This is a genomic window from Streptomyces sp. NRRL S-350 (assembly GCF_000719705.1).
GTDB lineage: Bacteria > Actinomycetota > Actinomycetes > Streptomycetales > Streptomycetaceae > Kitasatospora.
In genome coordinates this window covers 56520-113353 of sequence record NZ_JOHO01000006.1, presented here as the reverse complement: position 1 = coordinate 113353, position 56834 = coordinate 56520, and the positions used below count along the sequence as shown (strand labels likewise).

The window sequence follows — 56834 nt, the reverse complement described above, 5'->3', positions numbered from 1 at the left end:
GCGGGCTGCCAGATCCAGGAGGCGACCGTCCGGCCGTCGCGGACGAGCGAGCACATCACGGCGTACTCGGGGCGGCCGGCCACGAAGTTCGAGGTGCCGTCGACCGGGTCGACCAGCCAGGCGGCAGGCTCGTCGTGGAGGGCCTGGGCGAGCGAGGGATCCGCGGAGACCGCCTCCTCGCCGACCACGGGGACCGGCAGCAGCTCGTACAGGCGGCGGGCGATGATGGCCTCGGCCTCCCGGTCGGCGATCGTCACGACCTCGCCGGGCGCCTTCTCCATCACCTCGCCGGCGGCCAGCGCCCGGAAGCGCGGCTCCACCGCCTCGGCCGATGCCTCGGCGAGTATCTCCGCCACCTTGTCCATCAGCACGTTTGCGCTCCCTTCGCTGCCTACCACTCTCCCATGAGTGGCGGAAGAGGGCGGTCGGGGGACGGGGGCGCGGGGCGGCCGGCAACGGAGAGCGAGCGGGAGACCGCGGACAGGTGGGAGCGAACGGATTCCAGCTGACGGAATTCGACCTCTGTCCGCTGGAATCCGTCCGCTGGAATCCGTCGGCGGAAAGCCGTTCGCCGACATCCGTCCCGCTGCGGGTGGTCCCCCTCGACCCCGTCAGCCGCCCAGGTAGTGGAAGCCGGGGCGGGGGTGCATCAGGAACTCGTGGTGGGAGATGTTCCACGCGTACGCGCCGGCCATGGCGAACAGCACGCGGTCCGCCGCCCGCAGCCCGCCCGCGCCGTCCGCGGCGCGGGCGAGGACGTCCTTGGGCGTGCACAACTGCCCGGCCAGGGTGGCGCGCCCGGTGGTGACGGCGGGGCGCGGCCACCGGTGCGGCCAGGCGGACACCGGCAGCACGTCGAAGGGCTGGGAGTGCCCCCGGGTCGCGGGGGTGCGCAGGTGGTGGGTGCCGCCGCGGACCACGGCGAAGTCCTCGCCGTGGCTCTGCTTCACGTCCAGCACCTCGGTCGCGTACCAGCCGCAGTAGGCGGTCAGTGCCCGGCCCGGCTCGATCCGCAGGGTGAGTCCGGGGTGCGCGTCGAGGAGCTTGGCCAGGCCTTCACCGAAGGCCGTCCAGTCGAAGCGCGCGGCCGGGTCCTCGTAGTCCACGGCCATTCCGCCACCGATGTTGACCTCCTCCAGCGGGAAGCCGAGCCGCCCGGCGAGCGCCGCCGACCAGGCGACGATCTGCGAGGCCACCGACAGCTGCTCCGTCGCGGCGAGCCCGCTCGCCAGGTGGGCGTGCACACCGCGCAGGCGCAGTCGCCGCCCCAGCGGGCCGTCGCCGGTGAGCAGCCGGACGCACTCCTCGGCCTGCTCGGGGTCGAGGCCGAACGGCGTCGGGCGTCCACCCATCGCGAGCGGCACCGCGTCGAGCGCGTCCGTGGCGACCGCCAGGTTGACCCGCAGCAGCACGTCCACGGTCGTGTCCGGCCGGTCCGCGAGGACGGCGGCGAGCCGGTGCAGCTCCTGCTCGCTCTCCACGTGCCAGCGGTGCACCCCGGCCGCGACCGCGGCCTCGATCTCCGCCGGGGTCTTGCCCGGCCCGCCGAAGGCCAGCGGAGCGTCCGGCACGGCGGCCCGCACGTGCGCCAACTCGCCTCCGCTGGACACCTCGTAGCCGTCGACCGCGTCGCGCAGCGCGGTCAGCAGCGGCGCCTCCGGGTTGGCCTTGGCGGCGTAGTACAGCTCGACCCGCTCGGGCAGTGCGGCCCGGACGGCGGCGGCGTGCTCGCGCAGCGCGGCCAGGTCGTAGAGGTAGGCGGGCAGTTCCTCGGGCGCGAGGGCGGCGGCGCGGCTGCGGACGGTCTCGGTCATCGGGCGGTGCTCCCGGCGGGAAGGCGGACGGCCGCGCCGGCGGGACGGCTGGTCGCGAGGTCGGCGGGAAGGTCGGTGGGCAGGCCCGCACGGACGTGGGCGGGCATGCGGGAGGCCTCGGCGAGGACGGAGCCGGCCAGCGGGGACGGCAGTCGGACGTAGCCGGCCTCGCGGTCGGCCTTGCGCTCCCAGCGGGTCAGCAGGTTGGCCTTGGCGGGCAGCGGGACGCCGGCGAGCAGGGCGCTCAGCCGGGGCGGGCAGCCGTGGGCGGCGGCGTACTCCTCCAGGGTGTCCCGGACGGCCTGCCAGAGCGCGCACTCCAGCTCGGGGTGGCGGTCGGCGAGCGCGGCGAGCAGTTCGGAGACGTGGTTGACCAGCAGGCAGTAGACCACCCGGTCCCAGCCGCGTTCGGCGTCGTAGGTCATCGGGCCGGCGACCTCGGGCGGGAGCTCGGCGAGGATGTCGGCGTTGTGTTCGGGGACGAGCTTGGTGCCCTCGAGGTCGCGCAGGAGCACCTGGACGGGGTGCCCGGTGGCGTCCACGCCGATGAGCACGTTCTGCAGGTGCGGCTCCAGCACCACGCCGTGGTCGAAGTAGGCGGCGAGGACGGGCGGGAGGAGCAGGCGCAGGTAGGCGCGCCACCAGCGCAGTGCCGCCGGGCCGTCCGCGGTCCCGGCTGCGGCTCCGTCCGTGGACCGGTCCCGACTCCCGTCCAGCAGGCGGGAGATGTGTGCGGAGCTGGTCGGGTGTTCGTCGGCGACGGCGGCCGCGAGCAGCGGGGTGACGCCGGGGCGCAGCACGCCGTCGAAGCCTTCGCGGACGATCAGGCCGAAGCCCTCGTACAGCGCCAGGTCAGGGCAGCCGTCGGCGCCGGGCAGGGCGAGGGTGCGGAAGGCCGGCTCGCGCAGCATCGCGGCGTCGGGGAAGCGCCGGGCGAGGTCGGTGAGCGCGGGGGTGAGCAGCCGGGTGAGCGCGACGGCACCGCTGAGCTCGTAAGCGGCGTTCTTGCGGAGGCAGTTGGTGATGCGCACGTTGAGGCTGAACTTGAGGAAGGCGTCGGTGCCGTGCAGGGTGCGCACCGAGGCGGTGGCGGTGAACCGCTCACCGCGCGGGCCGAGGTCGAGGATTTCTCCACGGGCCATGGCGTCGCGCAACAGCGGGTGGTCGCCGATGAGTTGGTACTGCCAGGGATGGACGGGCAGCAGCCGGTAGCCGTCCGGGACTTCGCCGAGCCCGTCCAGCAGGGCGGTGGCGCCCTCGTCCAGCGACTCCTCGGCGAGCAGTCCGGGGCGGACGGCGAGGTGGCGCAGCGGGAAGGCGGCACGGGACTCGGGGGCGTACCCGCACCAGTCGCCGCGGGCGGCGGAGCGGGACTTCGGCGCGGGGTGGAAGCGGTGGCCGAACAGCAGGGCCTGCTCGGACTCCAGGTAGCGGTCGCCCCCGGCGGCCGGACGGCCGTCCAGGCCCTGGCGGACGCCGTGGTGGCTGGACGCCACCTGGTCGAGGAACTCCTCGTTCACCGTGCCGGTGCGCAGCTCCAGTTCGCCCTGGACGTGTTCGGCCAGCTCGCGCCAGCCCAACTCGCGCCACCCGCCGTCCTGTTCGACCTCGACCGGCCCGGAGAAGCGGTGCGCGCCGAGCAGCGACGTGCGGCGCAGGGCGACGCGCAGCAGGGCGCCGCGGCGGGGCAGGCGCAGCAGCAGGCGTCCGTCGTCGACGGCGGTCTGGTGCTCGGGCGCGGAGACCTCGCGGAGCAGGCAGTTCAGCAGGGTGTGGGCCACCGCGTCGTCGGCGGTGGGGAGTTCGTGGTTCATCGGCTCACGGGTGCTCTGCGGGCAGGTGTCCTGCGTACGGGTGTCCTGCGGGCGAGTGCTCCGCGTACGGGTGTCCTGCATGCGGGCGTTCGGCTCACGGGTGTGCGGCTCGCGGGTCATCGGCGACTCCAGCGCTGGCGGACGGACGGGAGGGTGAGTGCGGTGGCCGCGAGGGCGGCCAGCAGGGCGGCGGCGGTGCCGGCCACCACGGGGGCGGCGGCGCCGAAACGCCCGTTGGCCAGCGCGGCGACAGCGCCGGCGGCGACGGCGCCACCCTTGGAGACGAGTTCGAGGGTGCCGAACATCCGGCCGGGCGGGCGGCCCTTGGCGGCCCCGGCGGCAAGGACGGCGAGGCAGACGAGGCCCAGCGTGAGCCCGATCCCGAGCAGCAGCCGCACCGCGATGAAGACGGGCAGCGAGTACGCGACGGCGTGCCCGGCCAGGCCGAGCGCGACGAAGCCGAAACCGAGCGCGATGCCGGTGTGCGGGCGGGAGTGGAACACCGTGTGGGTGCGGGCGGCGAACACCAGGTACCACAGGTGCGGCAGCGCGAAGAGCACGCCGGTGGTGGTGCCGTCCACGCCGGGCAGACGCTGCTGGGCAAGGGCGATGAGGTAGGGGAAGGAGATGACCGTGGCGAAGACGAACGCGAACTCGAAGGCGTAGAGCGGCAGGAGCGGCGTCGTGGCGGGCTTCTCGGCGTCCCGGCCCGGGGCGGCCTCGGGGGCCTCCGGGTGCTCCGGCTCGGGCAGCAGCGACAGGAACACCGCGGCCGCGAGGGGGAGGACGGCCATCACCAGGTACTGGCGGTGCGGGCCGACCCACGGTGAGAGCGCCCCGACCAGGATCGGCGCGGCCACCAGGGCCGCCCGGGCGCTGCCCTGCATCAGGGTGAGGGCGCGGGAGAGCCGGGGCCCGTCGAGCGCGGCCGCCAGGTAGCCGTTGGTGGCGGCGAAGGTGCCGCCGAGGAAGCCCTGGAGGACCAGCGCGAGGGTGAAGGCGGGCAGGCTGTCGGCGGCTCCGGCCAGCAGGAAGGAGACGGTGAGCCCGAGTTGGGCGCGCAGCAGTAGGCGTTTGCGGCCGAAGCGGTCGGCCAGGCGGCCCCACAGGGGTGCGCCGAGCGCGCTGAACACCGTCGGGACGATGTAGAGCACCCCCGCCCACCGGGCCTGCGAGTCGCCGAGCCCGGGCAGGATCGCGGTCAGGTAGGGCGGGAGGCCGAGCGCGGCGAAGGAGGCGACGAAGTAGCAGGCCGCGACGGCGTGCACCTGGCGCCGGCCGAGCCCGCCGGGGGGCGCGGCCGCGGTCCGGGGCTGCTGCGGCAGGGTGTCCACGGTCATCGGGCGGTCCCGTCCGTGCGGACCCGGCAGGCCGGGCGGTCGCCGGGCCGGTCGCCCCGGTGGTCGACCGGGTGTCCGCCCAGGGGGCCCCGCGGGTGGTGGCCCGGGTGGTCGCGCAGGGGGCCCCGCGGGTGGTGGCCCGGGTGGTCGACCGGGTGGTCGCGCAGGTAGTTCGGGCCGCTGGTGTAGTGCTTGTTGATGTCGGCGGCGCCCGAGCGCTGCTTGCTGAGCAGCGTGCCGGCGGTGACCATGGCCTTGACCGGCAGCCGCTCGGCGTCCAGCAGGGCCGCGCGCAGGGGTTCGCCCGTCGGTCCGATCCGTTCGACGGCCTCCGCCGTGCGCTTGCGCAACAGGGCGAGGAGGTCCGGGAGTTCTCCCCGGCCGTGGTCGGCGAGGCCGAAGGCGAGGGAGGCGGTGCACAGGTGGCCGGTGATGGTGGCGAAGAGGTCGGTCAGCGCCCGGTCGTCCTCGCCGAAGATCCGGGGGTCGTCGAACTCGCCCGGGCCTGGCGCCAGTTCACCGAGGGCTGCGGTCATCCGGGTGGTGTGCACGCGCGGGCCGTCGTCGTCCTTGTAGAGCAGCCGCAGGCCGTGCCGGTCGAGCACCAGCGAGGTGTTCTGCTGGTGCGACTCAAGGGCGATGCCGTAGCCGAACAGTGTGCTCTGCCAGCCGAGCAGCAGCTCCAACAGGGCGTCGTAGCAGGCCGGCACGTCGCCGTGGTAGTAGCGGTCGGCGAGGTGGTCGATGACCAGCCGGCCGTCGGGCGCGGGGGCCTGCAGGGCGGCGAGCGGGACGGTCGACGCCTGTTCCAGCCCGGCCGGGTAGCGGCGCAGCAGGACGGCGAGCAGTTCGTGGCCGGCGTGGGCCCAGCACTGCTCGTCGACGTGCAGGATCCGGCCGGCGAAGCGCGGCTCGCGGTCCAGGACGGCTTCGATGAGTCGCTGGCCGGCGGCTCCGTCGATCAGCGTGCCGGGCTTGATGGTGCGCCGGTTGCGGGCGCCGAGGGTGGCGGTGGCGAGCGGGAGCTTGAGGTGGCAGGTGGGGTCGTCGGAGACGGCGACGGTGCGCATGGACAGGGTCGGGACGACGGTCAGGTACGGCCGCTCGGCGAGCACCGCGCGGCCGGTCAGGCCGGTGGCCGCCAGCGCCTCGTCCAGCGACGCGCCGACGGTGAGCGGGTGGACGGGCAGGGTGGCCCAGTCGTCGCCGGGGCACTGGTCCGCGAGGCCGAGCCGGGCCGGGGTGGGCCACCAGCTCGGCAGCGGCTGCTCGCCGTGGACGGTCAGCGCACCGGCCGGGACGGCAAGCCAGCGCAGTTCGAAAGAAGGGTGGAACTCCGGTGCGTAGGCGCGCAGTTCGCGCTCGGTGAGACCGGATCGGCCGCGCGCCGTGGGGTAGACCGGGTGGTCGAGGTAGGCGGCCAGGGCGTCGTGGCCGAGGGCGGCGGTGAGCCCGGTCCAGTCGGCGGGATCGGCGCCGTAAAGGTCGCTCAGCCGCTCGTGCACCTCCGGGCGGGAGCGCTCGTGCAGCTCCATGGTGGCGAGGGTCTGGCGGCACTCCTCGGTGAAGGCCGTCCAGCCGGCCCGGTCCTCGGGCTCGGCCAGCTCGGCGAGGGCCGCCACGACGGCGTCCGGGCCGGTGATCCGGCGCCCGCCGAGTTCCAGCAGCGGCAGCCGGGCGGCGTACTCGCACTGGAAGCCCTCCGGCTCCACCGGCAGGGCGAGTTGCGCCTCGGGCTGCGGTTCGGGTCGCGGCTCGGGTCGCGGCTCGGGCACGGTCAGCCAGAGGCCGTCCGGGCGCTCCTCGACGGCGCCGCGCGTACGCAGCCCGAGGACGTCCTCGCGCAGCAGGGCGGAGAGCACGCGCAGGGTGAGCTGCTCGGCGGGGCTCAGGGGGTGGGCCCCGCCGGATGCGGGACGGTCTCCGACGGTCACGGCGTGATCTCCCAGCGGTTGGTGGCGAGGAAGCGGGCGACCGCGGCGTCCACCGCGCCCTGGTCCGTGCCGACGGCCCAGACGACGCCCAGGTAGTCGCGGTTGGTGCGGTAGTGCTCGTGGCGTTCGCCGATCGGGCGCAGCGGGCGGTAGGCGAGCCGGACGCCGTCGCGCTCCTCGTCGTACGGGCCGGGGGCGGCGGTGAGGACGCCGGCGCGGTCGGCGCAGACGACCTCGTTGCGGGCCCGGCGGGGGGTGGCGGCGCACCGCTCGGCCAGGTCGGCGGGCAACTCGCGGCCCAGGTGCGCACCGAGGACGAGCTCGAACAGGGGTATGTCGAGGATCTCGGCGAGCATCAGGTCGCACTGGTCGCCGATGGCGCGATAGTTGACCTCGATGATGCGGGCACGGCCGTCCGGTTGGACGACGAACTCGGTGTGGCAGGCGCCGAGTCCGACGCCGAGAGCGTCGAGCTGGGCGAGCACCTGGTCGACCACCGGCCGGGGGTGTGCCGGGACGAAGGTGAGCACCTCCTCGATGAAGTCCGGGGGCGGGGAGAGCCTGGTCCGGAAACCACCGAGGACGTGTCGGCGGCGGCCGTCGCCGAGGGTCTCCAGGGTGCACAGCTGTCCGTCCAGGAACTCCTCGACCACCAGGGTGGCGCCGTCCCTGCGGTGCTGGATCTCCTTGCAGCGCTGGGCGAGTTCGGCGGTGTCGGAGACCAGGGTGACGTCCTCGCTGGCGACCCCCTCGCGCGGTTTGACCACGCAGGGGAACGGCGGGTCGAGTTCGGCCGGGTCCTGCCCGGGGGCGACCTCGGCGGACCAGACGGTGTCGCGGCCGCTCACGGCGAGGTGCCGGCGCAGCTGGCCCTTGTCCTTGGCGCGCAGTGCGGCCTTCCAGTCCTTGGCCGGGAGGCCGAAGTACTCGGCGGCCAGGGCGGTCTGGGTCTGCAGGTGGTCGCTGTTGCTGAACACCGCGTCGGGGGCGTGGGCGGGGGAGGCCTCGCCGCGGCGCGAGATCAGGCTGACGACGGCGCGGAAGTCGCGGACGTCGCACTCCAGGACCTCGGGGGCGGGGCCGGGAAGCGAGGCGTACGCCTGGCGGTGGGGTTCGGGGCAGTCGGTGAGGACGGTGACGTCGAGGTCGAGGCGGGCCGCGGCGGGCAGGAAGCCGGCGGTGACCGAGTCGGTGGGGTTCAGGGCGAGCAGGTAGAGCCGCATGGAGGGGGTCCTCGGGGTCCTCGAAAGGAGTGCGTAGAAAGTGCGGGGGAGAGTTGTGGATATGGTGAAGACTGGTGGGCGAACGAATGACAGCAGACAACTTTCGAACTCTGTTATCTGTCGCCTGTCATCTGTTTTCTGTTGTCCGTGATCCGTGATCCGTCGTCCGTCAGCTGTCGGCTGACATCCGTTCGCCGCCGCCGGCGGGACGGCTACTTGGGCGCGTCCACGCCCGCAGCCTTGGCGATGTCGACGAGCATCGCGTCGGCGGCCTGCACGCCGATGCCGGACATCCAGGTCTCGTCCGGGACGTTGAAGACCTTGCCGTTCTTGACGGCGTTCAGGCCCTGCCAGACCGGGGTCTGCTGGACCTCGCTCTCCTTGGTCTTGGTCGGGTCGTCGGCGGTGGTCACGAACACGAGGTCGGCGTCGGCCTGGTTGATCTGCTCGGCACTGACCTCGACGATGTTCTGGTCGACGTCCTGCGGGGCCGGGCGGCCCAGGCCGACGTCCTTGAGGACCACGCCGCTGTAGGAGGACTTGGCGTAGAGGCGGGTCGGGCCGGCCACGAAGCGGACCACCGACGCGGTCGGCATCGTCCCGTTGTACTTGGCCTTGATCTCCTCGCCGAGCTTCTTCGCCCGCGCCTCGTAGTCCGCGACCGCCTTCTTCGCCTCGTCCTCCTTGCCGAGCGCCTGGGCGTACAGGGCCAGGTTCTCCTTCCACGGGAAGCCGGTGGTCTCGGCCAGCACGGTCGGGGCGATGGCGTTCAGCTGGGAGTACACCTTGGCGTGCCGGACCTTGGAGGAGAGGATCAGGTCGGGCTTGAGGGAGGCGATCAGCTCCAGGTTCGGCTCGTTCATCGGGCCGACGTCCTTGGTGTCCTTGATCTTGTCCTTGAGGTAGTTCGGGAACCCGCCCTCGGTCTTCATGTGCGGGGACACCGCGCCGACCGGGGTGATGCCGAGCAGGGTGACGTCGTCCAGTTCGCCGCTGTCCAGGACCACGACGCGCTTGGGCGCGCTCTTGATCTCGGCGGTGCCGGCGGCGTGCTTGACGCTGCGCGGGAACCCGGCGGCGGTGCCGGCCGAGGCGGAGGAGGACGCGGAGTCGCCGCCCGACTTGGCGCCGTCCCCGTTGCTGCCGCACGCGGCGAGCAGGGTGGTCGAGAGGGCGACGGCCAGGGCGGTGACGGGGAGTCGGCGGTTCATCGGGGTTCCTTGGATCGAGTCGAACAATGGGACGGGTAAAAGGGGGGAGGGGAGGGGCGCGGTGAAACTCAGTCGGCGGACGAGGCGCCCCCGGCGCCGGACGGCCGGACCCGCGCCCGTGGCACGACCAGTGGCGTGCCGGTCTCCGGATCGGGCACGACCCGGCACGGCACCTGGAAGACGGCCTCCACCAGCTCGGCCGTCAGCACCTCGGCCGGCGGGCCGGCGGCCGCGAGCCGTCCGTCCTTCAGCACCACGAGGTGGTCGGCGTACCGGGCGGCCTGCCCGAGGTCGTGCAGCACCATGACGACGGTGCGCCCGGCCTCGGCGTGCAGGTCGGCGACCAGGTCGAGCACGTCGAGCTGGTGACGGAGGTCCAGGAAGGTGGTGGGCTCGTCGAGCAGCAGCAGGTCGGTCTCCTGGGCGAGCGCGAGCGCGATCCAGACCCGCTGGCGCTGCCCGCCGGAGAGGTGGTCGACCTGCCGGTCGCGCAGTTCGGCGGTGCCGGTGCGCTGGAGCGCCTCCTCGACGGCGGCCTGGTCGGCCTTGGACCACGGGCTGAGCATCCGCTGGTGCGGGTAGCGCCCGAGCCGCACCAGCGCCTCGACGGTGACCGCCTCGGGGGTGACCGGCTGTTGCGGCAGCAGGCCCATCCGCTTGGCGAGCGCCCGGGCCGGCATCCGGTGGATGTCCGCGCCGTCCAGGGTGACCGTCCCGGTGGCCGGGTCGAGCAGGCGGACGAGCCCGCGCAGCAGGGTCGACTTGCCGCAGGCGTTGGGGCCGACGATCGCGGTGACGGCGTCGCCGGGCAGTTCGAGGTCGAGCCCGTCGACGATGGTCCGGTCGCCGTAGCGCAGGCCGAGGCCCCGGGCGGCGAGCCGGTTGGCGGTCGCGGCGGCGGGGCCGCCGGGAGCGGCGCCGGGGGTCGCGGCGCGCGTGGCGCCGGGGGACGTGCCATGGGAGCCGGGGGTCGCCGCGGGCGTCTCGACGGAGGTCATCAGCTGCTCCTCTGGGGAAGCCGGCCCTGGCGGATCATCAGCACCAGGAGCCAGGGCGCGCCGAGGGTGGCGGTGACGGCACCGACCGGCAGGCCGTGGACGGGGATCACGTGGAGGACCAGGAGGTCGGCGGAGAGCAGCAGCACGGCGCCGGTGAGCGCGGTGAGGCCGAGCGTGCCGAGGGTGGGCGGTCCGGCGAGGAGCCGGACCAGGTGGGGGACGGCGAGCGCGACGAAGGCGACCGGCCCGGTGAGGGCGGCGGCCAGCGAGGCGAGGGTGATGGTGAGCAGGAGCAGCCGGAGCCGGTCCCGGGCCGGGTCGAGGCCGAGACCGCCGGCCGAGTCGTCGCCGAGGTCGAGCACGGCGACGCGCCGCTGGCAGAGCAGCGCGGCGACGGAGGCCAGGGCGATGGCGGTGCCGCCGATCCACACCTCGGTCCAGTTGCGGCCGTAGAGCGAGCCGGTGGTCCACTGCAGTGCCGAGGAGGCCAGCTCGGCCGGGAACCGCACGATCATCAGGTTCACGGCGGCGGCCAGGCCCTGCTGCACCGCCAGACCGACCAGCACCAGTCGGGTGACGGCCATCTTCGAGCGCCAGGCGAAGCCGCCGAGCAGCAGCGCCGCGAGCAGCCCGCCGCCGACCGCGGCCAGCGGGATCAACTGCTGGGAGGCGCCGGCCGCGAGCATCAGCACCGCGCCGAAGGAGGCGCCGCCGGTGATGCCGATGGTGTCGGGGGCGGCCAGTGGGTTGCGGAACAGCCGCTGCAGCATCGACCCGGCCATCGCCAGCCCGGCGCCCGCGACCAGCGCCGAGACGACGCGGGGCGCCCGGAACTGCTGCACCACCAGGACGTTGCCGGGGTCGCCCTGTCCGGCGAGGGCGCGCAGGGCGTCCCACACGGAGATGTCGACCTGGCCGGTGCCGAGCGCGATGCCGGTCAGCAGCACGAGCAGTGCGGCGGCCACCAGCGACCACAGGGCGGTACGGGCCCGGCGGCGGGAGAGTGCCCGGGCGGGCAGCGCGAGCGCGGTCACCGGGCCACCTTCCGGGCCAGCACCGCGAGCAGCGGCGCGCCGAGGAACGCTGTCACGATGCCGACCTCGATCTCGGACGGGCGGACCACCAGGCGGCCGAGCACATCGGCGGCGAGCAGCAGGAGCGGACCGGCGATCAGGCAGCCCGGCAGCAGCCAGCGGTGGTCGTTGCCGAGCAGCGGGCGGACGAGGTGCGGGGCTGCCAGTCCGATGAACGCCACCGGTCCGGCGACTGCCACCGCGCCGCCCGCGAGCAGCACCACGGCCAGCCCGCCGACGATCCGGATCCGCGCCACCGGCACGCCCAGGGACTGCGCGGTCTCGTCGCCGAGCGCCAGCGCGTTGAGTGCGGGCGAGACGGCGAGGGCGCCGACCAGGCCGAGCGCGAGGAAGGGCAGGACGGGGGTGAGGGTGTCCAGGTGCCGCCCGGCGATCGAGCCGGCCAGCCAGAACCGGGCCTCGTCCAGCGTGCGGTGACTGGCCAGCATCAGCGCGGAGGTCCAGGAGGTGAGCACGACGGTGAGGACGGTGCCGCCGAGGGCGAGCCGGACCGGGTCGAGGCCCCCGCCGCGCTGGGACATCGCGTAAGCGGAGACGGCGGCGACGGCCGCTCCGGCGAAGGCGAACCAGACGTACTCGACCGGGCGGGAGAGGCCCAGCGTGTAGATCGCGGCGACCACGGCGAGGCTCGCGCCGGCGTTGATGCCGAGGGTGATGGGGGAGGCCAGCGGGTTGCGGGTGACGCCCTGGGCGACCGCCCCGGCGACGCCGAGCGCGGCCCCGACGGCCAGTCCGATGAGCGTGCGCGGCACCCGAAGGCCCGTCACCACGTCGGCGTCGCCGCCGTGGGCGGCGCCGGTGAGGGCGTCCACGACGGTCGACAGCGGGACGGATCGGGAGCCCAGCGCGAGGCTCAGGGCGGTGCACAGCACGAGCGCGCCCGCGCCGGCGGCCAGCAGCAGGGGTCGCCGGACCGCCGAGGAACGGGGCGTCGCCGGGGCTGTGGAAGTCGGCGGATCGGTTCTCAACACGAGACAAGATCTTAGGTTAGGTTTACCTAACTTCGTCAAGCTCGGGTCGGGCGGTCCGATGTGTGGATCGTGTGCGCACCGAGGCTTGGTCGGGGCGCGGATCGAAGCGGGGCGCAACGCCGATCGAGGTCCTGCGGGGGGTCGCCGGGCGGCATGAGGCATTGTAAGGTGAGCCTCACCTTAATCGATCATACGGAATCGATCTCGGGAGTGTCGATGGTTCCCGGAACACCCCTGCCCGCCGGGCCTTGCGGCGCCCCGCCCGGCGCGCCCCACGGCGCCCCGCCCGTCGCACCCGTGGGCGTGCTGCCCGTCGTGGCCTCGTCGGCGCTGACCGGCGACTACCGGCGGCTGCTGGAGCTGTGCCCCGTGTTGGAGCTGCGTCTGCTCGACGGCGGCGAGGCCGCCCCGTCCGCCGCCGACGGCTGGTACTCCGGAGCCGAAATCGCCGCCGACGAACGGGCACTGGCGGCCGTCCTGGCCGGCGAGGAAGCCCGCATCGCCGCCGAGCACGGCCGCTCCCCCCGGCCCCACGTCACCGCCTCCCGGCTGCTCCACCACTACGTCTGGTCGGCCTGCCTGATCGTCGCGGGCCCCTGGCACCTCGCCCGACGGGTCCCCGTCGTCGACCCCGGTGACCTCTGGCTGCACGCTCCCACCGGCGCGCTCGCGCTGCGACCGCGCGAACACGTCGCCCTCCCCGGCGACGACGAACTCCGCGCCGAACTGCGCGCCGCCGTGGTCGCGCACGTCGGCCCGGTGCTCACCGCGTTCGCCCGCCCCACCCGGCGCCACGACCGCGCGCTCTGGGGCATGGTGACGGACGACCTCGCCTCCGCCCTCTGGTACCTCGGCCGGATGCTCGGCGAGGAGGACGCCGCCGTCGCCGCCGCCGGGGCCGTCCTTCCCGGCGGCACCCAGCCGCTCCCGGGCGCCGCCGACTTCCGCCGCCTGCACACCCCCGACGGGCGCGGCCACCACACCCGCACCCGGCTCGGCTGCTGCCTCTACTACGCGGTCGAGCCGGCGGCCGCCGCCTGCCTGACCTGCCCGCGCACCTCCGACGACGAGCGGCTGCGCCGACTCTGACGGCCCGTCCGCCGCCGGGTCGGGCAGCCCGTCCACCGCCGGGTCGCGCGGCACGGTGGCTGCCGTCGGCTGTCAGAGGCATCGACTATGGTCGCCGACATGATCGATGCCACCATGCGGATCCGGATCGCCCGTCCCTCTCGCGACCTCGCGGCAGCCGAGCGCTTCTACGTCGGCGGCCTCGGCCTCGACGTGCTGTGGCGCACCACCGAGCGGGTCTCCGGCGAGCACGACCTGCTGATGGTCGGACCGCCCGACGGCCCCTGGCACTTCGAACTCACCCACGACCCGGAGCGGCCGCTGGAGCCCACCCCGACGGTGGACGACCTGTTCGTCGTCTACCTCGGCGCGCCGGTGGACGAGGCCCTGACCGCGCGGCTGGAGGCAGCCGGCGGCACCCGGGTCAAGGCGCACAACCCGTACTGGGACGAGTTCGGCGTGACGGTGGCCGACCCGGACGGCTACCGGCTGGTGCTCTGCTCCCGCACCTGGGGCGACTGACCGGGTGCCCGCCGCCCCGGGGGCGACCGGGCAGCCGTACCCCGGGGCCGGTCCGGTACGCCCGGTCGGCTCCCGTGGGTGCGGTCCGAGCCGGATCTGTTGGCCCCTGGTTCATCCACCGGACGAGCGGAGTTCGGACGCCGGAGCGGCTGGGAGGACACCGTCGGGTCTCCGACGGGACGAGGAGTCGGGCGGCAGCACAGGTGGCATCGGGGGGCCGGGCCACGCCGCGGAACCAGGGGGGTTGGACATGCACACCATGCACACCATGCGGGGCAGGCGGAGGACCCAGGCCGGGGTGGACCTCCGGGGCCTCCGGGGCGTCCAGGAGGCCATTGCGGGGGCCTTCGCCGAGAGCACGCCGGGCGGGGTCCGGCCGGGTGAACTCGACCTCGGCGGACGGGCGTTGCGCTGGGTCGAGGCCGGCCAGGACGGCGAGGCGCCGGTGGTCCTGATCGCCGGCTGCGGCACCTCGTCGCTCACCTGGGCGCCCGTCCTGGCCGAACTCGCCCGGCACGGCAGGGTCGTGGCCTACGACCGGGCCGGGCTCGGTGCCAGCGAGCCCCAGCGGGCGGCGGGCGGCGAGGCGGGCCACCTGGGCGGTCCCGGCCTGGACCGACAGGTCGACGACCTGGCCGCCCTCGTGCGGCACCTGGACGCCGGCCCGGCCGTCCTGGTCGGGCACAGCTGGGGCGGCCAGCTGGCCCAACTCCTGGCCTGGCGGCGGCCGGAGCTGGTGGCCGGGCTGGTACTGGTCGACCCGGCGCACGAGGAGTTCCAGCCGTCGGCCATCCGCGCCGCCGAAGCCGCGCTCAACCGGCTGTGGCTGCTCCGGGCGGCGCTGGCGACCGTGGCACCCGAGCCGGCCGACCCATCCGCCCGCGCCGAGGCGGCGGTGGCCTCGTACCCGCACCAGCGGCGGACGGTCCTCGCCGAGAACCGGCTGACGAGCGTCGCCGCCCCGGAGATCCGGCGGCGGCGCTCCGCCGCGCGGCTGCCCGACGTGCCGGTGGCGGTGCTGAGCGCGACCGAGGGCCTGCCCGAGGCGATGCGTTCCCGCTGGACCGCCCTGCAGTCGCAGATCGCGTCCGCGGCGACCAGGGGCACGCACATCGTCGTGCGCGGGGCCGGCCACGCCGTCCACACCGACCGGCCGCAGGCCGTCACCGCGGCCGTCCTGGAGGTGTCCGACCACGCCCGATACTTCCGGAACGTCTGAGGAGCCCGGCGATCGCTCCCAATTCCGTTCCCCGTAGCGTCTGCTGAGGCCACGGCACCCTCTGGCACACTGTGTGCCGACGACCCGTCGGGGCGGGTCATGACAGACGGGGGACTGGGGCATGAGCGGGGCGGGAACCGTGCTCGGCGGGCGGTACAGGCTGGTCGAGAAGATCGGCGGCGGCGCGATGGGATCGGTCTGGCGGGCCGACGACACCGTGCTCGCCCGGCAGGTCGCGGTCAAGATCCTGCGCTCGGAGCTGTTCGAGGACGACACCGCCACCCAGCGCTTCCGCCGGGAGGCCCAACTGGTCGCCGCGGTCGACCACCCCGGCGTCGTCGACGTCCACGACTACGGCGAGAGCGGCGCGGACGGCGACGAACGCTGCGCCTACATCGTCATGGAGCTGATCGACGGCCTCCCGCTGGACCGGGTGCTCGCGGACACCGGCCCGATGACCGTCGAACGCACCCTCGACCTGGTCGCCGGCGCCCTGGACGCGCTGCACGCCGCGCACCGGCGGGACATCGTGCACCGGGACATCAAGCCGTCCAACCTGATGGTGCGCACCGACGGCCGGGTGGCCATCACCGACTTCGGGATCGCCCGGGCGATCGCCAGCACCAAGCTCACCGCGCCGTTCGCGATCATCGGTACCGCGCTCTACATGTCCCCGGAGCAGGCCGAGGGCGCGAGCCTCGGGCCGGCCACCGACCTCTACTCGATCGGCGTGGTCTGCTACGAACTGCTGGTCGGGGAGCCGCCGTACTCCGGCGAGGGGCCGCTGCAGATCGCGCTGAAGCACGTCAACCAGCCGGTGCCGGAGCTCCCGGAGACCTTCCCGGCGGCGGTCCGGGCGCTGGTTTCCAGGGCGCTTGCCAAGAAGCCCGAGGAGCGGTTCGCGGACGCGGCCGAGATGGCGGCGGCGGCCCGTGCGGCGATCGGGATCGCCGCGGGCGCCGAGCCCGCCGGGGGCGTCGGGGGTGTCGGGGGTGACGGGGATTCCGCTGGGGATGTCCGGGGCGAGCCCGGTGCGGAGGGCGGCGCGGACGCGGGTGCGGGTGGTGAGAAGCCCGTCGCGGCCGACAGCCGGACGATCGTCCTTCGTCCCGGCGCGGTGCCGGGCGGGGAAGGAAAGGGCAGCGAAGGCGAGTCCGAGGAGGGCGCCGGCGAGCCGGCCAAGGCCGGGGGTGCCAAGGCCGGGGCGGTGGACGTGCCCGCCCCCGGGGACACCCCGCCGTCGGTCGAGGTCGTGAAGGTGCAACCGCAGGCGCAGACCGAGCCGGGCAAGCCGAGGTCGCGTCGCACCCTGCTGGTGCCCGTGATCATCCCCGTCATCATCTCGATGGGCACGGCCACCGTCCTGCTGGTCGACCGCGGTCCGGGCGGCTCCGACGCGGCCGCGCCGCCCGCTGCCCAGCCGACCGTCGTGGTCACCGTCCCCGTGAACCCCGACACCGGCTCCCCGGTGGCCGTGGCCACGACCGCGGCGGCCACCCCGCCGCCGACCGATACCCCCGCGGCGACCCCGGCTGCCAACCAGCCGCCGCCGGCGGGCACCCCGAACCAGCAGCAGGCGCCCGTCCCGGCGCCGGGCCAGGCGGGGAACGGCGGCGCCGCGGGCGGCAACCGGACCGGCGGCGCGGGTACGGGCTCCGGCGGCGCGGCGTCCGGTGGCGGAGCATCCGGTGGCGGATCCACCGGCAGCCAGGCGAACCAGCCGGGCGGCGCCGGCGGCAACCCGCCCAACCCGGCCAACCCGCCCGTGAACCAGAACCCGCAGCCGCCCGCCCAGACCAGCGGCGGAGGCGCCACCCAGGCCCCGCAGAGCCCGGGCCGACCCGCGTCCTGCGGAGGCAGCAGCTGGAGCACCATCGTCAGCGTGAAGGAGAACCGCGCGATCGGGATGCGCAACGACAACCTGAACGGCGACAACCCGATCGTGCTCGGCGGCGCCTCGCAGTACGGCTGGGTGCGCTCGACCAACCCCGGTTCGTGGATCCTCTTCAACGCCTGCAACAACGGCGGCCCGCAGCTCGTCCAGACCACGGACGGGAAGGTCGTGCTGAGCAACGGGTTCAGCTTCCTCACCAACTGGACCGTCCGCAACGGCAGTACGGCGGGCTCGGTCACCCTGGCCGACTACATGAACCAGTTGTGCATGACCAACAACGGCCCGGGCAACGCGGTCACCATGGTCAGCTGCACGCCGGGCAACCTCGACCAGGAATGGCGGTTCCAGTAGCGGCGCGGAGCCGCGCTCACCGGGCCGGCAAAGCCGCCCGGGCTGACCGGGCCCGCCGGGCCGACGAGGCCGACCGGGCCGACCGAGGTGATCGGCCTGCGAGCACGGCACCGGCCGCAGCGGCGCGGCTAGCAGTCGCCGCGCCCGTGGGCAAGGGGGTCGGGTGGCGGAACCTCGCCACCAGGGTGTCAAGGGACCGTGTGGAAACTTCTACACAGATGTAAAAGTCGGTCGGTGACCGGTCGGCCGGGCTCGTCGACAGGGTCTTCGGCGTGCGAACGGCACCGGTGCGCGGGACCGGAGGCGGTTCGGGTGGAAACTGTTTTCGAAATCGGGGGAAGTGCCCTGGTTCGGCAGTTATTTGACGGTCCTTTACCTGCTGGCGGGACCTGGCCAATCGCTGATGCAGACCTGTCATTTCACCTGCTGGATTGTCATGCTTCTGGCTAGCCCCCCGCGGTAGCCCCCACCCCCACCCCTTGGTGGCGAGCCGCTCGACTGCACGGGGTCTCAGCACGTCAGCGCCCGTTCCGCCCCACAGGTGCCGACCCGGCCCCCGGGACGCGGCGCGACCGCGCCCACACGCGGTTTCCCGGAAGGACTCGTACGTGAAGCGAAAGCTCGCGGCTGTCGCCGTACTCTCGGCCACGGCCCTGCTGACCGGTGTGATCCAGGTGAGCACCGCCGCCCAGGCCGCCCCCGCCTCCTCGCCGCAGGCCCAGGACGCCCAGCAGCACGCGGCCGTGCTCGCGCTGGCCGGCGGCCAGGCCGGCCCGCTCGCCAAGACCCTCGGCCTCGGCGGCCAGGAGCAACTGGTCGCCAAGGACGCCGTGGTGGACAAGGACGGCACCCGTCACCTGCGCTTCGAGCGCACCTACGCCGGCCTGCCGGTGATCGGCGGCGACCTGGTCGTCCACCAGAAGGCCGACGGCGCGGTGAAGTCCGTCTCCCGGGCCGTCTCCGCGCGGATCGACCTGCCGAGCGTCACCCCGAAGGTCCCGGCCGACCAGGCCGCCGCGCAGGCCGCCGGAGAGGTCAAGGCCACCGTGGGCGTGACCGTCGACGCCGACGAGTCGCCCCTGGCCGACGTCCACCAGACCGGCACCGCCCAACTGGTGGTCTGGGCCACCGACGGCAACCCGCGCCTGGCCTACCGCACCACCGTCGAGGGCGTGCGCGCCGACGGCACGCCGAGCAGCCAGGTCCTGGTCACCGACGCCGCAACCGGCCAGGTGCTCTCCACCCACGAGAAGGTGCAGACCGCCGCCGGCACGGGCAACGGCGTCTTCGTCGGCCAGGTCCCGCTGACCACCACGCAGAGCGGCTCGAAGTACCAGCTCAAGGACGCCGGCCGCGGTGGCCAGTCCACCACGGACATGAACCACGGCACCTCGGGCAGCGGCTCCCTGTTCGCCAACACCACGAACAACTTCGGCGACGGGACGGCGGCCAACCGCGAATCCGCCGCCGTGGACGCCCAGTTCGGCGCCGCGACCACCTGGGACTTCTACAAGAACACCTTCAGCCGCAACGGCATCCGCAACGACGGCGTCGGCGCCCTCAGCCGGGTCCACTACGGCTCCAACTACGTCAACGCCTTCTGGAGCGACGACTGCTTCTGCATGTCGTACGGCGACGGCAACGGCGACGCCGCCCCGCTCACCGAGATCGACGTGGCCGGCCACGAGATGACCCACGGGGTCACCGCCGCGACCGCCAACCTGAACTACGCGGGCGAGTCCGGCGGCCTCAACGAGGCCACCTCGGACATCATGGGCACGATGGTCGAGTGGTACGCCAACCTGCCCTCCAACCCGCCGAACTACTGGATCGGCGAGCTGGTCAACCTGCGCGGCGACGGCAGCCCGCTGCGCTACATGGACCAGCCGAGCAAGGACGGCCAGTCCGCCGACTACTGGGACGCGAACGTCGGCAACCTGGACGTCCACTACTCGTCCGGTGTGGCGAACCACTTCTTCTACCTGCTGTCCGAGGGCAGCGGCGCGAAGAGCATCAACGGGTTCGACTACAACAGCCCGACGAGCGACAACTCGACGCTCGCGGGCATCGGTCGGGACACGGCCGCGCAGATCTGGTACCGCGCGCTGACGACCTACTTCACCTCCACCACCGACTACGCGGGCGCCCGTGCGGCCACCCTCAGCGCGGCGGCGGACCTGTACGGCTCGGGCGGCACGGAGTACAACGCGGTCGCCGCCGCCTGGACGGCTGTCAACGTCAACTGAGTCGGTCGATCGGACCCCGCCGGACCGTGGGTGCCGGCCGGCGGGGGTGATGGGGCGGGGGCGACGGGGTGCGGACCACCGTCGCCTCCGCCCCCTCTTGTTTCTGACCGCGAGTTTCTGATCGGACGTCAGTTGCCTTTCCGGTGACGGTCTTGGGCGGCGAGAACGGCATCGCCGTGGACGGCCGACCAGGCGCCGAGGGCCCGGATCGGACCGAGCAGGGCCGTGCCCGCTTCGGTGAGGAGGTAGTCGACCCGAGGCGGCGCCTCGGCGTAACGGCGGTGCTCCACCAGGCCGTTGTACTCCAGCCGCCGCAGCGCCTCGTTGAGCACCTTGGGACTGATCCCGCCGATCCGGTCGAGCAGTGCCCGGGGGCGCATCGGCCCCCGCTCGCCGAGGGCGTAGACGACCACGCTGTCCCAGCGGTTGGCGATCACCTCGAAGGCCAGCCGGGCGCGGCAGTCGGCGGCGAAGGCGTCCCCGGCCGCATCCCCGACCAAGTCCCCGACCAAGTCCCCGTCCACGTGGTCGACTTGCTCGTCGGTCTCCCTGTCGGCCCTGTCGGCCCTGTCGGCCCTGTCGGCCCTGTCGGCCCTGCCGGTCCGGCCCGTGGTGTCCATGAGGCCATCCTGCCCGAGCCGATGCGTACCGGGCGGTGTGCATCGACCCGCCTAGCGTTCCCGGCACGGCGGTTCGCCTGAGCGGCTGCCGGTGTCGGGCACCGGCTGCGGCCGGGCAGATCGATGGCGAGGAGTGGACATGCGGATCGGCATTCTCGGGACGGGCGCCATGGCGTCGGCTCTCGGCGGGGCCTGGGTGCGGGCCGGGCACGAGGTCCTGGTGGGCGGGCGCGACCCGGGGGCGGCGAGGCAGTTGGCCGCCGCGATCGGTGCATCGGAGGGCGGTGGTGAGCCGGCCGAGGCGGCGAGGTTCGGAGAGGCCGTGCTGGTCGCGGTGCCGGCCGACGCGGCGGTGCCCGTAATTGCGCCGCTGGCGGCCGAACTGGCCGGACGCACTCTCCTGGACTGCACCGTGCCGATGGTGCCGGGAGAGCGCGGACCGTGCCTGACGACGGTGGTCACCGCCGACTCCGTCGCCGCGCGGCTCGCCGCCACCGCTCCGGCGGCGCGGGTGGCCAAGGTGTTCGGGATCTGCCACGAGAGCATCTGGACGCTTCCTCGGCCCGCCTTCGAGGGCGTGCCGCTCGGGGTGCCGTACTGTGCGGACGACCCCGCCGCCGCAGCTCTGGTCGCCGAGTTGGTGGCGTCCATGGGCTGCCTGCCGGTGCCCTGTGGCGGTCTCGACCGGGCCGGACTGCTGGAGGCGGCGGCCGTCTTCGCGATCGGCGTCTGGTGGTCCGGCGGAGAGGCGCGCGGGGTCTTCCCCTCCCCGGCCCTGGCGCCGGGCGCGGCGGACGACTCCGACGCGCCGGGCGCGACGGGCGACTCCGCCGAGGCCCAGCGCGCCTGACCGGGCGCCGGAACGGCGGTGGGCTTGCCGCGGCCTGCCGGCCTACCCGGTGGGGGCCGCGGGGGAGGCGCCTGAACCCGCCTTGGTGAGGCCCGCGCGGATGTCGTCCAGGATCAGTCCGGCACCGGTGTATCCGATGCCGAGCATCCACAGGTCGTCGCGGACCTCGAACACGCGGCCGTTCCGGACGGCGTCCAGGTTCTTCCAGAGCGCCCCCTCGGTGATCCGGCCGACGGCGGACTTGGCCGCGTCCCCGTACACCGAGTAGAAGATGACGTCGGCGTCCGCCTGGTCCACCTGCTCCGGGCTGATCTCGATCGAGAAGCCGGGCTTCCCCTGGTTGGCGGGCCGCCCGAGCCCGAGGTCCTTGAACAGCGAGCCGACGAACGTGTCGTCGAGGTAGAGCCTGGTCGGTGCGCCCGCCAGGAAGCGGGCCATCTCGACCCGGGTGGCCGCGGCCGCGGCCGGTCCGCCGAGCGCGGTGACCAGGTCCCGCAGCTTCGCCCGGTACGTCGCGTCCGCCGCCTGTGCCTCGGTCTGGCGACCAAGGGCCTCGGCGTGCAGCCGGACGTTCTCCTTCCAGGTCGGCCCGGTGGTCTTGGAGAACACGGTCGGCGCGATCTTGGACAGCTCGTCGTACCGGCGGTCGTCGCGGACCTGGTTGCTCAGGATGAGGTCCGGCCGCAGCGCCGCGATCGCCTCCAGGCTGGGTTGGCCGATGACACCGACGGCCTTCGTCCCGGCCAGTCGCGCCGCGGGCAGGTAGCTCGGGAACGGCGCGCCTGCGCTGACGGTCGTGGCGCCGACCGGGGCGAGGCCGAGGGTGACCACCGAGTCCAGCGCGTCGGTGTCCAGCGCCACCACCCGGGCCGCTCTCGCCGGTACGGTGCTCTCGCCGCGCGCGTGCCGGACCGTCCGGGAGCCGGTGCCGCTGCCGTCTCCGCCCGGTGAACCGGCCTTCGGCGCAGGGGAGCCGGGCCCGCAGGCGGCGAGTGCGAGGCCCGGGGCGAGCCCGGCGGCGAGGCCGAGGACGGCGCGGCGACTGACGGGTCTGGGCATTCGGCGGCACCTCCGGCGTACGGGCAAGGGCGCGGGGATCCCTGCCCGCGCAGCCGCCCGCCTACGCCTCGCCCGTGTAGCCGCTCGGCTACGCGTTGCACCCGCAGCGGCCGGTCTGCGCCTCGCGCCCCCAGCCGCCCGCCTACGCCTCGGAGCCGTTCTCCCGCCGCTGGCGCAGGAGTTCGTCGTACTCGGCGTGTACCCGGCGGTCCATCGCGAGGGTGAACTGGGCGTCGGCGACGGTCCGGGCCAGGGGCCGCACCCGCTGGATGCGTTCGGTGAGCCGGGCCGCTTCGCCGGGCGGCAGCGGCGCGTCGGCGGCGAGTGCGCTGAGCAGGTGCTCGCTGACCACCTCGATGAAGATCTCGGCGATGGCGTCCACGTGCTCCCGGGTGCGCCGGCTGGCGTCCAGTACGGCCGAGAGCGGCACGCCCTCCGCCACCAGCTCGGTGGTGGCCTCCATCAGCCGGCGGCTGACGTGGGTGATCCCGTGCTCCTCGACGGTGATGTAGCCCTGGGCGATCGACTCGGCGGTGTTCTCCTCGGTGAGTTGGTCCCCGAAGGCGGCCTTCAGCTCGTCCCAGTCCAGGCGCACCGGGGCCTCGTCCGACCAGGGCGCGACGATCGCCGCTTCCAGTCCGATGAGGTCGGCGACGTCCCGCCCGCTCTCGCCGGCGCCGATCAGCTCGGCGATGCCGCCGAGGGTGTGGCCGCGTTCCAGCAGTTCGGCGATCATCCGCAGGCGGGCCAGGTGTTCGTCGCCGTACCAGGCGATCCGGCCCTCCTTGCGGGGCGGCTGGAGCAGTTTGCGCTCGCGGTAGAAGCGCAGGGTGCGGGTGGTGATGCCGGCCGCTTCGGCCAGTTCCTCCACCCGGTACTCGCGTTTTCTGTCGCCCGCAGCAGCTCTGACCTTGTCCACGGCGATCAGCATAGGTCCCCGGGCGCGGTGCGTACCCGGGGTCGGTGCGCCCTGGGGCTGGTGCCTCCTCGGGCTCGGCGCGTCCCCGGACCGGAGCCGTCGTGCTTCTTCCATCCGGTGTCGGCAAGGGCTACCCTGCCAATCGCGCCAGTGATTACTGGCGCGATTGGCAGGGTCCGGGGCGAGGCCCCCGGAGAGCGCGACGAGTACCGTCCCACCCTCAGGAGGAGGCCGCATGGCATCCAGCAGCAAGCGCCCCCGCTCCGGCGCGTCCGACACGCCCGCAGTGCCGGACGAGAAGCCGGCCGCGACCGGCGTCCGCGAGGCGGGAGAGGCCGTACCACACGTCAGGGTCGCGGTGATCGGCTCCGGCTTCGGCGGCCTCGGCGCCGCCGTCCGGCTGCGCCGAGCCGGGATCGCCGACTTCGTGGTCCTGGAGCGCGCGGACTCCGTCGGCGGCACCTGGCGCGACAACAGCTACCCCGGCTGCGCCTGCGACGTGCCCTCGCACCTCTACTCCTTCTCCTTCGCACCCAACGCCGACTGGCCGCGCAGCTTCTCCGGCCAGCCGGACATCCGGGCCTACCTGGAGAAGGTCGCCACCGTCTTCGGCCTCCGCCCCCACCTGCGCTTCGGCACCGAGGTGCTGGAGGCCCGTTGGGAGAACGAGGAGACCCGCTGGCGGATCACCACCTCGGCCGGCCAGTGGACCGCCGACGCCGTCGTCTCCGCCGCCGGACCGCTCGCCGACCCGCAGATCCCCGACCTGCCGGGGCTGAGCGGCTTCCCCGGCAAGGTGTTCCACTCCTCCCGCTGGGACCACGAGTTCGACCTGGCCGGCAAACACGTCGCGATAATCGGCACCGGAGCCTCCGCCGCGCAGATCATCCCCTCGATCCAGCCCCGGGTCGCCAAGCTGACCGTCTTCCAGCGCACCCCGGCGTGGGTCCTGCCGCGCCGGGACCGCGAGATCACCCAGCTGGAGAAGTGGCTGCACGGCCGCCTGCCGCTCACCGCGAAGGTCCGCCGCGGCACGCTGTTCGCCCTCCGCGAGCTCCAGGTGGACGCCTTCGTCCGACGCCCCGGACTGCTGCGCCTGGTCCAGCAACTCGCCGAACGCCACATCGCCCAGGGCATCCCGGACCCGTCGCTGCGCGCCAAGCTCACCCCGGACTACCGGATCGGCTGCAAGCGCATCCTGCTCAGCAACACCTACTACCCGGCGCTCGCCGCCGCCAACACCGAGGTCGTCGCCTCCGGCCTGCGCGAAGTGCGCGGCTCGACACTGGTCGCGGCCGACGGCACCGAGCACCAGGCGGACGCCATCGTCTTCGGCACCGGCTTCCACGTCACCGACATGCCCATCGGTGCCCGGGTGTTCGGCGTCAACGGCACCAGCCTGGCCGAGGAGTGGAAGGACGGCATGGAGGCGCTGCGCGGTTCGACCGTGCGGGGCTTCCCCAACCTCTTCTTCGTCATCGGCCCCAACACCGGCCTCGGCAACAGCTCGATGATCCTGATGATCGAGTCCCAACTGAACTACATGATCGACGCGTTGACCACGCTCGGCTCGATCGGCGCCGCCGCGATGCAGCCGACCGCGCGAGCCCAGCGGCAGTGGAACCTCGAACTACAGCACCGGATGGACCGCACCGTCTGGACCACCGGCGGCTGCCGCAGCTGGTACCTCGACCCGAACGGCAGGAACACCGTGCTCTGGCCCGGCTCCACCACCTCGTTCCGCCGCGCCACCCGCCGGGTGGACCTCGGCGAGTACGAGCTGATCATGCGCGCCGCCCCGGCCGCCGCCCGCACCGTCCAGGAGGTCTCCGCGTGAGCCCGATCCGCATTCCGGAGAACTACGAACCACCGACGCCGGCCGAGGAGTTGACCGTCCGCTCGGCGGACGGCAGCCGACTGCACGTCGAGGTGCACGGCCGGCCCGGCGCGCCCACCGTGGTACTGGCGCACGGCTGGACCTGCTCCACCGCATTCTGGGCCCCGGTGATCCGCGAACTCTCCGACCGCTACCGGGTGGTGGCCTACGACCAGCGCGGCCACGGACACAGCGAGATCCCGCCGAGCCGGGTCCGCTACTCCACGCGGGCGCTCGCCGAGGACCTCTCCGCTGTGCTCGCCCGGACCGTACCGGCGGGGGAACGGGCCGTACTGGCCGGGCACAGCATGGGCGGGATGACGATCATGGCCGCCGGCGGCCGCCCGGAGGTCGCCGAGCGCACCGCCGCCGCCGTCCTGATCTCCACCGGGTCGAGCGAGTTGGTGGCCGAACTCACCGTCGTGCCCCCGGGCGTACGCCCCGCCGGGCTGCGCCGCTTCCTGCACCGGCAGCTGCTGCGCTCCCGGCTGCCGCTCGGCCCGGTCACGCCCCTCAGCCGGGCGGCGCTCAAGTACGCGACCCTCGGGCCGACTTCGCCCGCCGGGCAGGTGGAGGCGACGGCCCGGATCGTGCACGCCTGCCCGACCGCCGTCCGCGCCAACTGGGCTGCGGTGCTCGACCGGCTGGACGTCCGCGCCGGGCTCGCCCGGCTGGCCGCACCCACGGCCGTGGTGGTCGGCACCGACGACCGGCTGACCCCGCCGGTGCTCGCGCGCCGGATCGTTGCCGAACTCACCGACCCGCAGGGGATGTTGCTGTTGCCGGGGGTGGGGCACATGTCGCCGCTGGAGCGGCCGGCGGAGGTCGCCGCCGAAATCCACCGGATGGCGACCGAGTACCTGGTCGGCCCACATCCGGGTGGCGGGTCGGTCGGCGCTGTTCCCGCACCGGCCGCTGCCGCTGACCCGACCGCTGCCGGTGCTGCCGCTGCCGGTGCCGGTGCCGGTGCTTCCGCCGCCGGCTCTGCTGCCGGTGCCGGTGCCGGTGCCGCTGGCGGTGCCGATGCCGCTGCCGATCCGACCGACGAGAGGACCGCCGTCGCATGAACGCCATCCCGCCGTTGTCCGCGCAGGTGATCGTCGTCACCGGGGCCGCCCGAGGGGTCGGCGCGTCGCTGGCCCGCAAACTCGCCCGCCGCGGCGCCAAGGTCGCCCTGCTGGGCCTGGAGCCGGAGGAGCTGAAGACCGTTGCCACCCAGTGCGGTCCGGCCGCGACCAGTTGGGAGGTGGATGTCACCGACCTCGACGCGCTCAACGACACCGCCCGCCGGATCAAGGAGCACTACGGGCGGATCGACACCGTCGTCGCCAACGCCGGCATCGCCATCGGCGGACCGCTGACGGACAGCGACCACCGGGCGTTCAGCCGGGTCATCGAGGTCAACCTGCTCGGCAGCGTCGCCACCGCGCGGGCCTTCCTGCCGGCGCTCACCGAGAGCCGGGGCTACCTGCTGCAGATCGCCTCGCTCGCCGCGCTGACGCCCGCCCCGCTGATGAGCGCGTACTGCGCGAGCAAGTCCGGGGTGGAGGCCTTCGCCCACTCGCTCCGCGCCGAGGTCGCTCACCAGGGGGTCAAGGTCGGTGTCGGGTACCTGAGTTGGACCGACACCGACATGGTGCGCGGCGCCGACGAGGACGCCGTGCTGAAGCAGATGCGGACCCGGTTGCCGTGGCCGGCGAACAAGACGTATCCGCTGGAGCCCGCGGTGGACCGGATCGTCGCCGGGCTCGCCCGCCGGTCCGCCCACGTGTACGCCCAGGCCTGGCTGCGCGGCATGCAGCCGGTCCGCTGGCTGCTGCCGAGCCTCATCGCGGTGGTCGGCTCCCGTGACGTCGCCCGGATCGCTCCCCAACTCGCCGCCACCGCCGCGAGCCGGCTGCGCGCCGTCGGTGCCGGTGGCGCCGCGGACACGGCGACCCGGGAAAGCCGGAGCGGCTCGGACGGCTGAGAACCGGCGGCAGACAGGCGGCAGCGAAGGCCGAGAGCGCGGCCGACCGCCGACGGATGCCGGCAGACGGATGGCGGCAGACGGATGACAGCGAACGGATGACAGCTGACAGATGACAACTTTCGAAATCTGTCAGCTGTCATCTGTCTGCTGTCGGTCCGCCGCAATCCGCGATTCGGGCCAGCGTCTCCAACGCCCGAGCCAGCACCGGCAGCGGCGGAGAGGCGAGCCCGACCCGGACGGCGGGCGGCGAGAGCCGCGGGTCCACGGTGAACGCCGTCGCGGGGGTGACCGAGATTCCGGCGCGCGCCGCCGCCGCGACGAAGGTCTCGGCCCGCCAGCCACCCGGAAGCTCCCACCACAGGTAGTACGAGCACGGGTCGGCCTGCACTCGCCGCCCCGCCAGCACCTCCCGCGCCAGCAGCTGCCTGGCCGCCGCGTCGGCCCGTTTCGCCGCCTCGACCACAGAGGGCGCGCCCTCCGCGATCCAGCGCACCGCCGCCTCCAGCGCGAAGGCGCTCGGTGTCCACCCGCCCGAGCGCAGCGCGCCGGCCACCTGCTCGCGCAGCATGCCCGGGACGACCGCGAACCCGGTGGTCAGGCCGGGGGCGAGCCGCTTGGAGAGGCTGTCCACGAGTACGGTGCGCTCCGGCACCAGCGCGGCCAGCGGCGCGAGTTCGGGCCGGAGGAAGGACCAGACGGCGTCCTCGACCACCGGCAGGTCGAGCCGCCGGAACTCCTCGGCGAGCGCCGCCGCCCGCTCGGGCCGCAGGCTCACGCCGAGCGGGTTCTGCAGCCGTGGCTGCACGTACACGGCCCGGAGGGGCGCCGCCCGGTGGGCGGCCGTGACGGCCTCCGGCAGCAGCCCGTGCTCGTCCATCGCCAGTGGTACCAGGACGATGCCCAGCCGTTCGGCGGTCGCTTTGACCACCGGGTAGGTCAGCGCCTCCACTCCCAGCCGCTGCCCGGGCGGGACCAGGGCGGAGAGCGCCCCGGCGATGGCCTGCCGTCCGTTGCCCGCGAACAGGAGGTCTTCGGGGTCGACGCCCCAACAGCCGCCCGCTGACCCGGCGCCCGCCGACGCCGTACCCGCCGACGCCGTACCCGCTGTCCCCGTACCCGCAAGCGCGGCGAACGCCCGCCGGGCTGCGCCCGTCCCGGCCGCCCCGACCGGCCGCAGCGCGTCCCCGAGCGCATCCGCGCGCAGAAGGGGCGCGAGCGCGCCGGAGAGCAGTTCGGCCTGCCCGGGAACGGCCGGGTAGTTGAGCTCCAGGTCCACGCGGGCGGCGGCCGGTTCGGCGAGCGCGACCTGTCCGCCGTCCGCCGCGCGTCCGGCCCGGACGAAGGTGCCGCGCCCGACTTCGCCGACGGTCAGTCCGCGCCGGGTCAGCTCCCGGTAGACGCGGCCCGCCGTGGAGGGGGCGATGCGGTGGCTGCGTGCGAACGCGCGCTGGGTGGGCAGTTGTTGGCTGGGCCGCAGTCGTCCGTCCGCGATGTCGGCGGCGATCCGGTCGGCGAGCAGGCGGTAGTCGTCCATCGTGGGCGCGGCCCTCCGGGGTCGTCGGTCGCGAGGCACATTGCACCGAGCGCAAAGTCATCATTGCACCGAGGTGATCGCTCGCCCTAGCCTCCTCCCATGGACGCCTTGACATCCGCCGTGAGCGGCCACGCCGTGCTCGGGATCGCCGCCGTGGCGCTGGGCATGGTGCTGTCGCCCGGGCCCAACATGATCTACCTGGTCTCGCGTTCGATCGCGCAGGGCCGCCGCGCCGGACTGGTCTCGCTGACCGGGGTCGCGGCCGGCTTCCTGGTCTACCTGGTCGCGGTGACGGCGGGGGTGGCCGCAGTGTTCTCGGTGGTGCCCGCCCTCTACACCGCGATCAAGCTGGCCGGCGCCGGCTACCTGCTCTGGCTGGCGTGGAAGGCGGTCAAGCCGGGTGGCACGGCGGTGTTCGCCCCGCAGCAGCTGCCACCCGACCCGCCTCGCCGGCTGTTCGCGATGGGGTTCCTGACCTGCCTGCTCAACCCCAAGATCGCCATCATGTACATCTCGCTGCTGCCTCAGTTCGTGGCGCCGGAGCGCGGCCACGTCGCCCTGCAGAGCCTGCTCCTGGGCCTGACCCAGATCGCGATCGCGATCACCGTCAACGGCCTGATCGCGATGAGCGCGGGCAGCATCGCCGCCTTCCTCAACCACCGCCCGGCCTGGCTGCGGATCCAGCGCTACGTCATGGGTACGGTCCTCGCCGGCCTGGCCGTGCACATCGCGGCGGACCGGGCCAAGGCGGTCGCGGCCTAGGACGGCACCGTTGCAGGACTAGACCGGACGACCGGCGGTCCGCAGCACCTCGTACCCGGCCTGGACGAACCGCCCGTCGAACGTCGGCCCGGTGTTGGCGAGCACGGCGACGGCGGTCGCCGCCTCCGGGGCGAATCCCACGAAGGCCGTGAACCCCCTGGTCCCCCCAGTGTGGAAGTACAGGTCACGCCCGCCCGAGTGGCGGCGGTTCCAGACCAGGCACATTTCGTCGGCCGAACGCGGCAGTCGCAGCCGCGCCCGCTGGACCTCGCTCAGAGCTTCCTTCAACGTGGCGCTTCCCTCGGCGGGTTGCGGTCCGTCGAGGTGCGCGCCTCCGTCGAGCGCGCCTCCGTCGAGGTGCGCGCCTCCGTCGAGGTGCGCGCTTCCGTCGAGGTGAGCGCGGAGGAAGCGCAGGAGGTCGGCTCCGCTCGAGCGGATCGCGCCCGCCCCCGGCAGGCCGGGGATGCGCCACGGCGGGAGCGCACGCCCGCGCCGGTAGCCGGTCGCCAGGACCGGCGGTTCGGGCGAGTCCGGCCGGACGGGCGAGTCCGGGGAACAACCGGTGGCGGCGAGGCCCAGTGGTCGGCAGACACGTTCGGCGAGCAGGTGCCCGTACGGCAGGCCGCCCGTCTCGGCGAGCAGCCGGCCGAGTAGTCCGACGCCGTAGTTGGAGTACCGGTACCGGCTGCCGGGCGGGTGGCGGACGGTGGTTCGGGCCAGTGCGGTGCGCAACTGCTCCTCGCCGAAGGCGGCGTACGGGTTGCCGGACCAGTTCCGGGCGGCCCCGAGGAGCAGTCCGGGCGGCAGCCGTGGCAGGCCCGAGGTGTGGGTGGCCAGGTGCAGCAGCCGGATCGGCTCCGGCTCCGGCTGCCGGGAAGGCGAACGCGAACGGGAACGCGAGCGCGGCCACACGCCCGCCGACGACCCCCGCCACGGGTCCGCTGACGGGCCCGAACGCACTGTCACCGGCTGCCAATCGGTCGGCAGGTGCTTCTCCACCGGGTCGTTCAGGGCGAGTTCACCGCCCGCGGCCATCTCGGCGAGCAGCAGCGCGGTGAACGTCTTGCTGACCGAACCCAGTTCGAAGACGGTGTCCGGCGTGCAGCGGCTCATCGGGCCACGCCCGGGACGCTCCAGGTTCCCGTGGCACCGGAACTCCTCCCGGCCCTCGCGGACCACGCCCACGATGACGGCGGTCGCGTACGGCTCGGCAGCCCGCACCGCCGCCGCGATCGCGGATTCCAGTTCGCTCACGCCACCACCGGTGTGCCGCCGAGCGCCCGCGAGAGTGCGACGTTGGCGGCGACCACCCCGACCACCGCGGTGTGGCAGTGCCGGCGGAAGGCCTCCTCCGGGTCGTCGTGATCGGGCGCCGGGCCCTCGCACGGGATCAGCCCGTCCGGCTGCTGGATCGCCGCCAGCGCCTCCCAGCCGACCCGGCCGGTGACCGGTTCCCCGATGCACGAGTCGACGACGAGCAGTTCGGCCGCGAGGTCCCACTGCTCGATCTCCAGCCAGATGTCGAGCCAGACCGGCAGCCAGTCGCGCAGGTAGTCGCGCATCGGCTCGGGCAGGCATTCGGGCCGGGCACCCCAGTCGGTGACGTGGAAGACGGTGTGGGTGACCTGGTAGGCGATCACCCAGGCGATGGTCCACGGTTCGGGAAGGGCGGAGAGCCAGGTGCTCCGGATCAGTGAGTCCCAGTCCGGCTGGTGTTCGAGGCCCGCGATCCGCCGGGCGTTGGCGAGGGCGAGCCGGCGGCTGCCCTGGATCTCGACGGCGTGCACGGCTCGGAGCCGGCCGAGGGAGTCGAGCAGTTCCTCCATGGCGGCGTGGCGGTAGCCGGCCCGGGCGAAGTGGCCGTACGTCTCCAGCGGGTCGATGAGGGTGACGTGCCGCAGCTGCCGTTCGTAGAGCAGGGTGCCGTCGTTCAGCTGGGACCAGGCGGTGTCGAGGAGTTCCCGTGCGAGCCGGGCGTCGTGCGGCCCGGCGACGCCGTCGCGCAGCACCAGGGAGGAGGCCATGGCCGCCTCGCAGAGGGGCTTGTAGACGTCGTCCGGATCGGCGAGGTCGACGATGGTGCTCTCCTCCAGCCGGCCGTAGCCGCGCTGGTAGCGGTCGTGCAGCCAGGCGAGGGACCGGGAGCCGAGCTGCTGGGCGGTGGCGAGCACCGTGGTGTCGGTCATCTCGGCGCTCCGTTCAGCAGGCGTCGGGCGATGGTGAGTTCGAGTACGGAGCGGGCGGTTCCGTCGCCGGCCAGGCGGATCCGGTCCAGCACGGGTTCGAGCTCGAGCCGGAGCGGCCGACCGTCGGCGCGCGCCCAGGCGAGCCACCGGGCGAGCCGGACGGCGGTGGCGAGGTCGCGCCGGAGCATGCAGCGGACGGTTCCGCGGGCGAGGTCCAGGGTGTTCGCGCGGGCGGTGTCGTGCACCGGGCCGTCGAGGGTGGGCAACGCCAGGACGGACAGCTGCGCCATGCGCTTCGACCAGTCCAGCCAGCCGAGGGCGTCGGGCCCGGGCAGTGGCGCGGGCACGGGCACGGCGCCCGCGTACGCCGTGCGGGCGAGCAGCTGGCCGGCCGCCCAGTCCTGCCATCCGATCACCGCCGCGGCCTGCTCGGACGAGGGGGCGGGAGCGGGCAGCGCCCGTCGCGCCTCGGCCAGCAGCGCGGCGTCCGTTTCGTCGGGGTCGGCCCCGGTGAACAGCTGCGGCGCGAAGAGGTCCGCGCCGGTCACCCGGACTGCGGCCAGCAGCGGGCGGGGCACGACCGTGCCGGGAGCCGCGAGCGCGGTCACGGCCTCGCCGTCCCGGAGGACGGCGAGGACGCGGCCTGCCACCTGCTCGACCGCCGCGGCGTACTCGTCGCGGAGGGGAGTTTCGGCGGTTGCCATGGTGGTTGGGTCCCCCTTCGGGAGGATTGGTCACGGGCCCGGGGCCCGGTGAGGGGAGGAGCCGGGTCTACCGGGTCGGCTTCTCCTTGGGGCCCTTCGGCGAGAGCAGCAGCAGCGCGGCGAGCAACGCCGCGCCGGCGGCCTCGGGCAGGTACGTGGGCGCGTCGGACACGACGGCCTCGTCCTCCACCATCAGGCTCGCGAGTGTCTCGGCCTCGGTGGACGTCGCGCTGGGTGACGTCGAGGCCGTTTCGGTCCGGAACTGAGTAAGCATCAGATGTGCCTCCTCGACTGGATTTCGCCGCCCGGTCGGGCGGTGCCCCTGTCCGACACTACGAGCACGATCGAACGCCTGCATCCGCAACCCCGTGAGCAGGGATGTTGCACTCGGTGTGGGCCCGGTTGCGGCGAGTCGGTACGGTCGGGGCATGACCACAGCCTTGATCACCGGCGCGACCGCCGGCATCGGAGCCGCGTTCGCGCGCCGGCTCGCCCGCAGCGGCTACCAGCTCGTCCTGGTGGCGCGGGACACCGAGCGCCTGGAGCGCGCCGCCGCGGACCTGCACGGAAAGTACGGCGTCGACGCCGAAGTGCTGACCGCCGACCTCGCGACCGAGGAGGGCATCGGCGCCGTCGAGGCCCGGCTCGCCGACTCCGCCCGCCCGGTGGACCTCCTGATCAACAACGCCGGCTTCGGCAACAAGGGCCAGTTCGGGACCGTCCCGCTCCAGGACGAGCTGGACATGGTGAAGGTGCACATCGAGGCGATCCTGCGACTGACCACGGCAGCGCTGCCGGGGATGCGCGAGCGCCGCCGGGGCGCGATCGTCAACGTCGCCTCGGTGGCGGCCTTCCTGCCGCGCGGCACGTACGGGGCCAGCAAGGCCTGGGTGGTCAGCTTCACCCAGGGCGTGCTGCGCGACCTCGGCGGTACGGGCGTGCGGATGATGGCCCTCTGCCCGGGCTTCACCCGCACCGAGTTCCACCAGCGGGCCGGCATGGGCACCGGCAACATCCCCTCGTGGTCCTGGCTCTCGGCCGAGCGGGTGGTGGACGAGGCGATGCGCGACCTGGCCCGCGGCCGGTCGTTGTCCGTGCCGGGCAAGCGGTACAAGGCCGTGGTCGCCCTCGCGCGGGTCCTGCCCTCCGGCGGGCTCGGCGGCTTCTCCTCCAAGGCGGCGCGCACCTACCGCACCGACTGACGGCAGGGCGGCCGGACGGCCCGTGCTCGGACCCACCGGTGGCCGGACGGTGGGTCGGCGCGGGCCTTGGCGGTCGGACGGCCGCCGGGGGCAGCGCTGCTCGGAGCGCGTCCACGGTCGGGCGGGAATGGATTGACTCTCACTATTAGCTTGTCTAAATATGAGCTATCCTCGCTATGTTGATCCCGCCCGACCGTCCCCGACCGTCCGACCCAGGGAGGCCCGTTCTTGAGGACCGCCACCATCGACTGGACTCCGCCCGAGCGCGCCGAGGGCGAACCCCGCCCGCCGGCCCCGTGGCGGCGCATCCTCGCGCTCTTCCGCCCGTACCGCGGCCGCCTCACCACCGTCGGGCTGCTCGTCGCCGCCTCGGCCGTCGTGTCGGTGGTCTCGCCGTTCCTGCTGAAGGCCGTGCTGGACACCGCCATCCCGCAGGGCCGCACCGGGCTGCTCACCCTGCTCGCACTCGGGATGATCCTCACCGCCGTGGTGAACAGCATCTTCAACGTGCTGCAGACGCTGATCTCCACCACCGTCGGCCAGCGCGTGATGCACGACCTGCGCACCGCCGTCTACGGCCACCTGCAGCGCCAGTCGCTGGCCTTCTTCACCCGCACCCGCACCGGCGAGGTGCAGTCCAGGATCGCCAACGACATCGGCGGCATGCAGTCCACGGTGACCTCCACCGCCACCAGCCTGGTCTCCAACCTCACCGCGGTGGTCGCCTCCGTCGTCGCCATGGTCGCCCTCGACTGGCGGCTGACCGTCGTCTCCCTCCTCCTGCTCCCGCTGTTCGTCTGGATCAGCCGCCGGGTCGGCCAGGAGCGCAAGAAGATCACCACCGAGCGGCAGAAGCAGCTGGCCGTGCTGAGCTCGGCGGTCCAGGAGTCGCTCTCCGTCAGCGGCATCCTGCTCGGCCGCACGATGGGCCGCTCCGACTCGCTCGCCCGCGAGTTCACCGAGCAGTCCGACCAGCTCGCCGACCTCGAGGTCCGGGCCAGCATGGCCGGGCGCTGGCGGATGAACACCATCCAGATCGTGATGGCCGCGATGCCCGCCCTGATCTACTGGGCGGCCGGCCTGACCTCCGCCGCCGGCGCGCCGATCGTCTCCGTCGGCACCCTGGTCGCCTTCGTCACCCTCCAGCAGGGCCTCTTCCGCCCGACCGTGAGCCTGCTGTCCACCGGCGTGGACGTGCAGACCTCGCTCGCCCTCTTCCAGCGCATCTTCGAGTACCTCGACCTGCCCGTGGAGATCGCCGAGCCGGCCGAGCCGGTCACCCTCACCGAAATCCGCGGCGAGGTCCGCTTCGAACACGTCGACTTCCGCTACGACCCCGCGCAGGAGCGCCCGACCCTCGCCGGACTCGACCTGAAGGTCCCGGCCGGCAGTTCCCTGGCCGTGGTCGGCGAGACCGGCTCCGGCAAGACCACCCTCAGCTACCTCGTCCCGCGGCTGTACGACGTCACCGGCGGCCGGGTCACCCTGGACGGTGTGGACGTGCGCGAGCTCTCCTTCGACACCCTGGCCCGCGCGGTCGGCGTGGTCTCCCAGGAGACCTACCTCTTCCACGCCTCGGTCGCCGAGAACCTGCGCTTCGCCAAACCCGGCGCCACCGACGCCGAACTGGTCGCGGCCGCCCGGGCCGCGCAGGTCCACGAGACCATCGCGGCCCTGCCGGACGGCTACGACACCCTGGTCGGCGAGCGCGGCTACCGCTTCTCCGGCGGCGAGAAGCAGCGCCTCGCACTCGCCCGGACGATCCTGCGCAACCCGCCCGTGCTCATCCTGGACGAGGCCACCAGCGCGCTCGACAACCGCACCGAACGCGCCGTCCAGCAGGCCGTCGACACCCTGGCCGCCGGACGGACCACCATCACCATCGCGCACCGGCTCTCCACCGTCCGCGCCGCCGACCAGATCGCCGTCCTGGACCACGGCGAGGTGGTCGAACTCGGCACGCACGAGGAACTGGTGGAGCTGGACGGCCGGTACGCGGCCCTGCTGCGCCGGGAGGCGCCGGAGGCGCCCGCCCTGCCGGAGGCCGCCCTCGGCCACGCCTGAGCGCGCGCACCGGGCCGGCGGCGCTTACGTCGTCGGCCGGAACCCGCAGGCCGAACCGGTCGCCAGAGCCCGTCGTCGCCCGCAGTTGCCTGCAGGTGCCCGCAGGTGCCCGCAGTTGCCCGCCGTCCGAGCCTGCCGTCCGAGCCTGCTGTCCGAGTTCGCCGTCCGAGCCCGCGCAGGCGGGGCCCACCGCTAGGCCGCCTTCGGTGCCTCGTTGTAGCTGTCCGCGACCTCCTGGCCGGAGAGCCGCTGGATCGCCGCCATCACCTCGTCGGTCACCTGCCGACGGGCCTTCAGGGAGCGGGCCTGCCCGTGCAGCTCGTCGAAGTGCAGCGGTTCGCCGAAGCGGACCGTCACCTTCTTGAGCCGGGGCACCCGCTTGCCCACCGGCAGGATCTCCTCGGGCCCCTCCAACGCCACCGGCACCACCGGCACGCCCGCGGTCAGCGCCAGCCACGCGACGCCCGTCTTGCCCCGGTAGAGCCGACCGTCCAGCGAGCGGGTGCCCTCGGGATAGATGCCGAACGCCTTGCCCGACTCCAGGATCTCCAGTGCCGACTCCAGCGAGGCCTGAGCGGAACGGTAGGTGCCGCGCTCGACCGGCACCGCGCCGATCGCCTCGAAGAAGTCCTTGGAGAGCCGGCCCTTGAGCCCGGTGCCGGTGAAGTACTCGGCCTTGGCGAGGAAGTGGACCCGGCGCGGGGCGGTCAGCGGGATCACCACGCTGTCGATGAAGGACAGGTGGTTGCTGGCGAGGATGACCCCGCCCTTGCGCGGAACGTTCTCGATCCCCTCGATGACCGGCCGCCAGATTCCGCGCGAAACCGGTTTCAGCACCAGCTTGGTGACGAGGTCGAGCATGGTTCCCTCCCTGGACGAACGACCGCCCGGGAGGTGCCCGGGCCTGCAACAGATCCGCAGACTACGACACCCACCCCCGCGCCCGTCCACTCCCGGCGACCGTGGCGAACACCACGGCCGGGTAGGGTACCGCCGTCCGAACCGAGCACGACCCCGCAGTACCCCAGGAGGGCACGATGGAGACCACCGAGGCGATCAAGGCCTTTTTCGACCGCTTCGACAAGGACGGTGACGGCCGGATCACCGCGTCCGAGTACGCACTGGCCGCGAACGAGATGGGCGACCACGACGTCACCCTCTCGATGGCCGAGGCGCTGATCCACAGCATGGACACCAACCACGACGGTGTGCTGACCTTCGAGGAGTTCCTGGCCGCCCGCCGGCGCTGACCTCGCGCCGACGGGGCCGGTCGCCGCCGTAGCGGACGCACCGGCCCCGTCCGGAGGCCCCACCGCCCGCCGGACCGCCGGGCCCCGGGCCCTGGGCCCCTACCGCTTCACGGCTTCACCGCTTCACGGCTTCACCGCTTCACCGCTTCACCGCGTCACGGCTTCACCGCTTCACGGCTTCTCGACCGGGAACACCCGGCGCACCACCCGTTCCGCCGCCCCGCCGTCGTCCCAGACGCAGAACTTCGCCCGGAACCGCGCCCGCGCCCTCGGTGCGGGATCGCCGGCCAGCAGTTCCTCCGCCAGCTCCTCCGCGGTCTCCGCGACCGCGCCCGGAGGCTCCGCGAACAGGTCGAAGTAGACGCCGCGCTCCCGTTGGTACTCCTCCCAGTCCGGTGCGAAGATCACCACCGGCCGGTCCAGCACCGCGTAGTCGAACATCATCGACGAGTAGTCCGTCACCAGCACGTCCGCAACGAGGTAGAGGTCCTCGACGGTCGGGTGCGCCGAGACGTCCACGATCCGCGCGGCATCCCCGTCGGCCGCCAGGTCCCCCGGCCCGCCGGTGTGGAAGTAGTGGGTGCGCACCAGCAGCGTGAAGCCGGGCCCCAGTTCCCGGGCCAGTCCGGCGATGTCCAGCAGCGGCACGTAGCCGCCCTTGCCGCCGCGGTGGGTCGGCGCGTACAGGACGGCCCTGGTGTCCGGCTGCAGCCCGAACCGCTCGCGCATCGCGCTCACTTCGTCCGGGGTGGCGGTGGCCAGCCGGTCGTTGCGCGGGTAGCCGGTGTCCAGCATCTCGTACCGGCCGGGGAAGGCGCGGGCGAAGTGCTCGCTGGTGTGCGGGTTCGGGGAGACCAGGAAGTCCCAGCGGTCGATGGCCTCCTGGAGCAGGTCGAAGTCCATGCCCTCCGCTGCCGCGGGGCGGTCGCGCAGGTCCATGCCCATGGCCTTGAGCGGGGTGCCGTGCTGGGTCTGGACGTGCACCGAGCCGGGTCGCTTGGCCATCGTGCGCGGGAAGTTGACGTTGTTGACGAAGTACTTGGCGGTCGCCATCACCTTGAGGTAGGCGGGGGTGTTGACGATCACGTACGGCACCCCGGGCGGCAGCGTGGCGGCCTGCCGACGGTTCTCCACCACCCACACGCCCCGGACCTGCGGCGCGAGTTCCTTCGCCTTCTCGTAGATCGCCGCCGGGCTGCACGCGTAACCCCGGTGCCAGTACGCCGCGTAGACCGCGAGGTGCTCGTCCATCGGCAGCCGGCGGAAGGCGTTGTAGGCGGTGAACCGGGCGCCGCTGCGCACCCCCTTCTTCACGGCGGGCGCCACCGCCCGCGCCCCGCGCTTGAGTTCGCGCGGCAGTCGGCCGGTGCGGCGCAGCTCGGCGTAGGCGAGCCGGGCGCCGCGCGCGGCCAGGCGGTACTGGACGCCGCGCACCCCGCCGGGGTAGCGGTAGCCCGCCGGGCGGTGGCGGTCGAAGTGCCGGGTGATCCGCTGGAAGAAGTCCTTGCGCCGGTCGGCGGGGACCAGCCCGGGGGTGTCGTAGACGTTGAGCGCCTGGCGCACCGTCCGGTCGAAGACCAGGGTGCGCAGCGAGTCCGGGACGGGCCGCCCGGGGCGGCCCGGGCGGTCCAGGAAGGCGAAGATCGCGTCGTACTGGGCGAACACGTCGGCGTGCTTCGGGGAGGCGGTGGCGGTGATCGCGCCGGCCCGGCCGCGCCGGTAGAAGTAGCAGGGACGGTCGAGGTAGCGCAGTCGCTCGGCGGCCAGCAGCGCGGGGTACGTGACCGAGATGTCCTCGTAGTAGCCGCGGCCGAAGGAGACGCCGAGACCGTCCAGGAAGTCGCGGCGGAACACCTTGTTCCAGACCGACATCACGGTCTGGAACAGCGCCGGGTGCTCGGCCAGCGTGCAGCCCTCGACCAGCGGGGATCCGGTCAGCACGTGGCGCCAGGGGTTGGGCTCCGTCCCGCCGTCGGGGTAGACGTGGGTGAAGTCGGTGATCAGCACGTCGGCCGGGGTCTCCCGGCGACGCTCCTGCGCCAGCTCGTCGAGGACCACGCTGACCGTCCGCTCGGGCAGCCAGTCGTCGCTGTCCAGGAACCAGACGTACTCGCCGCGTGCCTGCGGCAGGGCGGCGGTGCGGGCTCCCCCGAGTCCCTGGTTCTCGGTGAGGTGCAGCACCCGCAGCCGGGGGTCGCGGGCCGCGTACGCGTCCAGGATCGCGCCCGAGCCGTCCGGGGAGAGGTCGTCGACGGCGATCACCTCGAAGCGGGACTCCGGGGCGGGGGAGTCGCCGAGGATCGAGTCGAGGCAGCGCGGCAGGTACCGCTCCACGCCGTGGACCGGGAGCACGATGCTGAGGAGGAGGGACACGCTGGCCGAGTGTACCGATCCACCGGGCGCGACCTGCGGGGACGTCCGGTGCGAGGGCCGGGCGGGGGTCGGGCGGGGCTCCAGCGGGGTCCGGTGGAGGTCCCGGCAGGGGTTCGTGGGCCCTGGCGGGGCGGCTCGGGGCGGCAGGGACCGGCTCGGGGCGGGTTCGCGACGGCCCGACGGAGGGCGGCGGGATCCGGGGATGGGCCGGAACCGCCGGTGCCGGGCCCCTCGCGGGGCGGCACCGGCAGTCAGGTGGCGGCCCAGCCGACCCTCTACGGCCGACCGCCGGTCCGGGCACCGCGCGAGCCTGGCCACCGCAGCGTCGAGGCGGCCGGGCAGTGGCTCGCGGGAGCCTGGAGTTCTTCATCACTCGAACACGCGTATAGGTGCGGTGCGGGCACCGGCGTGTGCATCAGATATTGCTTGGACGTCTCGCCGGAGTCAATCCCTCGAATGTGTTCACTTCATGAACTCGGCTTCTCGATCGAGCGACAGCCCCGAAGATCACTTTGTCGATCTGGCGGCTGTCCCCTATATGGGACGCCCGTCATCCGGTGAGGTCCGCCCCCGGGGCGGGCCGGGCACTCGGCCGGGTGCCCGGCCGCACGCTCCGACAGGGTGCTCCAGCGGGGTGCTCCGGCGGTGCCGCCCCGGGGCCCCTAGCGGTGCCGTACGGGTGCCGTACCGTGTGCCTGCGCAACGCCCCCGCGCGCCGGGCGCGTTGTCGGGCGAGCGGGCGCCGGGCCCGCACTTCCGGGCCCCGCTGACGGATGTCCGGTCGTGCACCATCATTGATGCCTAGTCGTGACCGGTCGGATGGCCCCTGGTGCATCGTCAGTTGACGCCGCACGATACGGTGGCACAACACCAGGACGGTTGCGCGAAGGCCGTCAGTCACGGATAGTCTTCGCCTCACGGCCCTGGCGCCTCGTAGGGGTGGGAAAACTGATGGAACACATGCAAGTGCGGACTCGGCCCCGTGTGCCGGCGATCCAGTGCGGTGTCGGCACGACCGGCCGCCGGATCGAACGACACCTGGCCGTGCTCGGCGCGCCCGCACTTCCGGCGGTCGACACCGCCGAAGCGCTCGGGCTGATAAGGGAGCTGACGCCGCGCGGCGCCGAGGCCCCGGCGACCCGTCGTCGCCACACCAGGATCTCGCTGCTGACGCCGCTGCGTCGGCTGCGCCGGAGCCTCTTCGGTGGGCGCGGCTAGGGCTTCGCCCCGGCCGTCGTCCCGACCGGGACCAGACCCGGTGGACCACCCGGTCCACCGGGTCGTCGGTGTACCCGCCCGGCGCCTCGCCGCGTGGTCCGAGCCCTTCACCCTATGCGAGTTTGCCTCCCTGGCAAGGAGACTCGGCGAGGCGGTACGCCCGCCCCTCCGGCCTGGGCCAGGATGGCGCCATGGCGGACAACAACCACCCCACCCCGACCGGCCCCTTCCAGACCACCACCTTCGAGATCACCACGGGCAGCCGTGAGGTCGCCCTCGACATCACCGACCGCTGCGCCGCGTTCCTCGACGAGCGGGCCACCGGGCGCGACGGTCTGCTCAACGTCTTCGTCCCGCACGCCACCGCCGGGATCGCCGTCCTGGAGACCGGCTCCGGCAGCGACGACGATCTCCTCGCCACCCTGCGCGAACTGCTCCCGCCCGACGACCGCTGGCGCCACCGGCACGGCAGCCCCGGCCACGGCCGGGACCACGTGGTGCCCGGACTGGTCGCCCCGCACGCCACCCTGCCGGTGCTCGGCGGCCAACTGGCGCTCGGCGTCTGGCAGTCCGTGGTGCTCATCGACACCAACGGGGACAATCCGCGCCGAACCGTCCGACTGTCCTTCCTGGGCTGACAGTTGCCCGCTGACCGTTGCCGCCGGGCGGGGGCCGGCGGCTGTCGACTGCCGGGCGGGGGCCGGCGGTCACGGGGCGGGGCGGGCGTCGCGGCGCGTCACTCGACGCGGGAGGCCTCGGCGGCCACCGCGCTGAGGTAGCGCTCGATCGCCAGATGCTGGCAGAGCAGGGCGATCGGACGGCCAAGGCGGGCGTACCAGGCGGACAGGCGGCAGAAGGCGGTCACGTCGAACCACACCTCGCCCTCGGCGTCCATCGACACCACGAACGCCTCCTCGCCGCACTCCGGGTGTCCGGGGAGCGTCCCGTACGCGAACCCGATCCGGTCGGGCTCCTGCACCGTCCACACCACCCGGCAGGGGATCACCAGCCGGGGCCACCGGACCCCCGGCAGGCGCAGCCGCAACAACACCGTGTCGCCGGGCCTGGCCGGGGCGCCCGGGTGGACGGCGAAGCCGCTGCCGGTCTGGGTGCCCCAGCCGAGCACGAACCGGCCGGCCCGTTCCAGCACCTCCGGGCCGCGCCCCAGGTGCACCCGGCGCCGTAGATGCGCGTAGCCGTCCGGCAACCGTCCGCCCCGGGTGGCGCCCACCTCGGCGTAGGAGGGCGCGGTGGCGCGGGCGGCGAGCAGACGGCGGCGCAGGTCGGCGGTCATGCTGGTCACCGTAGCCACCGGCCGGAGCGGGCAGGGCGGCGGGCTGCCGGCTGCGGTGGCCGGCACCGGTCGGCGCGGTCCCCTGCCCCCCGATGGCGCCCGCGCTGATGGATCACGCCGAGTGGGCGCTCGTCGCGGGGACCGCCACCCGGGTCGCGCGCACGGTGGCGGCGCTCGGTGACGGCAGACACGACCTCGACCTGGACGTGCTGGTCGTGCTGGTCGTGCTGGTCGCGCTCGGGCCGGCGCGGCCGCTCGACGGCGTCGCGGGCATGATCAGGGCGGCCTGCGGTCCGGTCCGGACCGGGGCGCCTTGCGGCAGGGAGGAGGGGCGGAGTAGGAAGGCGGCATGGGTGAGACCGCGACGGACGAGCAGGCGAACGAGCAGCCGGGCGCACGGCCCGGCACCCGGCCAGGAGACCGGACAGGCGCACCGCGGGGTGAACGGCCGGGCCGGCAGGCGAACCAGCGGGTGGATGACACCACCCGGGGAGCCGCGCCGCAGGGCTCCGCGGGCGAGACCGGGTCGGTCTGCGAGCAAGCCCCCGCCGGCGACGCCGAGGCCGCGCTGCGGCGCGATCGGACGGCGACCGGCCCGCGCGCCGACTGCGTGCTGTGCGGTGAGCCGACCGAACTGCCCGCCGATCAGCCGGGCAGCACGCTGTGCCCGGTGTGCGCCTGGCAGCAGGCGCAGCGAATCGCCTGCTCGGGCTGATACCGCTTCGGGACCGACGCGCCCCCGGCTTACGCGTCCTCCCGTCCGGCCAGGGCCAGGGTCGAGCCGCGTCGGCCCTTGTGGACCAGTAGTTGGGCGGGGATGCGGGCGCGCAGGTCGGCGACATGACTGACGATGCCGACCGCCCGGTCCCGCTCGCGCAGGCCGTCGAGGACGTCCATCACCTCCTCCAGGGACTGTTCGTCGAGGGTGCCGAAGCCCTCGTCGATGAACAGGGTGTCCAGCGGCATGCCGCCCGCTTCGTCGGTGACCACGTCGGCCAGGCCGAGGGCGAGGGAGAGCGAGGCGAAGAAGCTTTCGCCGCCGGAGAGCGTCGCGGTGTCCCGCTCGGTGCCCGTCCAGGCGTCCACCACCCGCAGGGCCAGGCCCGAGCGCTTGTTGCCGGTGCCCCGGTCGTCGCTGTGCACCAGGGTGTAGCGGCCGCCGGACATCCGGACGAGCCGGTCGCTGGCCGCCGCCGCGACCTGCTCCAGCCGGGCCGCGAGGACGTACGACTCCAGGCGCATCCGCAGCCGGTTCTCGGTGGAGGTGCCGGCGGCCAGCGAGGCGAGCCGGTTGATCCGCTCGTACCGGTCCAGCGTGGGGGCCAGCTCGGCGGCGAGCCCGGCCAGTTGCCGCCCGATCGTGGCCAGGGCCGCGCACCGTTCGTCGGCGGCCGCCCGCGCCGCGTGCGCCTGCCCGAGCCGGTCGGTGGCCGCGCGGAGCGCGGCCGAGGCGCCGGACAGGTCGACCGGCGGAAGGGCCGCGGCCTCGGCCAGTTCGGGCAGTGCCAGCTCGCGCCGTACGGCGGCGGTCTCCGCGCGGTGCCGCTCCAGCCGGGCCTCCAGCCGCTCGCGCTCCTCGCGGGGCAGCAGTACGGCGAGCGCCGCCCCGGCATCCGCGAAGCCCGCGGTGGCGGCGGCCTTGCCCAGCTCCGCCTCGGCCTGGTCGAGCCTGGCGGCCGCCTCGGCGCGGGCCCGGGCGGCGGCGGCCGCGGCGGCCACCTCCTCGGTGAGCCGGGTCAGGGCCGCGGCCCGGTCGGCGACCGTGGCCGCCTCGCCGCGGGCGGCCGCCACCCTGGCGGCCAGCGCCTCCTGTTCGGCGTTGAGCGCCTGCAGCCGATCGGTGAGGACGGCGGTGCGCTCCTTGGCCTCGCGCAGCTCGTCGCCTCGGCGGGCGCGGTCCTGCGACAGCCGGGCGATCTCCTGTTCGACCCGCCCGAGCGACTCCGCCGCGTGCCGGGCAGCGCGGTGCTCGCGCTCCAGCTCGGCGAGGGCCTGCGCGAGGACGTCCGGACCGTCCGGCCCGGCCGCCCCGGCGGCGGTCGCCTCGCGCACCCGGAGGGCGGTGAGCGCCTGCTCCGCGGCCGTCCAGGCCTGCTCGGCGACGACCTGCGCCCGGCGGGCCCGCTCCTCGTCCTCGGCGCCGACCCGGCTGCCGGGCGCCGCCTCGGCGGGCGCGGGGTGGTCGGGCGAGCCGCAGACCCGGCAGGCCTGGCCCGTCCGCAGCTGTTCGGCCAGTTCGGCGGCCATGCCCGCCAACCGCCGGTCGCGCAGATCCAGGCTGTGCTCGCGGGCGTCCAGCGCGGCGGTGCGCAGCTCGGCGACCCGTGGTTCGGCCGCCGTGATCTCGGCGCGCAGGCCGTCGCGCTCCCGGGCCGCGTCCAGTCGGGCGGCCAGCTCGGCGCGCTGCCCGTCCAGTTGCTCGACCTTCGCGGTCGCCGACCGGGCGTGGGCGTGCTGCTCCTCCAGGCGGGCCAGCTCGCCCTCGAACTCGGCCAGCCAGTCCTCGGCCTCCTCGGCCAGCGTCTCGGCGGCGCTCCGGTCCGCCGCCAGGGAGCGCTGCTCCCGGAGGAGTTCGGTGCAGCGCCGCTCCTCCGCCCGGGCCGCCTCCAGCCGGACCACCTCGGCCCGCAGCCGCAGCTCGGCCTCGGCCAGCTCGGCGGCGTCGGCTCCGCGGAGCGCCCGGCCGTCCTCGCCGGGTGCGGCAGCCAGCGCCGCGCGGTGCAGGCGTTCCGCCTCCTGTGCGCGCCGGAAGGCCTCGGCCGCGCTCTCCCGCAGCCGCAGGGCGGACTCCACCCCGACCGCGTCCTGGGCCGCCGCCAGCCTTCGCCGGTCCTCCGCCGCCGCGGGCTCGAACCCGGCCAGCCGCTCGGCCCGGGCCAGGGCCTCCCGGTGCCGGCGCTGCCGCCCGGCCAGCTCCTCGGCGGCCTCGCGCTGCCGCTGGGCCGCGCGCTGCGCGGATTCGGCGCCCGCGAGCGCGGCCTCGGCGACGGCCGCCTGCTCGGCGGCGCCGCTGCGCAGCACCGCGGCCCAGCCGAGCACTCCGGCGGTCAGCCCGGCGTCGGAGTCCGTGTCCGGCACCCAGCCCTCGGGGGGCTCGGCGCCCGGCCCGGCCGCCTGCTCGGCCTTGCTGGCGAGGTCGCGCAGACGCCGCCGGCCGGCCTGGACCGCCGCCTCCTGGGCGCGCCGCTGCTCGGCCAGCCAGTCCTCGACGTGCCGGTACCGCTCGGTATCGAACAGCCGCCGCAGCAGCTTGCCGCGCTCCTCCGAGTCGGCCTTGAGGAAACGGGCGAAGTCGCCCTGCGGCAGCAGCACCACCTGGCAGAACTGCTCCCGGTTCATGCCGATCAGCCGGTGGATCTCCTCCCCGGCCTCCTGGTGCGACTTGCTGATCCCGTGCCACCCCGGCGTGCCGTCGCCCGAGTCCGCGACCCACTCGCGCAGCAGCGTCTGGGCGCGCTCGACGGTGGTGCCGGCGCCGACCTTCTTCGGGCGCCGCTGCTCCGGCAGGCGGGTGATCTGCAGCCGCCGCCCGCCGAGGGTCAACTCCAGCCGCACCTCGGTCAGCCGCTTCGGGTCGGCGTGGTCGCTGCGCAGCCGGTTCGCCCGGCGGGCGCCGGGCGTCTCGCCGTACAGGGCGAAGCAGACGGCGTCCAGCACGCTGCTCTTGCCCGCGCCGGTCGCACCGCGCAGGAGGAACAGCCCGCCGGCGGCGAGCGTGTCGAAGTCGACCGTCTGGGTGCCCGCGAACGGGCCGAAGGCGGAGACGGTGAGCCGGTGCAGCCTCATCGGGGCAGGTCCGCCTTCCGGTCGGTGGTCTCCCGGACGTGCTCGAAGCCCTCGCGCAGCCAGCCGAGCTCGTCCGGCCCCGGCTCGGCGCCCGGGCGGACGTGCCGCAGGAAGCCCTCGGCGACCTCCAGGTCGGCCCGGCCGCTCACCCGCGCCGCGTACGAGCGGGACGGCTCGGCCTCGCTCTCCTCCGGGTCGAACAGCAGTTGGAGCGTGTGCGGGAAGCGGCGGCGCAGCTTCTCCATCGGCTCGCTCGGGCGGGCCGTGTCGGTGAGCGTGGCCTGCACCCAGGACTGCTCGTGCTCGGCGTACGCCTCGTCGGTGAGGAGCGCGTCGAGGGTGTCGCGCAGGGTGGCGAGGCGGCGCGGTTCGGGGCAGGGGATGCGCTCGGCGGCCACCGAGCCGTCGGCCGCGAGGTCGACCAGCCACATGCTCTTGCGCTGCTTCGCCTCGGAGAAGGAGTAGGCGAGCGGCGAGCCGCTGTAGCGCAGGTGCGGGGCGAGCGTCTGGCAGCCGTGCAGGTGGCCGAGCGCGACGTAGTGCACCCCGTCGAACACCGAGGCGGGCACCGACGCGACGCCGCCGACGGCGATGTCCCGTTCGCTGTCACTCGGTGCCCCGCCGGTGACGAAGGCGTGCGCCAGCACCACCGCCCGGGTGCCGGCCGGACGCGTCGCGAGATCGGCGCGCACCTCGGCCATCGCCGCCGCGAGCACCGCCGCATGGCCGCCCTTGGCCAGCCCGAACCGCTCGCGCACCAGCGTCGGCTCCAGGTAGGGCAGCCCGTAGACCGCCACCGGCCCGTGCTCGTCCGCCAGCACCACGGGCACGGCGCACTCGCCCGGATCCGTGCGCAGGTGGATCCCGGCCCGGCCGATCAGCCGGGCCCCGACGCCCAGCCGGCGGGCCGAGTCGTGGTTGCCGCTGATGAAGACCGTCGGCACCCCGAGGTCCGCCAGCCGGTGCAGCACGTCGTCGAACATCGCGACGGCTTCCAGCCCCGGCAGGGCCCTGTCGTACACGTCCCCCGCGACCAGCACGGCGTCCACGCGCTCGGCCCGGACCACGTCCACCAGGTGGTCCAGGAAGGCGCGCTGGGCGTCGTGCAGGCTCTCCCGGTGGAACGAACGCCCGAGATGCCAGTCGGAGGTATGCAGCAGTCGCATGGTCCCCGACCTTAACTTGCACCACTGACAGTCCGGCCCGGATCGGTGGAGGTGTGCGTCTCACGGGTCCGGGCCCGCCTCGGTCGCTGCCGCCGTCGCCACCGCTGCTGCGGCCCGCTCCGGGAAGCGCCGACGAGTCGAGTCGCCGGTCGGCCCGACGGCGGCCCGACGGCGCCCGGGGCCCTTCCCGGGCCGGGCGTTCGATTACCGGGGGTGAATTGTCAGTGGCTCTGTGTATGTTCCTCGACGTCGGCGGCTCCGTCGTACGGGGCGGTCGGCTCCGTCGGGGTCGGGCGAGTGAGGAACAGGAGGAGCCATGGCTGCTGTGCGGGAGTTGGTGCGCGAGGCGGTGGGCGCCGCGGGGCGGCGTCGGCGGGTGCTGGCGCTGGCCGGGCGGAGGCCGGGGGCGGGTGTCGGCGGGGCGCCGGCCGGCGGCCCCGGCGGCGCGGCACCGCCCGGGGGAGGGCGGCCGCCGGGCGGGCGTGCGGGCGGGGGCGGTGCGCGGGCGCGGCGCGGCGGTCGGGCCCGGGGCGCGCCGCCGCCGGAGCCGGTCGCGGTGGCGCTGGCCGTCCGGGCCGGAGACTTCGCCTGCCTGGCGCGGTACGGCCTGTTCGGCGAGCTCGGCCACCGGGACTACCTGCGGAGGGTGGAGGAGCAGCTGACGGCCCTGCACCGGCAGGGGCTGGAGGTGCACCTGCGCGTCCTGGAGGCGAACGACTTCGAGGACTACTGCGAGGCGCTCGGCCTCGATCCCCGGACGTCCGCCGCCCGGGTCGCCTATGCGGGCGATCCCGAGCTGGCCGGCGAGCCGTTCGTCTACGCGGGGGAGCGGTTGGCCGACCTGCTGCCGGTGCTGCTGGACGACCACCGGGCGCGCGTCCGGATCTCCGTGGCCTGCGCGGCCCTGCTGGACGCCGTCGGCGACGACCCGGCCGGGCAGCGCCGGATGGCGGCGGTGATGCGGTACGTGACGTCGGTGTACCTGGCGCTGGCCGAGGGCGCGGGGGAGGGCTGCCACCTGTTGACGCTGCGCTGCCACGGCCCCGAGGACGGCGAGGAGCTGACCTCGGCGGTGGACGTCTGTGTGGAGGGCGGCCGGCTGCACCCCGCCGGCCGGGACACCGAGGCGTTCTGCGTCACGCTGGCGGCGGGCGTCGCCTCCGGCGGTGTGGGGGCGCTGCTGCTGCACGGCGACCCGTCGGCGAGTGGCCAGGCCGGGCCGCCTGCCGGGGCCGGGGGGAGTGGGGGCGCGACGGCCGGAGGTGCGGCGGTCCGAGGCGATGCGGCCCGCGGCGCACCGGCCGCGGGCGCGGCGGATCCGCCGGTGGGCGATGCCGGGGCGCGGCCGCCGGTGCGCGGCTGGGCGCTGGCCGACGGGCGGCTGCGGCCGATGACCGCGCACGAGGTGTTCGACGAGCTGGCCGACGACGCGGCACGCGGCCTGCCGTTCCCGCCCGGGGTCGACCCGCGCCCCGGGTTCCCGCTGCCCGGGTTCCCGGGCTCCCGGGGCGGTGGTGTCCCGGCCCCCAGGGACGGGGGTGAGCCGCTGGGATGATCAGGGCGTTCACCGCCTCCGCATCCGCCATGCGGCGCTGGGGACTGTTCATCGACCGCCTGTTCGGGGAAGATTCGGAGAAGATCAACAGCAGGAGCGTGCGGTACCCCACGCCGCCGCTCCGGCCGCTCCGCTCCGTACCGCGCCCTGCAGGTCCCTCCGCGCACCGCCGGTCCGGCGAGCCCGACAGCGAGAGGGGGGACGCATGAGCGCGCGGAGCGAGCTCGGCGCCGGGAGGCGCGTGCAGGCGGACGCCCCTGGCGAGGTCTCCGCCGAGGGCCGCGAGGCGGGAGCATGAGCCCGATCGAGTACAGCGCGGAGATCGCCGAACTCCTCGGCAAGGTGCGGCGGCGCCCCACGGCGGGCTGGCCGTGGCGGCCGGGCGAGCAGGTGCCGGACGGCCTGCCCGTGAAGCAGTCCTGGGGGTGGCTGTTCGCACCGGACGGGCGGGTGCTGACCCTGGTCAACCCCAGGGACGGGATCTGTTCCCTGCCCGGCGGCTCGCTGGAGCCGGAGGACGCGGGGGATCCGGCGGCCGCTCTGGCCCGGGAGGCCGCCGAGGAGGCGCAGGCGGTGATCGGCCGGCCGTACTACCTCGGCTACCTCTACGACCGGGTCGGCTCGGCGAACGGCGGGAACGAGTGCGCGCGCGTCCGGATGGCGGCGGGGTTGCGGTCGGTCGGTCCCAGTGCGCCTGACCCGGCCTCGGGTCGGCACTACCGGCGGCTGCTGGTCGCGCCGGGGCTCGCCGTCGAGCTGCTGGGGTGGGGCGCGCTCGGGCTGCGCCAGGCCCGGGCGGCGGTCGCCACCGCCGTACGCCGGCTCGGCGTTCCCGCCGCCGCGAACGAGACGATCGAGGAGCTGCCGGTCGAGGGCTGCGCGGTCTCGACGGGCCCCGTGTACCCGGGCCCGGCCGGCGGCCACCTGGGGGAGGGCCATCGGGGTGGCGGGCACCCGGGTGGCGGTCACCCGGGCGGGTGGGGCTGACGAGGCGCGGGCGGCCGGCGCTCCGCCGTCCGGGCGGTGGCCCGATGGCGCCCGCCCCGGCGCCGATGCCCCCACTGCCGAACGGGTGCGCCCTGTCCTGAGCGGTGCCCGGCGCCCCGACGGCCGGTCCTGAAGGCGGCTCACGGCGACAGCGGCCCGCGCCTGCTCGCGCCTGCCCTGGTACCTGCGCCTGCCTTGGTCCCCCACTCCTGCCTTGGTCCCCCGGCGCCCGGCTTGGCTCCCCGCGCCTGCCTTGGCCCCCCGCCCCGCTTGTTCCTTGCCCGTCGCCGCGCTCTGACTCCGTGGCCGGTCGGCGTCGAAACTGACTCAACGATGGTCGGACGTCGACTCCAGGCTTAATCGGCCCTGAATTCACGGAAGTTGCCGGTCCGCCTGCGCAGGACTACGCGCGTCAAATCGCACTCAGTTTGACCAGCGGCGAATCACTGACTGTCGGTGGCAGTTCACCGCTCTGCTATCAGACGGTCCGTCAATAATCTTGGCATGACCGCTTCCGGGTTGCTCTACCGGCTGGTATCACTTCTGTGACCCGCGCCACGCCCTACCTGGAGGTGTGATGATCCGCCCCGCCCGTGCCCTCCCCATCGCCGTCATCGCGGCAGGCCTGACGATGACGACGCTCTTCACCGCATCATCCGCCAACGCAGCCGGTGTCAACTACGTGGCCCTCGGGGACTCGTACTCCTCCGGTGTCGGTGCCGGCAGCTACCTGAGCGACAGTGGCAGCTGCAAGCGCAGCACAAACGCGTACCCGTACCTCTGGAAGAGCGCCCACTCGCCGTCCTCCTTCAAGTTCGTCGCGTGTTCGGGCGCGAGAACCGGTGACATCCTCAACAGCCAGATCTCCGCCCTGGACTCCGGCACCACGCTGGTCAGCATCTCGGTCGGCGGCAACGACGCCGGCTTCGCCTCCACCATGCAGACCTGCGTCCTGGGCTCGGACAGCGACTGCATCAACGCCATCGACACCGCCAAGAGCTACGCGCTCAACACCCTGCCCGGCCAACTCGACAACGTGTACTCGGCCATCAAGGCCAAGTCCCCGAACGCCCACGTCGTCGTGATGGGCTACCCGCACATCTACAAGGTCGGCGGCGCCTGCCTCTTCGGCATCGGCGACACCAAGCGGGCCGCCATCAACGGTGCCGCCGACACCCTGGACGGCGTCCTCGCCAAGCGGGCCGCCAACGCCGGCTTCTCCTTCGGCGACGTCCGCGGCATCTTCACCGACCACGAGGTCTGCGGCAACCTGACCACGTGGCTCAACAGCACCACCCTGCCGATCGACGAGAGTTACCACCCGAAGGCGGCCGGTCAGGCCGGCGGCTACCTGCCGGTCTTCTCCCAGTCGTAGCGGTCCCGTCGGAACCCGCCACCGCTGTCATGGTGCGGGTGCCGCCGCCCCCTCCGGAGACCGGGAGGGGCGGCGGCACCACCGTTTCAGCGCCCGGCCGGAGACGCTCCCGACGGAGACGCTCCCGACGGAGACGGGCCGGCCGGAGCGGCCCCGGCCGGAGCGGGCCCGGACGGTGGGAACGGGATGGCGGCGAGCGCCGGCAGCAGCTCCGACTCCTCGTAGTCGAGGTGGGCTTCCAGCTCGGCGGACATCCGGTCCAGCTCGGCGCGGAGCCGCTCCGGTTCGGTGACCGTGATCCCGGCCAGCAGCGCCACCAGGTCCTCCTTGATCCGCCTGATGGCCCGGTGCTGCTCGTCGAGCCGCGCCAGTACCTCCGCCAGCTCCGGGTGGCTACGCGCGAGGGCGGGGAAGATCGCTGCGTCCTCGCCGGAGTGATGGTGCGTCAGCCCGTCGCAGAACGCCAGGCAGTGCTGTCGCAACTGCAGTCCGAGTCCGGCCGGTCGGCCGAGGGCGTGGGCGTGCGCCTCCTCCCGTACGTGGCGCAACTGGTCGCGCAGCCAGGTGTGCGTCTCCAGCAGCTTGTCGGCGAGGCTGCGTGCCACCGGCGTCCGGCCGTCCGGCGGGGTCTCGGGCCGTTCGAGGACGACGACCGGCAACTCCCGCTCGGTGTGGGCCTGGTAGTCGCCGTACCCCGGCGCCTTCCGGACGACGGCGGCGAACAGCCGCTCGCGCCGGGCGCCTTCGGCGGGGACGGCGATCGCGTCGAATGTCTCGGTCCCGAGTTCGACCCGGACCACCGGGTGGGCGAGCAGATTCCGGTACCACTGGGGGTGTTCCGGCGCCCCGGCGGCCGAGGCGACGACCAGGAGCAGTCCCTCCGCCCGGACGTACCCGAGCGGCACGGTGTGCGGCCGCCCGGACCGGGGCCCGGTGGTGGTCAGCAACAGCAGGTCGCCGCCCTCGAACGGGCCGCCGACCCGACCGCCGTTGGCGCGGAACTCTTCGATGACATTCAGGTTGAAGGGCATGGGCATGTGTGTGGTGGAGTCTCCAGAGGGCAAGGGGGCGCGGTCGCACTCGGTGACGGCAGGGGGCGGCGCATCGCGCACGCATGCGGGCACCACGGCGACCGCCGGGCGTCAGATCAGGGCAGCGGAGAGGATGCTCATCGCGCATGGTCCCTTCGGAAAGGTGCTCGCTCGACTGTCGGCCGGCCCACTGCTCTGTGGCCGACGCCGCGCTGCACGCCCCCATTAGAGCCGCGTCGCCGAAGTGCTGTCAACGAGCGTGGTCGTTCGCCATCGGAGGGGAGGGAGATCGGCCGTGGACCGTGCGGTCGGCCTCGACGGCGCGGTCGAGCGGATCGCCGCCCGTGCCCCGCGCCGGCGCGGCGGGTCGGTGACGGCCGGCCTCGGGGCGTGTCGGGTCAGTGCAGGTAGTCGACCAGGCCGGCCGGCTTGAGGCCGGCGGAGTCGGCGGCCGCCAGGGCGCGTTGCAGATCGGCGGCCAGGGTGTCGGTCCAGTGCAGCAGGACGACGTCGCCCGGCTGCAGCGGGCCCGGGTGCCAGATGGTGGACGCCCCCTGGCTGAAGTCGGCGTCGGCGGTGAGCACGGTGCGGATGCCGCAGTCGGCGGCGGCCTGCAGGGTGTCGGCGTTCCAGGTGAAGTACGGCGGGCGGAAGACGGTCGGCGGGGTGCCGAAGATGCGGGTGATGGCGTCGTGGGCGTCGCAGATCTCGACCTGCTGCCGGTCCGGCGGGAGCGTGCTGAGGTCCGAGTGGGAGACGCTGTGGTCCTGGATCGAGGAGCCGGGCACGGCGGTGACGCGCTGGAAGTAGGCCGGGTCGGTGCCGGCCGGCATCGGCAGCGGGAAGGCGGTGATCGGCAGCCGGTGGTCGGCGATGAACCGCTCCGCCTCGGGGGTGCGCTGCCAGCCGTCGTCGACGGTGAAGAAGACGACCTTGTCACTGGTCGGGACGGAGCCCGACGCGACCGCCGGGGCCGGCGCGGGGCCGTCCACCCGGACGTCGTCCACCGAGAACGGGCCCTGCTGGTACCAGCCGTGCACGTACAGGCGGATGCTGTGCGCGTTCGGGCCGGTGGTGAAGCGGGTGGTCAGCAGCTCCCAGCCGCCGCCGGTGTTCTCCGTCCAGGCGGGCGGGACGTCGTTGCCGGTGCCGGTGGCGCTCAGGTGGACGTAGGCCCCGCGCACCCATGCGGAGGCGGTGTAGGCGGTGGCGGGCTGGACGGAGACGGTCTGCGCGCACTCGCCGGTGGAGTCGGCGTCCGCCGGGGTGACGGTCAGTGCGGAGGTGCCGGAGTGCGGGGCGGTGGTGGTGACGGCGGCCTCGGCCGGGCCGCCGGAGCAGCTCCAGCCGGGGATGCTGCCCCGGTCGGCGAGGCTCGGCGACGGCACCTCGAAGCCTGGATTGGTGGCCAGGTTGACGGTCGGGGCGCCGGGTGCGGTCGGGACGCTCGGGGCGGCCGCAGCGGCGGCGGTGGAGGCGGAGGCGGCCGGGGTGGCGGTGGCCGGGGCGACGAGGGCGGTGAGCAGCGCGACGGCGGCGGCCGACGCAGACAGGCGCATGGGCATCGGCACGTGAGGACTCCAGCGTGTGGGGGCGGCGCCCGTGGGGAGGGCGTGGGCGGGATCGGGGCCGTGGCACCGGGGCGCTCCCGGAGGGGGTGGGAGCGGAGAGGTGGTGGTGCGCCGCACTCGGACCGAAGAGCAACAATGGACTGGACCAATCGGCCCGTCAAGGGAGTGGCAGGTGAAGCGGCGAGCCGTCGCGCCGGATTGGCGGCTGACAAGACGGACCGTCAAAACCACTACACCGAAGGCCGATCACAAGCGGAGCAGGAGGAAATCGAGGGGGATCAGGAGAGGGGCGGGGAGGAGCGGGAGAGGGGCGGGGAGGAGCGGGAGAGTTCAGGAGAGGTAGAGCTCCTCGATGTCCGCCGCGTAGTACTCCGCGACGGCCGCTCGCCGCAGCTTGAGCGAGGGCGTCAGCAGGCCCTGCTCCTGGCTGAACTCCCGTGGCAGCAGCCGGAAAGCGCGAATGGATTCGGCCCGCGACACCGCCGTGTTCGCCGCCGCGACCGCCCGCTGGATCTCGACGTGCAACTCCTCGTCCGCGAGCACGGCCCACGGGTCCAGCTGCTCCCGCCCGCGGGTCTTCAGCCAGTGCGACAGCGCCGCCGGGTCGAGCGTGATCAGTGCACCGACGTACGGTCGGTCGTCGCCCACCACCAGGCACTGGGAGACCAGCGGATGCGCCTCGATCCGCTCCTCCAGTGCCGCCGGGGCGAGGTTCTTGCCGCTGCTGGTGACGATCAGGTCCTTCTTGCGGCCGGTGATGGTCAGGTAGCCGTCCTCGTCCAGCCGGCCCAGGTCCCCCGTCGCGAACCAGCCGTCGACCAGCGAGTCGGCGGTGCACTGCGGGTGGTTGAGGTAGCCGGCGAAGACCGTGCCGCCGCGCACCCACACCTCGCCGTCGTCGGCGATCGCCACCGAGGCGCCCGGCACCGGCTGCCCGACCGTGCCGAGCTTCTGCCGCCCGGCCGGGTTGGCGGTGATCGCGGCGGAGGTCTCGGTCAGCCCGTACCCCTCGTACAGCTGCAGGCCGGCGCCGGTGAAGAACAGGCCCAACTCGCGTCGCAGCGAGGAGCCTCCGCACATGACGCTGCGCACCCGGCCGCCGAGCACCGCGCGCAGCCTCGGGTAGACGGTCCGCTCGTACGCGAGGTGGCGCAGCCGGAGCCCGGCGCTCGGGCCGGGGCCGCGGCCGAAGGCCTTCTGCTCCCGTGCGGCGGCCCACTCGACGGCCACCTGCCTTGCCTGCTCGAAGAGTTCGCCGCGTCCGGTGTCCTCGGCGGCCCGCCGGGCCTGCTGGTGGATCTTCTCGAAGACGTACGGGACGGCGTGCAGGAAGGTCGGCCGGAAGCTCTCCAGCGCGGGCAGCAGCGCGTCGGTGGAGACGTCGGGCACGTGGCCGATCCGGAAGCCGCCGCGGATGGCGGCGATCTGCACGGCCCGCCCGTAGACGTGGGCGAGCGGCAGGAACAGCAGGGTGCCGGGCTGGGTGCCGCCCGTGTCGCGCAGGACGTCGCCCCAGCCGGCGAGCAGTGCGTCGCCCTCGGCGGCGAGGTTGGCGTGGGTGATCAGGCAGCCCTTGGGGCGGCCGGTGGTGCCCGAGGTGTAGACGACGGTGGCGACGTTGCCGGCGGTGACGCCGAGGCGCTGGCGGTGGACCAGGGAGTCCGGCACCCCGCGGCCGTCCTCGGTGATCACGGTGACGCAATCGCGGTCCAGCTGCCAGATGCCGGTCAGGTCGGGCAGGGCGTCGCAGACCGCGCCGACGGTCATCGCGGCGTCCTCGTCCTCGACCAGGCAGGCCACCGCCTGGGTTTCGGCGAGGATCCAGCGCACCTGCTCGGGGGCGGCCGTCGGGTAGACGGGGACGGTGATGGCACCGATCGACCAGAGCGCGTAGTCGAACAGCGTCCACTCGTAGCGGGTGCGGGACATCAGGGCGACCCGGTCGCCGTAGCGCACGCCGTGGGTGAGCAGGCCCTTGGCCAGAGCGAGCACCTGGTCCCGGAACTCCCGGGCGGTGACGTCCTGCCACCGTCCGTCGGCCGTCCGCCGGGACAGCTGGACCAGGCCGGGGGTGCGGTCGGCGGTGTCGTACAGGGAGTCGGCGAGTCCCCCGGTGGCCTCGGGCGCAGCCGGGGCGGGGTTGGTGAACTCGCGCACAGCCCTCCCCCGTTCGCGTTTCCCGGCGCGGTCTGCCGGCCCGCCCTCCGGCCGCCGGGGCGACGGCGCCCGGGCTGCGCGGGTGGAGCGAAACTATCGGATCGGCCTGCCACTTCCCAGCGTTGTGACGGTGACGCGACGAGATCGGCACGGGTCCGGTCGGATGGTGTCGCTGTCGGGGAGGCACCGGGGAGGACTCGCGGAGACCGGGAGAAGGGGGAGGGAAGGAGGGGGGAAGGCGGCGCGGGGGAGCAGGGGACGGCGCGGGAAGTCCAGGAACGTCCCAGGAACACCCAGGAAGGACTCAGGGAGCGTGCAGGGAGGAAACGGGAGGAATCGGAAGGGCGCGAAGCGGGGCGCGAGGGGCGGCGGAAGGCCGACGGAAGGGCGGCGGAAGGGGCGGACGGAAGGGCGCCAGACGGCCGCGGAAGCGGGTCTGCGAGCGCCGCACGGCCGGCCATTCCGGGCATCAGGGGATGATCCGGGCGCGGAACGGGGCTGATCACACCCGGTTCCTGACGTGTGCGGGGCAAGGCCGGTGCGCGGACTGGTTCGACCCTCGAACGAGTGGTCAGGGCGTAGTAGAGTCGCGCAGACCTGTGGCCGGGAACCCCCTCCGAATCCCTCATCACGTCCCCATCGCGTCCGACCGTTCCCGCCGCCCCCACCCTCCCCGTCCGCGCCTGGCACTTCCCGACCGAGGACTCCATGCGTCTGCGCAGCAGCTCGATCCGCGCGAAGATCATCGCGCTGCTCCTGGTGCCCATCGTCGCCCTCATCGCCCTGTGGGTGTACGCGTCGATCGCCACCACCGGGGACGTCTGGAACCAGCTGAGGATCAGCCGTACGTACAAGGAGTTCGCGGGCCCGGTCGACCAGTACGCCACCGACCTGCAGAACGAGCGGCGAGCCGCCGTCCAGCGCCTGGCCGACCCGCGCTCGCCCGTCGCCCGGGACGCCTACGAGCACGCCAAGGCCCTCACGGACCGCAGCCTCGACGTGCTGCGGCAGAAGAAGGACAGCGACGGCGGCAAGCTCTCCACCCCCCAGCGCGGCCGCTTCGTGCAGATCACCGCCGCCGCCGACCAACTCGGCCCGCTGCGCGCCCAGGTCGGCCGTGCCGCGCTGAACTGGGAGTTCGCGCTGGACCAGTACAGCGACCTGGTCAAGCCGGTGTTCGGCTTCCGCTCCGCCTACGTCGCCCGGCAGACCGGTCAACTCCCGCGCCAGGGGACGATCCTGATCGAGCTGGTGCGCGCCCGCGAGTACCTGTCGCAGGAGGACGCGGCGATGGAGGGCCTGCGCTCCGGCGCCGGCAGGCCCACCCCCGAGCAGTACCAGGTCGCGCTGGACGCCCTGCACAACCAGCAGGCGCTGTTCACCGTCTACATCGCCGAACTCGAACCCGCCGACCAGTCCGACTACATCGCGCTGCGCGGCGGCGAGGCCTGGGGCGCACTGGCCCGCGCCGAGGCCGACTTCGTCGGCGCCGGCGGCCCCGACCGGGTGGTCCAGGCGCTGAACAGCGACTCCTGGCGGCAGACCGCCGACCGGGCACTCGGCGACCTCGCCTCGATCAACAGCCGGATCTCCGCCGGCCTGGACCAGCGGGCCCGGTCCGCCT

At 74.1% G+C, this 56834-nt stretch carries 46 protein-coding genes (2 of these 46 cut by a window edge); 20 read left to right on the top strand and 26 right to left on the bottom strand.

The genetic code is table 11. From position 1 onward, the window contains the following. The 10 genes from IF30_RS0108380 to IF30_RS0108335 form a co-directional block, all read right to left on the bottom strand. Positions 1-365 carry the beginning of an inositol monophosphatase family protein gene (locus IF30_RS0108380; protein ID WP_030234204.1) on the bottom strand. The gene continues 433 nt to the left of window position 1, outside the view, so only the first 365 of its 798 coding nucleotides appear in the window; it begins with the start codon at positions 363-365; the stop codon falls past the left edge of the window. A 246-nt stretch (positions 366-611) separates the two neighbouring features. Then, a complete protein-coding gene (locus IF30_RS0108375) occupies positions 612-1814 on the bottom strand; it encodes a type III PLP-dependent enzyme (protein ID WP_030234202.1) in 1203 nt (400 codons plus the stop codon). Next, on the bottom strand, positions 1811-3628 hold the full coding sequence (locus tag IF30_RS0108370; protein WP_078891241.1) for an IucA/IucC family protein: 1818 nt from the start codon (positions 3626-3628) through the stop codon (positions 1811-1813). Before IF30_RS0108370 ends, IF30_RS0108375 begins: the two co-directional genes overlap by 4 nt. A 116-nt stretch (positions 3629-3744) precedes the next feature. Further along, positions 3745-4968, bottom strand: coding sequence for an MFS transporter (locus IF30_RS0108365; protein WP_030234196.1), 1224 nt, complete (start codon positions 4966-4968; stop codon positions 3745-3747). Then, entirely contained in the window at positions 4965-6902 is a 1938-nt protein-coding gene (locus tag IF30_RS0108360) for an IucA/IucC family protein (protein WP_063752538.1), read from the bottom strand. Before IF30_RS0108360 ends, IF30_RS0108365 begins: the two co-directional genes overlap by 4 nt. Then, positions 6899-8125: an ATP-grasp domain-containing protein gene (locus IF30_RS0108355; protein WP_030234192.1), complete on the bottom strand. Its 1227-nt coding sequence runs from the start codon at positions 8123-8125 to the stop codon at positions 6899-6901. The genes IF30_RS0108360 and IF30_RS0108355 overlap by 4 nt, the downstream gene beginning before the upstream one ends. 212 nt (positions 8126-8337) lie before the next feature. Then, positions 8338-9336, bottom strand: a complete 999-nt coding sequence (locus IF30_RS0108350; RefSeq protein WP_030234190.1) for an ABC transporter substrate-binding protein — start codon at positions 9334-9336, stop codon at positions 8338-8340. A 68-nt stretch (positions 9337-9404) separates the two neighbouring features. Continuing rightward, entirely contained in the window at positions 9405-10334 is a 930-nt protein-coding gene (locus tag IF30_RS0108345; protein ID WP_078891225.1) for an ABC transporter ATP-binding protein, read from the bottom strand. Continuing rightward, on the bottom strand, positions 10334-11368 hold the full coding sequence (locus IF30_RS0108340; protein ID WP_030234184.1) for an iron ABC transporter permease: 1035 nt from the start codon (positions 11366-11368) through the stop codon (positions 10334-10336). The genes IF30_RS0108345 and IF30_RS0108340 overlap by 1 nt, the downstream gene beginning before the upstream one ends. Then, positions 11365-12330 (bottom strand): FecCD family ABC transporter permease, encoded by a 966-nt coding sequence (locus IF30_RS0108335; RefSeq protein ID WP_234322636.1) that lies wholly within the window; start codon positions 12328-12330, stop codon positions 11365-11367. Before IF30_RS0108335 ends, IF30_RS0108340 begins: the two co-directional genes overlap by 4 nt. A gap of 366 nt (positions 12331-12696) precedes the next feature. On the opposite strand from IF30_RS0108335, the gene IF30_RS0108330 reads away from it, so the two are divergent. From IF30_RS0108330 to IF30_RS0108310, 5 genes are all read left to right on the top strand, one after another. Then, the gene (locus tag IF30_RS0108330; protein WP_030234178.1) at positions 12697-13488 is read left to right on the top strand and encodes a (2Fe-2S)-binding protein; all 792 of its coding nucleotides are present in this window, start codon (positions 12697-12699) and stop codon (positions 13486-13488) included. 99 nt (positions 13489-13587) lie between these two features. Further along, positions 13588-13989, top strand: a complete 402-nt coding sequence (locus IF30_RS0108325) for a VOC family protein (protein ID WP_030234175.1) — start codon at positions 13588-13590, stop codon at positions 13987-13989. Positions 13990-14239: 250 nt separating this feature from the next. Continuing rightward, entirely contained in the window at positions 14240-15208 is a 969-nt protein-coding gene (locus IF30_RS43320) for an alpha/beta fold hydrolase (protein ID WP_051709499.1), read from the top strand. A 121-nt stretch (positions 15209-15329) separates the two neighbouring features. Then, a complete protein-coding gene (locus IF30_RS43315) occupies positions 15330-17453 on the top strand; it encodes a serine/threonine-protein kinase (RefSeq protein WP_078891224.1) in 2124 nt (707 codons plus the stop codon). 608 nt (positions 17454-18061) lie between these two features. After that, positions 18062-19699: a M4 family metallopeptidase gene (locus IF30_RS0108310; protein WP_030234168.1), complete on the top strand. Its 1638-nt coding sequence runs from the start codon at positions 18062-18064 to the stop codon at positions 19697-19699. Between the two features lie 128 nt (positions 19700-19827). On the opposite strand, the gene IF30_RS0108305 is transcribed toward IF30_RS0108310, so the two are convergent. Next, on the bottom strand, positions 19828-20199 hold the full coding sequence (locus IF30_RS0108305; RefSeq protein WP_030234165.1) for a winged helix-turn-helix transcriptional regulator: 372 nt from the start codon (positions 20197-20199) through the stop codon (positions 19828-19830). A 259-nt stretch (positions 20200-20458) separates the two neighbouring features. Between IF30_RS0108305 and IF30_RS0108300 the strand changes: the two genes are divergently transcribed. Continuing rightward, on the top strand, positions 20459-21169 hold the full coding sequence (locus IF30_RS0108300) for an NADPH-dependent F420 reductase (RefSeq protein ID WP_030234163.1): 711 nt from the start codon (positions 20459-20461) through the stop codon (positions 21167-21169). A gap of 42 nt (positions 21170-21211) precedes the next feature. Here the strand turns inward: IF30_RS0108300 and IF30_RS0108295 are convergent, their stop codons facing one another. Next, on the bottom strand, positions 21212-22228 hold the full coding sequence (locus IF30_RS0108295; protein WP_051709489.1) for an ABC transporter substrate-binding protein: 1017 nt from the start codon (positions 22226-22228) through the stop codon (positions 21212-21214). A 142-nt stretch (positions 22229-22370) separates the two neighbouring features. Continuing rightward, on the bottom strand, positions 22371-23147 hold the full coding sequence (locus IF30_RS0108290; protein WP_234322627.1) for a MerR family transcriptional regulator: 777 nt from the start codon (positions 23145-23147) through the stop codon (positions 22371-22373). Positions 23148-23382: 235 nt separating this feature from the next. On the opposite strand from IF30_RS0108290, the gene IF30_RS0108285 reads away from it, so the two are divergent. Genes IF30_RS0108285 through IF30_RS0108275 form a run of 3 tightly spaced genes read left to right on the top strand, consistent with a single transcriptional unit; the run spans position 23383 to position 26992 of the window. Beyond that, positions 23383-24984, top strand: coding sequence for a flavin-containing monooxygenase (locus IF30_RS0108285; RefSeq protein ID WP_078891222.1), 1602 nt, complete (start codon positions 23383-23385; stop codon positions 24982-24984). Further along, entirely contained in the window at positions 24981-26090 is a 1110-nt protein-coding gene (locus IF30_RS0108280) for an alpha/beta fold hydrolase (protein WP_030234148.1), read from the top strand. The genes IF30_RS0108285 and IF30_RS0108280 overlap by 4 nt, the downstream gene beginning before the upstream one ends. After that, complete coding sequence (locus IF30_RS0108275; RefSeq protein WP_030234145.1) at positions 26087-26992, top strand: SDR family oxidoreductase; 906 nt, start codon at positions 26087-26089, stop codon at positions 26990-26992. Before IF30_RS0108280 ends, IF30_RS0108275 begins: the two co-directional genes overlap by 4 nt. Before the next feature lie 139 nt (positions 26993-27131). On the opposite strand, the gene IF30_RS0108270 is transcribed toward IF30_RS0108275, so the two are convergent. Continuing rightward, positions 27132-28529, bottom strand: a complete 1398-nt coding sequence (locus tag IF30_RS0108270; RefSeq protein ID WP_030234142.1) for a PLP-dependent aminotransferase family protein — start codon at positions 28527-28529, stop codon at positions 27132-27134. 99 nt (positions 28530-28628) lie between these two features. On the opposite strand from IF30_RS0108270, the gene IF30_RS0108265 reads away from it, so the two are divergent. After that, a complete protein-coding gene (locus tag IF30_RS0108265) occupies positions 28629-29291 on the top strand; it encodes a LysE family translocator (RefSeq protein WP_030234138.1) in 663 nt (220 codons plus the stop codon). Positions 29292-29309: 18 nt separating this feature from the next. Here IF30_RS0108265 and IF30_RS0108260 read toward each other — a convergent pair whose 3' ends face one another. The 4 genes from IF30_RS0108260 to IF30_RS0108245 all read right to left on the bottom strand — a co-directional run bounded on the left by IF30_RS0108260 (position 29310) and on the right by IF30_RS0108245 (position 32455). Further along, a complete protein-coding gene (locus IF30_RS0108260) occupies positions 29310-30545 on the bottom strand; it encodes a serine hydrolase domain-containing protein (protein ID WP_051709481.1) in 1236 nt (411 codons plus the stop codon). Further along, positions 30542-31477, bottom strand: a complete 936-nt coding sequence (locus tag IF30_RS0108255; protein ID WP_030234133.1) for a DUF6895 family protein — start codon at positions 31475-31477, stop codon at positions 30542-30544. The genes IF30_RS0108260 and IF30_RS0108255 overlap by 4 nt, the downstream gene beginning before the upstream one ends. Beyond that, a complete protein-coding gene (locus tag IF30_RS0108250) occupies positions 31474-32181 on the bottom strand; it encodes a hypothetical protein (RefSeq protein ID WP_030234130.1) in 708 nt (235 codons plus the stop codon). Before IF30_RS0108250 ends, IF30_RS0108255 begins: the two co-directional genes overlap by 4 nt. A gap of 67 nt (positions 32182-32248) precedes the next feature. Then, a complete protein-coding gene (locus IF30_RS0108245; protein WP_030234128.1) occupies positions 32249-32455 on the bottom strand; it encodes a hypothetical protein in 207 nt (68 codons plus the stop codon). 154 nt (positions 32456-32609) lie between these two features. Here IF30_RS0108245 and IF30_RS0108240 point away from each other — a divergent pair, with 154 nt between their 5' ends. Beyond that, complete coding sequence (locus tag IF30_RS0108240; protein ID WP_030234125.1) at positions 32610-33383, top strand: SDR family NAD(P)-dependent oxidoreductase; 774 nt, start codon at positions 32610-32612, stop codon at positions 33381-33383. Positions 33384-33611: 228 nt separating this feature from the next. Next, positions 33612-35447, top strand: a complete 1836-nt coding sequence (locus tag IF30_RS0108235; RefSeq protein WP_030234122.1) for an ABC transporter ATP-binding protein — start codon at positions 33612-33614, stop codon at positions 35445-35447. Positions 35448-35639: 192 nt separating this feature from the next. On the opposite strand, the gene IF30_RS0108230 is transcribed toward IF30_RS0108235, so the two are convergent. Then, entirely contained in the window at positions 35640-36308 is a 669-nt protein-coding gene (locus IF30_RS0108230) for a lysophospholipid acyltransferase family protein (RefSeq protein ID WP_030234120.1), read from the bottom strand. A gap of 176 nt (positions 36309-36484) precedes the next feature. On the opposite strand from IF30_RS0108230, the gene IF30_RS0108225 reads away from it, so the two are divergent. Next, entirely contained in the window at positions 36485-36697 is a 213-nt protein-coding gene (locus tag IF30_RS0108225) for an EF-hand domain-containing protein (protein WP_030234117.1), read from the top strand. Positions 36698-36868: 171 nt separating this feature from the next. On the opposite strand, the gene IF30_RS0108220 is transcribed toward IF30_RS0108225, so the two are convergent. Further along, positions 36869-39070 (bottom strand): bifunctional glycosyltransferase/CDP-glycerol:glycerophosphate glycerophosphotransferase, encoded by a 2202-nt coding sequence (locus tag IF30_RS0108220; protein ID WP_030234114.1) that lies wholly within the window; start codon positions 39068-39070, stop codon positions 36869-36871. Positions 39071-40021: 951 nt separating this feature from the next. On the opposite strand from IF30_RS0108220, the gene IF30_RS0108215 reads away from it, so the two are divergent. Continuing rightward, the gene (locus IF30_RS0108215; RefSeq protein ID WP_078891221.1) at positions 40022-40288 is read left to right on the top strand and encodes a hypothetical protein; all 267 of its coding nucleotides are present in this window, start codon (positions 40022-40024) and stop codon (positions 40286-40288) included. 191 nt (positions 40289-40479) lie between these two features. After that, positions 40480-40926 (top strand): YjbQ family protein, encoded by a 447-nt coding sequence (locus IF30_RS0108210; RefSeq protein ID WP_051709479.1) that lies wholly within the window; start codon positions 40480-40482, stop codon positions 40924-40926. A gap of 98 nt (positions 40927-41024) precedes the next feature. On the opposite strand, the gene IF30_RS0108205 is transcribed toward IF30_RS0108210, so the two are convergent. Then, positions 41025-41582 carry a DUF1990 family protein gene (locus tag IF30_RS0108205; RefSeq protein ID WP_051709477.1) on the bottom strand — a complete coding sequence of 186 codons (558 nt, stop codon included), beginning with the start codon at positions 41580-41582 and terminating at the stop codon, positions 41025-41027. A 349-nt stretch (positions 41583-41931) separates the two neighbouring features. On the opposite strand from IF30_RS0108205, the gene IF30_RS41115 reads away from it, so the two are divergent. Then, complete coding sequence (locus IF30_RS41115) at positions 41932-42297, top strand: hypothetical protein (protein ID WP_037899298.1); 366 nt, start codon at positions 41932-41934, stop codon at positions 42295-42297. 29 nt (positions 42298-42326) lie between these two features. On the opposite strand, the gene IF30_RS0108195 is transcribed toward IF30_RS41115, so the two are convergent. Continuing rightward, positions 42327-45368, bottom strand: a complete 3042-nt coding sequence (locus tag IF30_RS0108195; protein WP_030234101.1) for an AAA family ATPase — start codon at positions 45366-45368, stop codon at positions 42327-42329. Next, positions 45365-46534: an exonuclease SbcCD subunit D gene (locus IF30_RS0108190; protein WP_030234097.1), complete on the bottom strand. Its 1170-nt coding sequence runs from the start codon at positions 46532-46534 to the stop codon at positions 45365-45367. Before IF30_RS0108190 ends, IF30_RS0108195 begins: the two co-directional genes overlap by 4 nt. A 316-nt stretch (positions 46535-46850) precedes the next feature. Between IF30_RS0108190 and IF30_RS0108185 the strand changes: the two genes are divergently transcribed. From IF30_RS0108185 to IF30_RS0108170, 3 genes are all read left to right on the top strand, one after another. Continuing rightward, positions 46851-48089: a hypothetical protein gene (locus tag IF30_RS0108185; RefSeq protein WP_158834836.1), complete on the top strand. Its 1239-nt coding sequence runs from the start codon at positions 46851-46853 to the stop codon at positions 48087-48089. Between the two features lie 294 nt (positions 48090-48383). Then, entirely contained in the window at positions 48384-49076 is a 693-nt protein-coding gene (locus IF30_RS48570; protein WP_063752536.1) for a hypothetical protein, read from the top strand. A 577-nt stretch (positions 49077-49653) separates the two neighbouring features. Next, positions 49654-50451: an SGNH/GDSL hydrolase family protein gene (locus IF30_RS0108170; protein ID WP_030234085.1), complete on the top strand. Its 798-nt coding sequence runs from the start codon at positions 49654-49656 to the stop codon at positions 50449-50451. Between the two features lie 86 nt (positions 50452-50537). Here IF30_RS0108170 and IF30_RS0108165 read toward each other — a convergent pair whose 3' ends face one another. The 3 genes from IF30_RS0108165 to IF30_RS0108155 form a co-directional block, all read right to left on the bottom strand. Next, positions 50538-51488, bottom strand: a complete 951-nt coding sequence (locus tag IF30_RS0108165) for a nitroreductase/quinone reductase family protein (RefSeq protein WP_051709475.1) — start codon at positions 51486-51488, stop codon at positions 50538-50540. 392 nt (positions 51489-51880) lie between these two features. Beyond that, on the bottom strand, positions 51881-53047 hold the full coding sequence (locus IF30_RS43310; protein ID WP_234322635.1) for a polysaccharide deacetylase family protein: 1167 nt from the start codon (positions 53045-53047) through the stop codon (positions 51881-51883). Positions 53048-53383: 336 nt separating this feature from the next. Next, a complete protein-coding gene (locus IF30_RS0108155) occupies positions 53384-55210 on the bottom strand; it encodes an AMP-dependent synthetase/ligase (protein WP_030234077.1) in 1827 nt (608 codons plus the stop codon). A 708-nt stretch (positions 55211-55918) separates the two neighbouring features. Between IF30_RS0108155 and IF30_RS0108150 the strand changes: the two genes are divergently transcribed. Further along, positions 55919-56834 carry the start of a nitrate- and nitrite sensing domain-containing protein gene (locus IF30_RS0108150; RefSeq protein ID WP_051709470.1) on the top strand. It continues 2120 nt past the right edge of the window, so only the first 916 of its 3036 coding nucleotides appear in the window; it begins with the start codon at positions 55919-55921; its stop codon lies beyond the right edge, outside the window.

What these genes read in the sequence shown, in the direction of transcription:
- IF30_RS0108375 (WP_030234202.1), bottom strand. Translation starts at nt 1,814, where the DNA reads ATGACCGAGACCGTCCGCAGCCGCGCCGCCGCCCTCGCGCCCGAGGAA.
- IF30_RS0108370 (WP_078891241.1), bottom strand. Translation starts at nt 3,628, where the DNA reads ATGAACCACGAACTCCCCACCGCCGACGACGCGGTGGCCCACACCCTG.
- IF30_RS0108365 (WP_030234196.1), bottom strand. Translation starts at nt 4,968, where the DNA reads ATGACCGTGGACACCCTGCCGCAGCAGCCCCGGACCGCGGCCGCGCCC.
- IF30_RS0108355 (WP_030234192.1), bottom strand. Translation starts at nt 8,125, where the DNA reads ATGCGGCTCTACCTGCTCGCCCTGAACCCCACCGACTCGGTCACCGCC.
- IF30_RS0108350 (WP_030234190.1), bottom strand. Translation starts at nt 9,336, where the DNA reads ATGAACCGCCGACTCCCCGTCACCGCCCTGGCCGTCGCCCTCTCGACC.
- IF30_RS0108345 (WP_078891225.1), bottom strand. Translation starts at nt 10,334, where the DNA reads ATGACCTCCGTCGAGACGCCCGCGGCGACCCCCGGCTCCCATGGCACG.
- IF30_RS0108325 (WP_030234175.1), top strand. Translation starts at nt 13,588, where the DNA reads ATGATCGATGCCACCATGCGGATCCGGATCGCCCGTCCCTCTCGCGAC.
- IF30_RS43320 (WP_051709499.1), top strand. Translation starts at nt 14,240, where the DNA reads ATGCACACCATGCACACCATGCGGGGCAGGCGGAGGACCCAGGCCGGG.
- IF30_RS43315 (WP_078891224.1), top strand. Translation starts at nt 15,330, where the DNA reads ATGAGCGGGGCGGGAACCGTGCTCGGCGGGCGGTACAGGCTGGTCGAG.
- IF30_RS0108300 (WP_030234163.1), top strand. Translation starts at nt 20,459, where the DNA reads ATGCGGATCGGCATTCTCGGGACGGGCGCCATGGCGTCGGCTCTCGGC.
- IF30_RS0108295 (WP_051709489.1), bottom strand. Translation starts at nt 22,228, where the DNA reads ATGCCCAGACCCGTCAGTCGCCGCGCCGTCCTCGGCCTCGCCGCCGGG.
- IF30_RS0108285 (WP_078891222.1), top strand. Translation starts at nt 23,383, where the DNA reads ATGGCATCCAGCAGCAAGCGCCCCCGCTCCGGCGCGTCCGACACGCCC.
- IF30_RS0108275 (WP_030234145.1), top strand. Translation starts at nt 26,087, where the DNA reads ATGAACGCCATCCCGCCGTTGTCCGCGCAGGTGATCGTCGTCACCGGG.
- IF30_RS0108270 (WP_030234142.1), bottom strand. Translation starts at nt 28,529, where the DNA reads ATGGACGACTACCGCCTGCTCGCCGACCGGATCGCCGCCGACATCGCG.
- IF30_RS0108265 (WP_030234138.1), top strand. Translation starts at nt 28,629, where the DNA reads ATGGACGCCTTGACATCCGCCGTGAGCGGCCACGCCGTGCTCGGGATC.
- IF30_RS0108255 (WP_030234133.1), bottom strand. Translation starts at nt 31,477, where the DNA reads ATGACCGACACCACGGTGCTCGCCACCGCCCAGCAGCTCGGCTCCCGG.
- IF30_RS0108250 (WP_030234130.1), bottom strand. Translation starts at nt 32,181, where the DNA reads ATGGCAACCGCCGAAACTCCCCTCCGCGACGAGTACGCCGCGGCGGTC.
- IF30_RS0108245 (WP_030234128.1), bottom strand. Translation starts at nt 32,455, where the DNA reads ATGCTTACTCAGTTCCGGACCGAAACGGCCTCGACGTCACCCAGCGCG.
- IF30_RS0108240 (WP_030234125.1), top strand. Translation starts at nt 32,610, where the DNA reads ATGACCACAGCCTTGATCACCGGCGCGACCGCCGGCATCGGAGCCGCG.
- IF30_RS0108230 (WP_030234120.1), bottom strand. Translation starts at nt 36,308, where the DNA reads ATGCTCGACCTCGTCACCAAGCTGGTGCTGAAACCGGTTTCGCGCGGA.
- IF30_RS0108225 (WP_030234117.1), top strand. Translation starts at nt 36,485, where the DNA reads ATGGAGACCACCGAGGCGATCAAGGCCTTTTTCGACCGCTTCGACAAG.
- IF30_RS0108215 (WP_078891221.1), top strand. Translation starts at nt 40,022, where the DNA reads ATGGAACACATGCAAGTGCGGACTCGGCCCCGTGTGCCGGCGATCCAG.
- IF30_RS0108210 (WP_051709479.1), top strand. Translation starts at nt 40,480, where the DNA reads ATGGCGGACAACAACCACCCCACCCCGACCGGCCCCTTCCAGACCACC.
- IF30_RS0108205 (WP_051709477.1), bottom strand. Translation starts at nt 41,582, where the DNA reads ATGACCGCCGACCTGCGCCGCCGTCTGCTCGCCGCCCGCGCCACCGCG.
- IF30_RS41115 (WP_037899298.1), top strand. Translation starts at nt 41,932, where the DNA reads ATGGGTGAGACCGCGACGGACGAGCAGGCGAACGAGCAGCCGGGCGCA.
- IF30_RS0108195 (WP_030234101.1), bottom strand. Translation starts at nt 45,368, where the DNA reads ATGAGGCTGCACCGGCTCACCGTCTCCGCCTTCGGCCCGTTCGCGGGC.
- IF30_RS0108190 (WP_030234097.1), bottom strand. Translation starts at nt 46,534, where the DNA reads ATGCGACTGCTGCATACCTCCGACTGGCATCTCGGGCGTTCGTTCCAC.
- IF30_RS0108185 (WP_158834836.1), top strand. Translation starts at nt 46,851, where the DNA reads ATGGCTGCTGTGCGGGAGTTGGTGCGCGAGGCGGTGGGCGCCGCGGGG.
- IF30_RS48570 (WP_063752536.1), top strand. Translation starts at nt 48,384, where the DNA reads ATGAGCCCGATCGAGTACAGCGCGGAGATCGCCGAACTCCTCGGCAAG.
- IF30_RS0108170 (WP_030234085.1), top strand. Translation starts at nt 49,654, where the DNA reads ATGATCCGCCCCGCCCGTGCCCTCCCCATCGCCGTCATCGCGGCAGGC.
- IF30_RS0108165 (WP_051709475.1), bottom strand. Translation starts at nt 51,488, where the DNA reads ATGCCCATGCCCTTCAACCTGAATGTCATCGAAGAGTTCCGCGCCAAC.
- IF30_RS43310 (WP_234322635.1), bottom strand. Translation starts at nt 53,047, where the DNA reads ATGCCCATGCGCCTGTCTGCGTCGGCCGCCGCCGTCGCGCTGCTCACC.